At 71.0% G+C, this 55,410-nt stretch carries 53 protein-coding genes and 1 pseudogene (1 of these 54 cut by a window edge); 23 read left to right on the top strand and 31 right to left on the bottom strand.

Going from position 1 to position 55,410, the window contains the following annotated elements; genetic code table 11:
* The first annotated feature begins 14 nt into the window (after positions 1-14).
* From ACQP0P_RS21995 to ACQP0P_RS21980, 4 genes are all read left to right on the top strand, one after another.
* Positions 15-902, top strand: coding sequence for an ABC transporter ATP-binding protein (locus ACQP0P_RS21995; protein WP_433380086.1), 888 nt, complete (start codon positions 15-17; stop codon positions 900-902).
* The gene (locus ACQP0P_RS21990; protein ID WP_433380083.1) at positions 902-1,627 is read left to right on the top strand and encodes an ABC transporter permease; all 726 of its coding nucleotides are present in this window, start codon (positions 902-904) and stop codon (positions 1,625-1,627) included. The genes ACQP0P_RS21995 and ACQP0P_RS21990 overlap by 1 nt, the downstream gene beginning before the upstream one ends.
* A gap of 82 nt (positions 1,628-1,709) precedes the next feature.
* Complete coding sequence (locus ACQP0P_RS21985; RefSeq protein WP_433380081.1) at positions 1,710-2,810, top strand: sensor histidine kinase; 1,101 nt, start codon at positions 1,710-1,712, stop codon at positions 2,808-2,810.
* 173 nt (positions 2,811-2,983) lie between these two features.
* Positions 2,984-3,589, top strand: coding sequence for a response regulator (locus ACQP0P_RS21980; RefSeq protein ID WP_433380078.1), 606 nt, complete (start codon positions 2,984-2,986; stop codon positions 3,587-3,589).
* Between the two features lie 41 nt (positions 3,590-3,630).
* Here the strand turns inward: ACQP0P_RS21980 and ACQP0P_RS21975 are convergent, their stop codons facing one another.
* Entirely contained in the window at positions 3,631-4,485 is an 855-nt protein-coding gene (locus ACQP0P_RS21975; protein ID WP_433380075.1) for an SGNH/GDSL hydrolase family protein, read from the bottom strand.
* 180 nt (positions 4,486-4,665) lie between these two features.
* Here ACQP0P_RS21975 and ACQP0P_RS21970 point away from each other — a divergent pair, with 180 nt between their 5' ends.
* Positions 4,666-5,895, top strand: coding sequence for an isochorismate synthase (locus ACQP0P_RS21970; protein ID WP_433380072.1), 1,230 nt, complete (start codon positions 4,666-4,668; stop codon positions 5,893-5,895).
* Between the two features lie 210 nt (positions 5,896-6,105).
* On the top strand, positions 6,106-6,660 hold the full coding sequence (locus ACQP0P_RS21965; RefSeq protein WP_433380069.1) for a GNAT family N-acetyltransferase: 555 nt from the start codon (positions 6,106-6,108) through the stop codon (positions 6,658-6,660).
* A 60-nt stretch (positions 6,661-6,720) separates the two neighbouring features.
* On the opposite strand, the pseudogene ACQP0P_RS21960 reads toward ACQP0P_RS21965, so the two are convergent.
* Positions 6,721-6,978: pseudogene (locus ACQP0P_RS21960) on the bottom strand (response regulator transcription factor); the annotation flags it as partial.
* 49 nt (positions 6,979-7,027) lie between these two features.
* Between ACQP0P_RS21960 and ACQP0P_RS21955 the strand changes: the two are divergent.
* Complete coding sequence (locus ACQP0P_RS21955) at positions 7,028-7,657, top strand: hypothetical protein (RefSeq protein WP_433380066.1); 630 nt, start codon at positions 7,028-7,030, stop codon at positions 7,655-7,657.
* An 11-nt stretch (positions 7,658-7,668) separates the two neighbouring features.
* Here the strand turns inward: ACQP0P_RS21955 and ACQP0P_RS21950 are convergent, their stop codons facing one another.
* The 8 genes from ACQP0P_RS21950 to ACQP0P_RS21915 form a co-directional block, all read right to left on the bottom strand.
* Positions 7,669-9,801, bottom strand: coding sequence for a B12-binding domain-containing radical SAM protein (locus ACQP0P_RS21950; protein ID WP_433380063.1), 2,133 nt, complete (start codon positions 9,799-9,801; stop codon positions 7,669-7,671).
* A gap of 96 nt (positions 9,802-9,897) precedes the next feature.
* On the bottom strand, positions 9,898-10,722 hold the full coding sequence (locus tag ACQP0P_RS21945; RefSeq protein WP_433380060.1) for an endonuclease/exonuclease/phosphatase family protein: 825 nt from the start codon (positions 10,720-10,722) through the stop codon (positions 9,898-9,900).
* Positions 10,719-11,822 (bottom strand): aldo/keto reductase, encoded by a 1,104-nt coding sequence (locus tag ACQP0P_RS21940; RefSeq protein WP_433380057.1) that lies wholly within the window; start codon positions 11,820-11,822, stop codon positions 10,719-10,721. The genes ACQP0P_RS21945 and ACQP0P_RS21940 overlap by 4 nt, the downstream gene beginning before the upstream one ends.
* Positions 11,819-12,775, bottom strand: coding sequence for a GNAT family N-acetyltransferase (locus ACQP0P_RS21935; protein WP_433380054.1), 957 nt, complete (start codon positions 12,773-12,775; stop codon positions 11,819-11,821). The genes ACQP0P_RS21940 and ACQP0P_RS21935 overlap by 4 nt, the downstream gene beginning before the upstream one ends.
* Positions 12,772-13,587, bottom strand: a complete 816-nt coding sequence (locus ACQP0P_RS21930; protein ID WP_433380051.1) for a class I SAM-dependent methyltransferase — start codon at positions 13,585-13,587, stop codon at positions 12,772-12,774. The genes ACQP0P_RS21935 and ACQP0P_RS21930 overlap by 4 nt, the downstream gene beginning before the upstream one ends.
* A complete protein-coding gene (locus ACQP0P_RS21925; RefSeq protein ID WP_433380048.1) occupies positions 13,584-14,375 on the bottom strand; it encodes a methyltransferase in 792 nt (263 codons plus the stop codon). The genes ACQP0P_RS21930 and ACQP0P_RS21925 overlap by 4 nt, the downstream gene beginning before the upstream one ends.
* Positions 14,372-15,007 (bottom strand): hypothetical protein, encoded by a 636-nt coding sequence (locus ACQP0P_RS21920; protein WP_433380045.1) that lies wholly within the window; start codon positions 15,005-15,007, stop codon positions 14,372-14,374. The genes ACQP0P_RS21925 and ACQP0P_RS21920 overlap by 4 nt, the downstream gene beginning before the upstream one ends.
* Positions 15,004-16,494, bottom strand: coding sequence for a hypothetical protein (locus ACQP0P_RS21915; protein WP_433380042.1), 1,491 nt, complete (start codon positions 16,492-16,494; stop codon positions 15,004-15,006). Before ACQP0P_RS21915 ends, ACQP0P_RS21920 begins: the two co-directional genes overlap by 4 nt.
* A 215-nt stretch (positions 16,495-16,709) precedes the next feature.
* Between ACQP0P_RS21915 and ACQP0P_RS21910 the strand changes: the two genes are divergently transcribed.
* Positions 16,710-18,050 (top strand): helix-turn-helix domain-containing protein, encoded by a 1,341-nt coding sequence (locus tag ACQP0P_RS21910; protein ID WP_433380039.1) that lies wholly within the window; start codon positions 16,710-16,712, stop codon positions 18,048-18,050.
* Positions 18,051-18,162: 112 nt separating this feature from the next.
* Here ACQP0P_RS21910 and ACQP0P_RS21905 read toward each other — a convergent pair whose 3' ends face one another.
* Positions 18,163-18,591 (bottom strand): hypothetical protein, encoded by a 429-nt coding sequence (locus ACQP0P_RS21905; protein WP_433380036.1) that lies wholly within the window; start codon positions 18,589-18,591, stop codon positions 18,163-18,165.
* A gap of 170 nt (positions 18,592-18,761) precedes the next feature.
* Here ACQP0P_RS21905 and ACQP0P_RS21900 point away from each other — a divergent pair, with 170 nt between their 5' ends.
* Together ACQP0P_RS21900 and ACQP0P_RS21895 are read left to right on the top strand one after the other, a co-directional pair.
* Positions 18,762-19,499 (top strand): helix-turn-helix domain-containing protein, encoded by a 738-nt coding sequence (locus tag ACQP0P_RS21900; RefSeq protein ID WP_433380033.1) that lies wholly within the window; start codon positions 18,762-18,764, stop codon positions 19,497-19,499.
* Entirely contained in the window at positions 19,496-19,990 is a 495-nt protein-coding gene (locus tag ACQP0P_RS21895; protein ID WP_433380030.1) for an NUDIX domain-containing protein, read from the top strand. Before ACQP0P_RS21900 ends, ACQP0P_RS21895 begins: the two co-directional genes overlap by 4 nt.
* Positions 19,991-20,223: 233 nt before the next feature.
* On the opposite strand, the gene ACQP0P_RS21890 is transcribed toward ACQP0P_RS21895, so the two are convergent.
* Positions 20,224-20,859 (bottom strand): DedA family protein, encoded by a 636-nt coding sequence (locus ACQP0P_RS21890; RefSeq protein ID WP_433380027.1) that lies wholly within the window; start codon positions 20,857-20,859, stop codon positions 20,224-20,226.
* A gap of 348 nt (positions 20,860-21,207) precedes the next feature.
* Positions 21,208-21,837 (bottom strand): YigZ family protein, encoded by a 630-nt coding sequence (locus ACQP0P_RS21885; RefSeq protein ID WP_433380024.1) that lies wholly within the window; start codon positions 21,835-21,837, stop codon positions 21,208-21,210.
* Between the two features lie 294 nt (positions 21,838-22,131).
* On the opposite strand from ACQP0P_RS21885, the gene ACQP0P_RS21880 reads away from it, so the two are divergent.
* Positions 22,132-23,118, top strand: coding sequence for a sulfotransferase family protein (locus tag ACQP0P_RS21880; RefSeq protein WP_433380021.1), 987 nt, complete (start codon positions 22,132-22,134; stop codon positions 23,116-23,118).
* Between the two features lie 98 nt (positions 23,119-23,216).
* On the opposite strand, the gene ACQP0P_RS21875 is transcribed toward ACQP0P_RS21880, so the two are convergent.
* The 3 genes from ACQP0P_RS21875 to ACQP0P_RS21865 all read right to left on the bottom strand — a co-directional run bounded on the left by ACQP0P_RS21875 (position 23,217) and on the right by ACQP0P_RS21865 (position 26,822).
* Positions 23,217-24,107: a hypothetical protein gene (locus ACQP0P_RS21875; protein WP_433380018.1), complete on the bottom strand. Its 891-nt coding sequence runs from the start codon at positions 24,105-24,107 to the stop codon at positions 23,217-23,219.
* 465 nt (positions 24,108-24,572) lie between these two features.
* Positions 24,573-25,895 (bottom strand): lanthionine synthetase LanC family protein, encoded by a 1,323-nt coding sequence (locus ACQP0P_RS21870; protein WP_433380015.1) that lies wholly within the window; start codon positions 25,893-25,895, stop codon positions 24,573-24,575.
* 123 nt (positions 25,896-26,018) lie between these two features.
* On the bottom strand, positions 26,019-26,822 hold the full coding sequence (locus ACQP0P_RS21865) for an inositol monophosphatase family protein (RefSeq protein ID WP_433380012.1): 804 nt from the start codon (positions 26,820-26,822) through the stop codon (positions 26,019-26,021).
* A gap of 435 nt (positions 26,823-27,257) precedes the next feature.
* Between ACQP0P_RS21865 and ACQP0P_RS21860 the strand changes: the two genes are divergently transcribed.
* Positions 27,258-29,555, top strand: a complete 2,298-nt coding sequence (locus ACQP0P_RS21860) for an AAA family ATPase (RefSeq protein WP_433380009.1) — start codon at positions 27,258-27,260, stop codon at positions 29,553-29,555.
* A gap of 211 nt (positions 29,556-29,766) precedes the next feature.
* Here ACQP0P_RS21860 and clpB read toward each other — a convergent pair whose 3' ends face one another.
* The 8 genes from clpB to ACQP0P_RS21820 form a co-directional block, all read right to left on the bottom strand.
* Entirely contained in the window at positions 29,767-32,367 is a 2,601-nt protein-coding gene (gene clpB, locus ACQP0P_RS21855) for an ATP-dependent chaperone ClpB (protein ID WP_433382011.1), read from the bottom strand.
* Positions 32,364-32,783 (bottom strand): chaperone modulator CbpM, encoded by a 420-nt coding sequence (locus ACQP0P_RS21850; RefSeq protein WP_433380006.1) that lies wholly within the window; start codon positions 32,781-32,783, stop codon positions 32,364-32,366. The genes clpB and ACQP0P_RS21850 overlap by 4 nt, the downstream gene beginning before the upstream one ends.
* Positions 32,780-33,733, bottom strand: a complete 954-nt coding sequence (locus ACQP0P_RS21845) for a DnaJ C-terminal domain-containing protein (RefSeq protein WP_433380003.1) — start codon at positions 33,731-33,733, stop codon at positions 32,780-32,782. Before ACQP0P_RS21845 ends, ACQP0P_RS21850 begins: the two co-directional genes overlap by 4 nt.
* On the bottom strand, positions 33,730-34,389 hold the full coding sequence (locus tag ACQP0P_RS21840; protein WP_433380000.1) for a nucleotide exchange factor GrpE: 660 nt from the start codon (positions 34,387-34,389) through the stop codon (positions 33,730-33,732). The genes ACQP0P_RS21845 and ACQP0P_RS21840 overlap by 4 nt, the downstream gene beginning before the upstream one ends.
* Positions 34,382-36,289 carry a molecular chaperone DnaK gene (gene dnaK / locus ACQP0P_RS21835; protein WP_433379997.1) on the bottom strand — a complete coding sequence of 636 codons (1,908 nt, stop codon included), beginning with the start codon at positions 36,287-36,289 and terminating at the stop codon, positions 34,382-34,384. The genes ACQP0P_RS21840 and dnaK overlap by 8 nt, the downstream gene beginning before the upstream one ends.
* Before the next feature lie 152 nt (positions 36,290-36,441).
* A complete protein-coding gene (locus ACQP0P_RS21830) occupies positions 36,442-36,924 on the bottom strand; it encodes a general stress protein (RefSeq protein WP_433379994.1) in 483 nt (160 codons plus the stop codon).
* Positions 36,925-37,110: 186 nt separating this feature from the next.
* On the bottom strand, positions 37,111-37,752 hold the full coding sequence (locus ACQP0P_RS21825) for a response regulator (RefSeq protein ID WP_433379991.1): 642 nt from the start codon (positions 37,750-37,752) through the stop codon (positions 37,111-37,113).
* A 187-nt stretch (positions 37,753-37,939) separates the two neighbouring features.
* Positions 37,940-39,040, bottom strand: coding sequence for a sensor histidine kinase (locus tag ACQP0P_RS21820; RefSeq protein WP_433379988.1), 1,101 nt, complete (start codon positions 39,038-39,040; stop codon positions 37,940-37,942).
* A 156-nt stretch (positions 39,041-39,196) separates the two neighbouring features.
* Between ACQP0P_RS21820 and ACQP0P_RS21815 the strand changes: the two genes are divergently transcribed.
* Together ACQP0P_RS21815 and ACQP0P_RS21810 are read left to right on the top strand one after the other, a co-directional pair.
* Positions 39,197-39,883: an ATP-binding cassette domain-containing protein gene (locus ACQP0P_RS21815; RefSeq protein ID WP_433379985.1), complete on the top strand. Its 687-nt coding sequence runs from the start codon at positions 39,197-39,199 to the stop codon at positions 39,881-39,883.
* Positions 39,880-40,611 (top strand): ABC transporter permease, encoded by a 732-nt coding sequence (locus tag ACQP0P_RS21810; protein ID WP_433379982.1) that lies wholly within the window; start codon positions 39,880-39,882, stop codon positions 40,609-40,611. The genes ACQP0P_RS21815 and ACQP0P_RS21810 overlap by 4 nt, the downstream gene beginning before the upstream one ends.
* 36 nt (positions 40,612-40,647) lie before the next feature.
* Here ACQP0P_RS21810 and menD read toward each other — a convergent pair whose 3' ends face one another.
* Together menD and menB are read right to left on the bottom strand one after the other, a co-directional pair.
* Complete coding sequence (menD, locus tag ACQP0P_RS21805) at positions 40,648-42,306, bottom strand: 2-succinyl-5-enolpyruvyl-6-hydroxy-3-cyclohexene-1-carboxylic-acid synthase (protein ID WP_433379979.1); 1,659 nt, start codon at positions 42,304-42,306, stop codon at positions 40,648-40,650.
* Positions 42,307-42,421: 115 nt separating this feature from the next.
* Positions 42,422-43,276, bottom strand: coding sequence for a 1,4-dihydroxy-2-naphthoyl-CoA synthase (gene menB / locus ACQP0P_RS21800; protein ID WP_433382008.1), 855 nt, complete (start codon positions 43,274-43,276; stop codon positions 42,422-42,424).
* Positions 43,277-43,392: 116 nt separating this feature from the next.
* Here menB and ACQP0P_RS21795 point away from each other — a divergent pair, with 116 nt between their 5' ends.
* From ACQP0P_RS21795 to ACQP0P_RS21785, 3 genes are all read left to right on the top strand, one after another.
* Positions 43,393-44,568, top strand: a complete 1,176-nt coding sequence (locus tag ACQP0P_RS21795; RefSeq protein WP_433382005.1) for an AMP-binding protein — start codon at positions 43,393-43,395, stop codon at positions 44,566-44,568.
* A gap of 49 nt (positions 44,569-44,617) precedes the next feature.
* Entirely contained in the window at positions 44,618-44,974 is a 357-nt protein-coding gene (locus ACQP0P_RS21790) for a hypothetical protein (protein WP_433379976.1), read from the top strand.
* 192 nt (positions 44,975-45,166) lie between these two features.
* On the top strand, positions 45,167-46,507 hold the full coding sequence (locus ACQP0P_RS21785) for an RNA polymerase sigma factor (RefSeq protein WP_433379973.1): 1,341 nt from the start codon (positions 45,167-45,169) through the stop codon (positions 46,505-46,507).
* A gap of 120 nt (positions 46,508-46,627) precedes the next feature.
* Here the strand turns inward: ACQP0P_RS21785 and ACQP0P_RS21780 are convergent, their stop codons facing one another.
* Complete coding sequence (locus ACQP0P_RS21780) at positions 46,628-46,837, bottom strand: MbtH family protein (protein WP_433379970.1); 210 nt, start codon at positions 46,835-46,837, stop codon at positions 46,628-46,630.
* Between the two features lie 389 nt (positions 46,838-47,226).
* Between ACQP0P_RS21780 and ACQP0P_RS21775 the strand changes: the two genes are divergently transcribed.
* The 3 genes from ACQP0P_RS21775 (at position 47,227) to ACQP0P_RS21765 (ending at position 50,056) form a co-directional block, all read left to right on the top strand.
* A complete protein-coding gene (locus tag ACQP0P_RS21775) occupies positions 47,227-47,994 on the top strand; it encodes a 2,3-dihydro-2,3-dihydroxybenzoate dehydrogenase (RefSeq protein ID WP_433379967.1) in 768 nt (255 codons plus the stop codon).
* Between the two features lie 20 nt (positions 47,995-48,014).
* Entirely contained in the window at positions 48,015-49,181 is a 1,167-nt protein-coding gene (locus tag ACQP0P_RS21770; RefSeq protein ID WP_433379964.1) for an isochorismate synthase, read from the top strand.
* 215 nt (positions 49,182-49,396) lie between these two features.
* Positions 49,397-50,056 (top strand): isochorismatase family protein, encoded by a 660-nt coding sequence (locus ACQP0P_RS21765; RefSeq protein ID WP_433379961.1) that lies wholly within the window; start codon positions 49,397-49,399, stop codon positions 50,054-50,056.
* 18 nt (positions 50,057-50,074) lie between these two features.
* On the opposite strand, the gene ACQP0P_RS21760 is transcribed toward ACQP0P_RS21765, so the two are convergent.
* Positions 50,075-50,452 (bottom strand): hypothetical protein, encoded by a 378-nt coding sequence (locus tag ACQP0P_RS21760; protein WP_433379958.1) that lies wholly within the window; start codon positions 50,450-50,452, stop codon positions 50,075-50,077.
* A gap of 234 nt (positions 50,453-50,686) precedes the next feature.
* Here ACQP0P_RS21760 and ACQP0P_RS21755 point away from each other — a divergent pair, with 234 nt between their 5' ends.
* Positions 50,687-51,274, top strand: a complete 588-nt coding sequence (locus tag ACQP0P_RS21755) for a TetR/AcrR family transcriptional regulator C-terminal domain-containing protein (protein ID WP_433379955.1) — start codon at positions 50,687-50,689, stop codon at positions 51,272-51,274.
* A gap of 405 nt (positions 51,275-51,679) precedes the next feature.
* On the top strand, positions 51,680-51,871 hold the full coding sequence (locus ACQP0P_RS21750; protein WP_030915037.1) for a DUF5999 family protein: 192 nt from the start codon (positions 51,680-51,682) through the stop codon (positions 51,869-51,871).
* Positions 51,872-51,888: 17 nt separating this feature from the next.
* Here ACQP0P_RS21750 and ACQP0P_RS21745 read toward each other — a convergent pair whose 3' ends face one another.
* Positions 51,889-52,530, bottom strand: a complete 642-nt coding sequence (locus ACQP0P_RS21745; RefSeq protein WP_433382002.1) for an alpha/beta hydrolase family protein — start codon at positions 52,528-52,530, stop codon at positions 51,889-51,891.
* 104 nt (positions 52,531-52,634) lie between these two features.
* On the opposite strand from ACQP0P_RS21745, the gene ACQP0P_RS21740 reads away from it, so the two are divergent.
* On the top strand, positions 52,635-52,955 hold the full coding sequence (locus ACQP0P_RS21740; protein ID WP_433379952.1) for a hypothetical protein: 321 nt from the start codon (positions 52,635-52,637) through the stop codon (positions 52,953-52,955).
* Positions 52,956-53,131: 176 nt separating this feature from the next.
* On the opposite strand, the gene ACQP0P_RS21735 is transcribed toward ACQP0P_RS21740, so the two are convergent.
* The gene (locus ACQP0P_RS21735) at positions 53,132-53,914 is read right to left on the bottom strand and encodes a tetratricopeptide repeat protein (RefSeq protein ID WP_433379949.1); all 783 of its coding nucleotides are present in this window, start codon (positions 53,912-53,914) and stop codon (positions 53,132-53,134) included.
* A 115-nt stretch (positions 53,915-54,029) separates the two neighbouring features.
* Positions 54,030-55,410, bottom strand: the final stretch of a protein-coding gene (gcvP, locus tag ACQP0P_RS21730; RefSeq protein WP_433379946.1) for an aminomethyl-transferring glycine dehydrogenase. The gene runs 1,475 nt beyond the window's last position; only the last 1,381 of its 2,856 coding nucleotides appear in the window; its start codon lies beyond the right edge, outside the window — the gene reads right to left on this strand; it ends in the stop codon at positions 54,030-54,032.

The raw sequence follows: 55,410 nt of genomic DNA, 5'->3' as shown, positions 1-55,410 counted from the left end.
GTAGCGTCTTTCGCATGACGAATGACGCGGTGTCACTCAAGAACGTGACCAAACGTTTCGGGGCGGTACGCGCCGTGGACGACCTCAGCCTCGACATCCCCGCCGGGCAGACCGTCGCCCTGCTCGGCCCCAACGGCGCGGGCAAGTCGACCAGCATCGGGCTGCTGCTCGGGCTGCTGGCCCCCGACTCCGGAACGGTACGCGTGTTCGGTGGCGCCCCGGAGACCGCGATCCGCAAGGGTCGGCTGGCGGCGATGCCCCAGGAGGGCGGCCTCGTCTCCCGGACCACGGTCGGCGAGCTGCTCGGCTTCGTCTCCGGAACCTACCGGGCGCCGCTCCCGCTACCGGAGGTGATGGCCGTCGCGGGGCTGGAGGAGCTGGCCGGCCGCAGGGTGGAACGGCTCTCCGGCGGCCAGGCGCAGCGCCTCCGTTTCGCGCTGGCGCTGGCCGGGGACCCGGAGCTGATCCTGCTGGACGAGCCGACCGCGGCGCTGGACGTCCGGGCCAGGCGGGAGTTCTGGGAGAGCATGCGTGCCTTCGCCGCGCGCGGCAGGACCGTGCTGTTCTCCACCCACTACCTGGAGGAGGCCGACGAGTACGCCGACCGGGTGGTGGTGATCGACAGGGGCCGGATCGCGGCCGACGGCACCAGCCGGGAGATCAAGCGCCTGGTCCCGCTGACCACGGTCAGCGTCACCGCCACCGCCGGGGACGTCGCACTGCTGGACCGCCTTCCCGGGGTCACCTCCGTGGAGATCCACGGGAACCGCGCCCACCTGCGCACCCGCGACGCCGACGCCACGGTCCTGGCGCTGGCCGAGGCCGGAGCCGTACGAGACCTTGAGGTGGTCCCCGCCGCGCTCGAGGACGCCTTCATCGCACTGACGGGAGTGGACGCCTGATGCTCGGCTACATCCGCCTGGAGATCGCCAGAAGCCGCCGCGACCCGGGATATGTGATCATGGGTTTCACGATGCCCGTGGTGATGTACCTGATCTTCACCAACCTCGGCATAGCGGGCGACGACCGTAGCTGGGCCGCCCCGTACATGATGGTCAGCATGGCCGCCTTCGGCGCGATCGGCGCGGCTTTCAACAACGGCACCGGCATCGCCGAGGACAGGACGGCGGGCTGGCTGCGGCAGCTGCGCGTCACTCCCCTGGCGCCGGTACGGGTGATCGCCGGCAAGGCGGGCACCGGCATGCTCGTGGTGCTGCCCGCGATCGCCGGCGTGTGCCTGTCGGCGGCGTTGCTCAACGGGGTACGGCTGGAGATCTGGCAGTGGGCCTCGATCGTGCTCCTGCTCTGGGCGGGTTCCCTGCCCTTCACCCTGCTCGGTCTGGCCATCGGCTACCGGTTCAGCGGCCAGACCGCCGCCGTGCTCAACATCGCGGCCAACATGGCGCTGGCGATCCTCGGAGGTCTGTGGCTGCCCACCGAGGGCTTCCCCTCCTGGTTGAAGGCGCTCGCGGAGTGGACACCGAGCTTCACCTACGCCGACCTGGCGCGGAAGGTCGCCTTCGGCCAGGCGCCCGGGACCGGCGTGGCACTGATCCTGATCGGCTGGCTGGTCGCCTTCGGCGTCCTGGCGGTGTACGGCTACCGCCGGGCCGGGCGCGTGGTGTGAATCCCGCGAGTCGCGTGATAGGAGTGACCGGATGAGCGGGAAGCCGGGGGTGACGGAGCGGGAGAGGCCGCAAGGACCAAGGATGGCGAGAGCGAAACCGCTGGGAGCGGCCAGACGGAAATGGTCGGGGAGGTTGAGAAGGCAGGGGCCCGGGGAACTCGCCTTCTATCCGTGGCTGCTGATCGCCTATCCCCCGATCAGCGACCTCGCGGCGGGGCAGGTGCGACCGGCGCCGCCGGCCGCGCTGGGCGTCGTCGCCTTCGTCACCCTGTACGTGCTCTGCATCCGGCTGTCCTTCCATGGCCGGCGACGGGCGGCGGCCGTGGCCCTGGCCGGGCTGCTGGTGGTGATCTTCCTGCTGCTGGCCGGGCCGGCGCAGAACTGGTTCTACCTCGCACCGCTGATGACGATCGCCTGCGGGGTCGTGCTGCGCGGCAGGTCCGTCTACCTCCTCCTCACCGTGCTGACGATCGCGCTGACCGCGGTGATGTGGCGCGCGGGAGCCGGCTGGGCGAGCATCACCCTGGCCGCCTGGGGAACGACCGCCGGCGGCCTGGTGGTCAGTGTCGTCCTGAAGCTCTTCTCCGTGATCACCGAGCTCCAGGAGACCCGGGAGGAGCTGGCCCGGGTCGCGGTGGCCGAGGAGCGGCTGCGGTTCTCCCGCGACCTGCACGACCTGCTCGGGCACACCCTGTCGGTGATGGTGGTCAAGGCGGAGGCCGTACGGCGGCTGGCCCCCCGCGACGCGGAGGCGGCGGCTCGGCAGGCGGCCGACATCGAGGCGGTCGGCCGGGAGGCGCTGACCGAGGTGCGGGCCGCGGTCAGCGGCTACCGAGGGCGTGGGCTGGCCGCCGAGCTGGCCTCGGCGCGCACGGTACTGGCCGACGCGGGCATCGCCGCCGCGGTCACCGTCTCCGAGGGCCGCCCCGCGCCGGAGGCCGACGCCCTGCTGGGCTGGGCCGTACGGGAGGGCGTGACCAATGTCGTCCGCCACAGCGCCGCCCGCACCTGTGAGATCACCCTGGAGGGCACGGTGCTGGAGATCCGCGACGACGGCAGGGGGGCCGGCGCGGACGCCTTGGGCAACGGCCTGCGCGGCCTGACCGAACGGGTCGTCGCGCTCGGCGGAACGCTGGAGGCCGGCGGCGGCGACGGCTTCGTGCTGAGGGTGACGCTCCCATGATCGGCGGCTTCCGGCTCGGGGACGCCCCCACCGCCGACGGTCTCCCGCTGGGAACGCTTCGATGATCGGCGGTTTCCCACCGGGGAGGAGTCTTTCATGATCATCTGCTTGTCGTCGAGGTCGGCGCTCATACGATCGCTGGTTTTCCGCCGAGGCCGAGGAGGAACGCTTTCATGATCAGGGTGCTGCTGGCCGAGGACCAGGGCATGATGCGCAGCGCGCTGGCCCTGCTTCTCGGCCTGGAGGACGACATCGAGGTCGTCGCCACGGTCACCGGGGGCGACGAGGTCGTGGCCGCCGCGCTGGACACGCGTCCCGACATCGCCCTGCTGGACGTCGAGATGCCGGGAATCAGCGGCCTGGAGGCCGCGGCCGGCCTCCGGGACCGCCTGCCCGGCTGCCGGGTGCTGATCCTGACCACCTTCGGCAGGCCCGGCTACCTGCGCCGGGCGATGGAGGCGGGCGCCGCCGGATTCCTCGTCAAGGACGGTCCCGTCGAGGATCTCGCCGCGGCGATCCGCCGGGTCCTGGCGGGCGAGAAGGTGATCGACCCCGCGCTGGCCGCCGCCGCGCTGAGCACCGGCGCCAGCCCGCTGACCGATCGTGAGCGGGACGTGCTGGCCGCGGGGGCGGACGGCGCGACGATCGCCGACATCTCGCGGCGGCTGCACCTGTCGGAGAGCACCGTCCGCAACTACCTGTCCGCCGCGATCGGCAAGACCGGCACCCGTAACCGCATCGAGGCCGCCCGCACCGCCCGGCACAACGGCTGGCTCTAAAGGGGGCGGCGACGTGTCACCGGCCGCCCCGGGCTGCCGGCTCAGGGGGCGAGGACGGGCTCCGGGGCCTCTTCCGCGAGCCAGTCGCGCATCGCGCCGTAGGTCTTCTCCGCGATCAGCCGCTGGCCCGCGGCGTTGGGGTGGAAGAAGTCCCACTTGCTGATGTGGCTCAGCGTGAACGCCTGCCTGAACACCGCATTGCCGTCGAACCGGCAGTTCGGGCCGTACGCCGCGCAGACCCTGGCGAGCGCGGCGTTGAAACCGATCACCCGGGCGCGCACGCGGTCGCGGCGGGCCTGGTCGGCCGCCGACGTCGAGGTGGGGCGCGCCAGCATGGTGGGACAGATCCGGCCCACCTCCCAGAACCCGCGTGCCACCAGGTTGTCCCTGCCGGTCTGCCAGAGCCGTCCGATGTCGGGGATGCTCGCCACGAACACCCGGGCGTCGGGCCTGCCCGCCCGCAACAGGGCCAGCGCTCCGGCCACCCGGCTCTCGTAGACGGCCACGGGGGTCATCAGCCGCTCCTCGGACACGCAGACGTCCTGGGCACCGATCAGGAGCGTCACGTAGTCGGCGCGGTGTCCGACCGCCTGCGTCACCTGTCCGGCCAGGTCGGCGCTGGTGGAGCCGGGGACGGCGAGGTTCACGTTGTGCCCGGCGAGTGCCACGTCCAGGACGCGTAGCCTCTGATAGTGGCTCCTGACATCGCGGTGCTCACCGGTCGACCAGGAACGCGAGGCGCAGGTGACGTACCACCCGCAGGCGTTGAACCCCGCGCTGACGGAGTCTCCGAGCGCGGCCATGACCACCGGCCGCCAGGGTTGTTCCACCGGTGTCGCCCCGGCCGGAACGGTCCAGGCGGCCGTCAGGGCGGCCAGCCCTGTGAGTGCTGTCACAGTCCTGCGAAGCATGACACCTCCGCTGCGAGATCGCGTCTGCTTCGGATGTATCACCGCAGGCCAGGGCGGCAGGTTCCGTTGACCGAGTGCCTTGGTTTTCTTGACACCGCGTGGCGGCCGTGCCTGCGGGGGGAACCGCCGTCGAACATGTTCAGTTTCCGGCATAGAGTGGCGGGGGTGAGTGTAGCGCTCGGATCAACCCGTCCTCTCGTGGTGAGAACCACCTCCGTCGACGACCCCGGTGACCTGTTCGCACGACTGCCGGAGACCGCGCCCTATGCCTGGGTCAGGCGCGGGGAGGGCCTCGTGGCCTGGGGCGAGGCCCTGCGCCTGGAGGTGCCGCCCGGCCACCGGCGTTTCGACTGGGCTCGCGACCGGCTGTCGGATCTCTTCGGCGAGGCGGATGTCGACGACGACGTGACGACCCCCGGTTCTGGCCCCGTCGCCTTCGGCTCGTTCACCTTCGACCCGGAGTCACGCGGGTCGGTTCTCCTCGTCCCCCGGACCATCCTGGCCCGCCGCGACGGCCGCGCCTGGCTGACCACCGTCGGTGAGCAGCGACTCGACGCCGTCACCCCGCTCCGCGACCCGGGCAGGATCCGGTACGGCGACGGCAGTCTGAGCGCGCCGGAATGGGAGCACGCCGTGGCCCGCGCCGTCCGGCGGATCAGGTCGGGCCGGTTGGAGAAGACGGTGCTCGCCCGCGACCTGACCGCCGTCGCGGAGCGGGCGATCGATGTCCGCCTGCTGCTGGCCCGCCTGGCCGGCAGCTACCCGGAGTGCTACACCTTCTCCTGCGCGGGGCTGGTCGGCGCCACCCCCGAACTGCTGGTCCGGCGTACCGGGGAGACCGTCGAGTCCCTGGTGCTGGCCGGCACGATCGCGCGGGGCAGCGATCGGGCGGACGACATGGCGCGCGGCGCGGCCCTGTTCTCCTCGGAGAAGGACCGCTACGAGCACGTCTGCGCGGTCGCGTCGGTACGGGAGGCGCTCGACCCGCTCTGCGCCGAGCTGAAGATCCCCGAGGAGCCCGAACTCCTGGTGCTCCCCAACGTCCAGCACCTGGCCAGCCCGGTGACCGGGCGGCTGTCGGCGGGGATCTCGGTCCTGGACGTGGTGGCGGCCATGCACCCGACCGCCGCCGTCGGCGGCACCCCGACCGGGGCCGCGCTCGGCGTCATCCGCGAGCTCGAGGGCATGGACCGAGCCGGATACGCCGGTCCTGTCGGCTGGATCGACGCGCGAGGGGACGGCGAGTGGGGGATCGCGCTGCGCTGCGCCCAGATCGAGGGCCCCCGGGCCCGGCTGTTCGCCGGGTGCGGCATCATGGGCGACTCCGACCCCGCGTCCGAGCTCGCCGAGGCCCAGGCCAAGCTCCGGGTGATGCAGTACGCCCTGGAGGGCTGACCGCCGCCGCGCGGGGCGCCCGCCGGAGGCCTGGCCAGGGCGATCATCCCTGAACGGGTAATTCCCACCCGGCTGGTCTGCGGCAGCCAGATAGGCGTACCCTCACAAGGGCAACACATCGGACATTTCCGGCAAGAAAACGACACTTTCTTCTACTCACTGTTCTCTCGTCGCCGCACGGCCGGCTCGCTCGCCGGGGAGAGGAAGACCATGGCGTTACTGACCACCGCCCGCCTCACGGTACGCGACTGGAGTCCCGAGGACACCCGCGATGCTCTGGCCATCTACGGCACGCCGGAGGTCACCCGGTGGCTGTCCCCGGCGATGAACCGGCTCGACGGTGAGGGGGCCATGCGGGCCACGCTGGAGGCATGGGAACGCAACCGTGAAACCCTGACGCCCCCGCTCGGCCGCTGGGCGATCGTCCGCAACTCCGACCAGCGGATCATCGGTGGCCTCTCCCTGAGGTACCTGCCGCCCGACGAGGAGGACATCGAGATCGGCTGGCAGCTCGCCCCCGACTTCTGGGGTCACGGCTACGCCACCGAGGCCGGCCGCGCCCTGGCCGGATGGGCCTTCTCCATCGGTGCCCACGAGCTCGTCGCGGTCGTGCGGGTGAACAACGAGCGCGGTGCCGGCACGGCCAGGCGCATCGGCATGCAGTGGGTCGGCGAGACGGACAAGTACTACGAGACGCGCCTCAACGTCTACCGGCTCTGGCCCAGCGACCTCACCTCGGCCCAGGAGGACGAGCTCCGGCTCTGACCCGGGGGCGTCCCGGGCGACCGCCGTGTCTTCGATCATCGAGTAGGCGGGGGTCCAGCGTCAGGAGCCGAGATAGCGCAGCACGGCCAGGACACGGCGGCTGTAGCCGGTGACGTGCAGCGGCCCGAGCTTGTCGAAGATGGCGTTGACGTGCTTCTCGACGGCGCTCTGCGAGACGTGGAGCCGCTCGGCGGCGGAGGCGTTGGTCAGTCCCTGGGCCATGAGGTCGAGCACCTCGCGTTCCCGGGGCGTCAGGCGGCTCAGCGGGTCGGCGTGGGTGATCCCGGCCAGGAGCTGCCGCACCACCTCGGGTGGGAAATGCGGGAACTTCCGAGGCGCACGATACCGCTGTTACTACGCTGGCCCGATGACCGATCAAACGATCTCTGCGGGTGGGCCGGCGACGAGCCTCGACCTTGAGGCCATCATGGCCGTGGGGTGGGCTGTCCCCAGGTCCTTCACCACTGAGGAGTTCCGCCGAGCCGAAGCGTTCTGGCAGGCACGACGCGCGGAGGATGAACGGCTCCTGCGGGTCCGCACCAAGGCGGCCCACCTTGTCGAGTCCTGGACGGGGCACACGCCGCGCGACGTCGGCTCCTTCGGGATCCAGCTCAACCTGGAAACCAGCGATCTGGATCTGGGGATCGGCTATCCGGTCGCCGGTCGCGAGGAGCTGATGGCGGCGCTCGCCCCGCACGCGGCGTTCAAGGGCGAGCGCTACACCCGTTTCACCACCACCAGGCTGGTGTTCTCCTTCGAGGTCGACGGCGTCGAGATCGACCTGTCAGCGCTGACCGAGGAGGACTTCGTGGTCGCGTGCCGCATGCTCGACGAGATCGACACCGGCATGAGCCGGGAGGAGCGGATCGCCCACACCTGGGTCAAACATCTCCTGCGCGCCACCGACCGGATGGAGCAGTACGCGGCCTGGAAGCTGGCCACGTACTCCCGCTACTGCCCGGAGTTCAACTGGGTGCCGATCTCCGAGCCTGCCTGACCTACCGCGGGTCAGGTCCCACACGGATCAGCCGCATTGATCAATTTCCAGCCTGTCGCGGCCGCCCACCGAGTGTGCTCATAACGGAGCCGGTCGGCGGCCTGCGGCGGCAGTGCCGCGACGACCCTCGGCACGGTGGCGTCCATGCGGCCCCGGAGCACCTCGAACTGCTCCTCCAGCATCGCGTCCAGCCTGTTGGTGAGCTGCCCTGCCTGCGACGGGTCGACGTGCTCGTCGATGAGGTCGAGCATGCCGGTGAAGACGGCGAACGCGGCGTCCTTGATGACGACCCGCGCTGCGCGAACCTCACGGCGCGGCTCACCGTCCAGCACCTTCTCCAGAGACTTCAGCGTGTAGTCCAGCGCGAAGTTCCGGTCGACCCACAGCTGCGCCCGCTCGGAGCAGACACCGATACGCGGGTCGGCGAAACGAGCGTCGATGCGGCCCATCGACGGGCGCGCCGCCCCAGCCAGGCCGGCGGTTTGGACCATGCGAGTGTAGGCGGCGCCGACCAGCGGCTCCATCGATACCAGCATGTAGGAGATGCCGGTGTAGAACGGCCGACCGGTGCTGTGCTGGGCGACGAACGCCGGATCGCAGACACCGTCGACGATCTCCTCGACGCTCAGGTGCGGCAGCGGATGCAGCAGCAGATCCGTCCGCCCCTGGAAAGCATGCGTGGCGCGTAGCTCTTCCAGGCTCATCAGCTGGTCGAACGTGATGTAGGTGAACCTGGTCGGCACTCCCAGCGCCGACAGGGTGCGGATCGCCACCGCGTTCTGCTCGCCGGTGGTTTCCTTGTTGAACCTCCGCAAGATGGAGGTGACGCCGGATTCCACCCCGAACAGCATGCGGCGCAGCCCGTCGCGGACGAGAACCCGCCACATCTCGGCCCGCTCGATGTGCCAGGCCCGGTCGTGGTCGAGGTGAACGACCTGGTCGATACGGCACGACGTCTCCCACTGGAAGCCGGCTTTGGTGATCTCGGCGGCGACGGCCAGGGCCCGCGGGACGGCATCGTCGCCGCGTCCGATGGCCTCCTCGTCCACCAGATACAGGGTGCGGGAGAGGCCGTGGTAGCGGGCGAACTCCTCCTTCAGCGCCGCCAGCATCCATGGCAGCTGCTCGGGTGCTCCGCCCGCCCAGGTGCCCTTATGACCTCTCGGGCAGAACGAACAATGGCTGGTGCAGCCGCGGGTCGTCTCCAGCTGCATCACCCCCTGGTGGGCGAAGGTGGCCTGCAGCAGGTCGAGCTCGGGGAAGAAGTCGTCGGCGTCGCGATTGGGCACGACCGCGGTACGACGCCGGCCAACGGCCATCGCGCCGCCGCGAGCCGCGCCGACGTAACCGATGCCGTGGACCTGGTCGCGTTCGAGGTCGCCGTGCCAATGCGCGATGACGTCGCGGATGGTCGGCTCGCCGGCGGCGCGGGCGATGAGCAGCTCCGGGTAGCGCTCCAGCAGCAACGCCTCGTTGCGGACGGTCAGGCTGCCGCCGACGAGGATCAACGGCACCTTGCCTTGGACGGCGTCCAGCAGGCGGATCATCAGCTCGTGCTGGCCGAACGTCGCGCTGATGCCGAGGATGTCGGGCTGCTGGGTGCTGACCGCGCCGATGATGTCGTCCAGGGTGACGCTGAGCTGCATGTCCATCAGGTCGACCCGGCCCGACAGGGTGGAGCGGGCCGCCCGGGCCAGGTCGGAGATTGCCAAGGGGAAACGCGGCAGCGGGAAGTACTCGGGCCGGTAGAGGGCGGCGAGGAGGATGCGGGGCCGGGTCAGCCGGGTCACGGCGGCCGGGGCCAGGACGGCATGGCTGATCCACGCGCCCGGCGTGTCCAAGTGCACATGCTGGGCGGCCCAGTCGGGCCAGACGCGAGTTTCGTGCGGCTGCCCGGACAAGTCGGCTAGCAGCCACGCGCCGGACCGACCGGTGCTGACGGCGAGCAGCCGCCGCTCCAGCGTCCCGGTGAACACGACGTTACGGCCGGGCAGGAGACCGACGACGGTGTCGCGCAGCGCGTTGGGCTGGCTGCGGGGGATGTCGTGGATCGCCTGCTGCTGGGCGAGGGTCAGCGGGGTGAGCCTGAGTCGGCTGATGGCCCCCAGGAGCAGGCTGTGGCTGGCGCTGATGGTGGGGGGCATGCGGAGCCTCCGTACGTGAGATACGTGAGAGAAGAGGGCATGACGAACCCGCCCTGTGGCGTCGCAGGGGGCGCCCAGGGCTGCGCGGTGAAGGGGTTAGAGGGTGCCGGTGGGCAGGGTGATGGTCGCGGTCATCGCCGCATGGTCGCTGAGCCCCGACGTGCGGGGCTCGTGCACGTAGCAGCAGTCGGCGATCGCGCCGACCGGCGAGCAGAACAGGTGATCGAAGCGGTAGCCGGCGCCGCTGCGGCGCCCATACCAGGAGTGATCGTCCAGGTCGGGGTGGTGGTGCCGAAATGCGTCACCGTATCCGGCGGCGTCGAAAGCGCGGTAGAAGGTGTACTCCCAGGCACCAAACACGGTGTGGTGCGGCTTGTGGCCCGGTTCGACGACGTTGAGGTCTCCGGCGATGACGACCGGGCCGGTCACCGCGAGGTCGTCGGCCAGGGCGGGCAGCATCTCTGCCACCGCGTCCTGAAACAGGCGTTTGTCGACGTTACGGCGCTCCTGGGGGCCGCGGGAGGGCACGTACAGGCCGACCACTCCGACGCTGGATCCGTCGTCGAGGTGGAGGCGGATGGCGGCGCACCGGTGTGGCAGATAGCCGGGATGGATCTCGGGGGCTGGTTCCTGGTTGCCGATGCGGGAGGCGACGACCGTCAGATAGTCCGAGCCACCGTCGCCCAGATGCACGGTGAACTCGTGCTCGCCCAACGCTTGGGTGATGGCGTGCGCTCCGGGCGTGACTTCGGTCAGCACGACGACGTCGGCGTCCTGGACGGCGAGCCATTCGGCTTGCCGCCGGGACCGGGCAGGGTTGGCGTGCTGCACGTTGAGCGTCAGTACCCGCACCTGCCCGGGGCGGGCGTGGTGCTCTCCCCGCTGCAGGAGGCTGAGCTGCTGGCGGTCGTCGCCACTCATTGGCTTTCCCTCACCGTCTCGTCGGTGAAGACCTCCCCCTGGGCGTCGAGGCGGGCCTGCACCCGCCCCATGATCGTGCGGGCTTGGTCGATCACGTCGGGGTGCGGGGGCGCGCCCAGCGCGGACAGGTTCATCGCCACCTGCTCCGGAGTGGTGAATCCGACCAGCACAGCCGCCTGATCATAGCGATTCAGGCACGCCCACAAGGCGATATGGATCAGGTCTTCGCGGCGCCACCCGACCAGGCCGCGCAGCTCGTTCAGCCCCTCGGCGATGACCTCGACCGCCGCGGGCGTGAACCATCGCTTGCGCAAGCGATGGTCGCCTGGGCCGAACAGCGGCATGGCGGCGGGGTCGTAGGCGCCGGTCAGCAGGCCCTGCGCCAGCGGCTTGTTGATCAGCACACCGACCTGGTATTGCTCGGCGAACGCGAAGATGCCCTCCGAGCGGGACATCGGTGACAGCAGGTGATCGCGGACCGCGAGCAGGTCCGGGCGCACCTTGTCGAACACCGCCCGAAACCGGGCGACCTTGTCGCCGCGCTGGTCGGCGGCGACGGTGAGGCGATCTCGGGCGAACCGGTGCGGGCCCCGCATCCCGACCGCATGGATCAGCCCTTCCCGCTGGAAGGAGCGCATCGCCTCCACTGCGGGCTCCAGCCATCGGTCGCCGTCGCCGAAGTCGGAATGGTGCAGGAAGTACACGTCGAGGTAGCCAGTACGCAGGTTGTCCAGGGTCTGCTCCAGCTGGCGGCGCATGTGCCAGGGGTCGAAGCCGTGCTGGGCGGTGCTGGCGAAGTAGCCGACCTTGGACACCAGCACGATCTCGTCGCGAGGAACACCTGCAACCAGGTCTCCGATCAGGCGTTCGGAGCGGCCGTGCCCGTAGACATCGGCGGTGTCGAACAGGCGGGCCCCCATCTGCCACGCGGTCTCCAGGCCGGCGGCGGCCGCCGCAGGTGAGGCGCCGGTGGACCAGCCCATCGGCAGGCCAAGGTTTTCGGCCGGTCCGCCGATACCCCAGCAGCCGATACCGACAGCGGGCACGGTGATGCCGCAACGACCGAGAGTGCGCTGCGGAAGAGAGACAGGCGACGTCACAGGAATTCTCCTTCGGTGTGCGGCACCAGCGGCGCCTGGTAGTAGCGGATCTCCTCCACCGTGGCCAGGCCAGCCGCGCGCAGGTCGGCCAGCAGCTCAGTGTGGCTGGTGGGGACGATGGCGCGGGCCACTTCGGCGTCGTGGCGGGCGCCTGCGGCGAGCGCCGCCGCGATCAGCGGCCTGGCTACAGCCGCCCGGTCAGCGCCGGGGTGGATCAGCACGTCGGCAAGCAGCGCCTCCGCGGGCTCGCCGGGCGCGGAGTGGATGAGCGGGTAGACCAGGGCCGCGGCCTGCAGGTCGGAGCCGTCGCCGTCGACGACGAGCAGGCCATCGGCAACAAACCGTTCATCGCCACTCCACCGCGGGTAGGTGTCCTGTGCGACGGCGAACCCGTGAACGGGGTGAACCGCGTGGTAGAGGCGGCCCAGCGCTGCGGCGTCGCCAGGACCCGCCAGCCGCACCCCCATCTGGTCCTCCCCCGGTGCGGCGAGGTTACGGACGATGGGGGCTTTCAGCAGAGCTGCGGTGGAGTGCGGGCACCATCCGGCGCGGGTGTAGAACGTGCAGCCGTGCTCGCGGGTCGCGGGGATCTCCGCGGTGAGCACGAGCATCCCCTGAGGCAGGGAATCGGCGGCGTACTTCAGCAGCAGGGTACCCAGTCCTTGCCGTTGCCATTCGGGGGCGATGGCGGGCCCCCACAGTCGTGCCGGTGCGCCCGGCGCAGCGGGGTGGCGCAGCGCCGCCGCCCCGGCCAGGCCACCGGTGGCCGACCGCGCCACAACCATGATCGTGGGGAAGGCGCCTCCCGGGGGGTGCAGCCGGGACCGCACCAGTGCCGCGGTCACCGGCCGCTGGTCGGGCCAGCCGCGCATGGCGGCGTAGCCGAGGCCGGCGAGTTCCTCATCCAGGGTCGTTCCCGGCCGGTAGACGGAGATGCTGATCGGCAGTGTCACAACCGACTCCTTGGGTGGGTGGCGGCCACGCCGACACAGATGCTGCCTCGCCCGGCCCAGAACGCGGGATGCAAGGCCAACGCGAGTGTCGGTGCGGCCGCACGGGTGGACAGGAGCACCTGAGCGAATTCGGTGTAGAAGGTGTCGCACAGCTGGGTGGAGGTGGTGAACGGGGCGGGCCGTGATGAGCCGCGCAGTCGTTGCCGGGCCAGCCGTAGCCGTTCGCCCGGCGGGCCGGGCCACCCGGCGGCGGTGGCCAGCGCCTGAATGATCCGACCGGGCAGGTCGTACTCCAGCCGTCCGGCGGGCCCGGCGATGCGGGTGGTGTACAGCAGCACGCCGTCGTCGGTCAGCAGCTCGGCCAAGCGGGCGAGCGCCGTGTCACGGTCGGCCGGGGTAGGCAGCAAGGACAACAACCCATCGGTAATGATCATGTCGAAGGGGCCGGGCACGTTGGTGAGTTCCGGCGCCTTCGCCCACATGGCCGTCACGTCCCGGCCGCACCAGGCGGTCCAGGCGTTGACGAGTGTCAGCGGGGTCTGGCAGACGTCGGCCACCACGATCTGTGCGTCGGGGAGGAGTTCGGCGAGCAGGCGCGGCATGGTCTCATCGGAGGAGCCGCACACCAACGCCCGTTTCGGGGTCCGGCCGGCGAGGGCCTTGCGGTAGAAGTCTTCGTGCCAGCGGGGGTTGCCTTTCAGCCCGGCCTGCCGGAAGAGCCGCCATATGGAGTGGTAGCCGAAGCAGCCCCGGGTGCAGTGCCCGCGGGCGGCCGTCCACCCGTCACCGAAGGTCAGCGGAGCCGCCGTCATGGTGTGTCCTTCGGGGTTGCCTGCGCGACGAAGTGGAGCAGGCGGGCGACCCACCGGTACGGGTCGCGGCGCCCGGCTTCCCATTCGGCGTTGAGGAGTGTGTCGAAGTCGTCGCCAACCGGTACGTCGCCCAGGTGGTCGGTGAACGTCCGCACCCCGTACCAGGTCACGGTGGAGGCTCCGGCGCCAACCAGCATCGCGTCGATGTCGGCGGCGGTGTGCGCCCGGCTGGTCACGCCGAGGTTGCCCGTCTCGGCGTGGGCGTTCATCACCTGCAGCGCGTCGGCCCACCGCCCTTCCAGGCCCGGCCGCATGGCCAGCGCGTCACGGTTCTTCGTCAGCAGCGACACCACGCCGCCGGGCCGGGCCGCCGCCACCAGGTCAGCCACGAACGCCTCAGGGGTCTCGACGTACATCAGCACGCCGTGGCACAGCACCAGGTCGTAGCCGCCGCCGACCAGGTCCGAGGCTTCGTGGGCGCTGCCCTGCACCAGCCGGACGCGCTGTTGCACCTGGGCGGATTCGGCCTCCAGCCGTTGCCGGGCCTGCGCCAGCATCGCCGGGTCGGGATCGAGCATCGTCACCTGGTGGCCGATGCGGGCGAGCTGGGCGGCCTGGTGGCCATCCCCGCCACCGATGTCCAGGACCTGCTGCGAACCCGCGGGCAGGTGGGTGCGAAGGGCGCGGGCGACCAGCGCGTGCCGTACCGCGCCGCGCAGCGTGGCCACGTGCCGCGCGTACCCGGCGGACAGGTCCTCGCCGGACGTCGAAAGCCAGCTGTTGGTCAAGGTGTCTCCTTTGAGAGCAGGGATGCGAACAAGGACGGGTGCTCCAGCACCAAGCGGATGGACAGGTAGCGGGTCTGCAGCAACTGCTGCAGCGCGCGAACCGCCGGGGTGTCGGGCAGGGTGCCGACGCGGACGGCGCCGCGCAGGGCCAGCAGCTTCGGCAGCCACTCCTCGACCGTGGTGAGGCTGACCGGGTCACGGCCGAGCCAGGCACGAAACCGTTCGGCAGTCATGACCTCCCACACCACCGCTTCCCGCCACGTCTCGTCGGGCCCTTCGACGGTGGTCAGGTGCGGCAGCCGGCACAGCCCCGACCGTGGCAGAGGCGGCGGCAGGGGGCTGGTCACGCACGCCCCGCGCAGGCCGCGACGGCGCCGCACCTCGTGCAGGTGCTCGCCGAACGCCATGGCCAGGCCCGCCTGCGCCAAGGCGGCGCCGGCGGGAACGACCGCCACGGCGTCGAGCCATGACCGGCGGGCGACGGTGAGCGCCACCCGTACCGCGTCGGCCGGGTCGGGGACGCCGTACCAAACGCGGCGTCGGTCCTTGCTGCTGGTGACAAGGCCCGGCTCGAACATCGCCCCCGCGTCAGCGGCGGTGAAGTACCGCTCCCCCTGCTCGGTGGTCCTCATGTGCTCTTCAGGCCGAACCGCGAGTAGTAGCGCTCCAGCAGGCCGCACGACTCCAGCACCCGGTCGGACGCGACGACGTTGTGCCCCGGAGTGAAACCGTGGCCCGGAGTGGCGAGGGTGGCCGCCCCCACGAGGAGGCTGGCAAGGATCAGGTCGGAGTAGGCGTTCGGCAGCGACTCGGCGTGGTGGAAGTTCACCGGGTATCCGTCGCCGACGATCGTCGCGCAGGCTCCCGACAACAGGCGCAGGCGAATGCCCAGCACGCCGGCGTCGCTGATCTCGGTGGCCTCCTCGACGAGTTCGGCGATCGCGAACTCCCGGTCCCTGGATGTCGTCGACACCAGGTAGCAGTCGCCGCCGATGGCGGCGGCGTGCTCGCCGCGCACACTGGTGCGACCAGTGCTGCCGACGATCAGCTTCGGCCGGTGCTCGCGCAGCAGCGTGCTCAGGCAGCGGCCGGTGACGAAGCCCTGCTCGTGGGCGGCGATGAGGCGCACCAGCTGCCGGTCGTGGACGGCGACCCGCATCCGCTGCGACCGCAGCACCTGGGCGATCTGCTCGCCGATCCGCCCATGCCCGATGACCAGCGCGGCCTGGCCCTCAAGTTTCTCCTCGGGCAGCAGCCGCAGGGCGTTGCGGATCGCCGCATCGGCGACACCGTAGGACTCCACTGTGGCCTTCATCCTGGACTGGGCGACGGAGAAGATCGGCAGCGGCAGCTGCCGCCACGGCTCCAGCCGCGTGATGCCGGAGATCGTCTGCTCGACCAGGCCGGTGGTGAAGTGTGGCAGCAGGTCGGGACGGTGCTTCAGCAGCACCGGCAGCGTGTAGCCACCGTCGTCGACCAGCAGCCCCTGTCGGCCGAGGGCGGCGGCACGCTGCGCGTGGTCGTTCAACGCGTCCGCGGCCCGCGTCCACGGCCACACCGCGATGCCCTGCCGGGTCAGGTGGGCGTCCACGCGGGCGGTGTGCCGGTACGGGTAGCCCTTGTCCAGAACGGTGATGGCCTCCGGCGGAACGCCCATCGCCTGCACCGCCTCCACCAGTACGAGGAAGTCGCGCATGTGGTGCACCGTCAGGACCGGCGCCACCTGCGCCAGACACCCCGGTGGCGCGAACAGCGGCAGCTCGGCCGTGAGCGGCATCTGGCCACGCAGCGCGGTCATCTCGGTCACGGTGAACGGCACCCGCCGCACGGCGGCCAAGACCTCCCTCACCTGGCCGGGCAGCAGCCCAGTTGTCTCCTCCAGCACCATCGTCACGACAAGCGTGCCCGCCGCGGCGGCTTTCGGCCGCGCCGGTGTGCCGGCCAGCAGCCGCACGCGTCCCCCGGCGCCGACCCGTAGCCGCCGATCCAGCCGGTCGCCCGTCGGTTCGCTGACATCGGTGACTTTGCCGATCGCCTCGATGATCGCTGCGAGGACCATCGGCATGTCCGCCGGTTCGCCTTGAAGCTCGATGGACTCGGCGCGCGCCAGCGGGATCATGCGCACCTGCCGGCGGCTACCACGAACGCAAGGATGATCATGCGGGGCTCCTTCCCGGAAAGGCGCGAGGAGCAGGTAACGACCACACCGGACACTCCTGTTGCGCTTCGCACTTACCTGGTTACGTTCTGATCTCAGACAAGCGGGTGTCCGGGGCGCGCGACAGGGCCTCGCCGTAGTCTCGCTGTAATCCCCCTCCCTTCAAGGGACACGACATGAGCAGCGATCAGCCTCTGATTCGCCACCCTCTGACCTATCTGCGGGAGCGCCGAGGGTGGACCCTCTCCGACGTCGCCGAGCTGGTGCGGCGCCGGTCAGGCCTGAACATGGCCAGCCACCGGCAGAAGATCTACAGGTGGGAGCACCACCAGGTCGTGCCTGAGCTCGCCGCGCAACTCGCCATCGCCACAGAGGTGGGGGTCGACGCCCAGACGGTGTTGAATCTTGGGTGGCCGTCGTGGTTGCTGACGGTCGACGGGACCGAGCCGCTGGACCAGGCGTGGACACCTGAGACGGCAAAACAGATCATGGCGGGGTGCATGGGTGCGGACACCGACCGGCGAGGATTCCTCCTGCTGTCGGGGGAAGAAACCGCCGAACTGGCAGACGCCTGGGCCGCCGTCCCCACAGAAAAGATCATTGACTCCAGTGGCGGCGGCACCGTGGATACCGAGGTGGCGACCTGGGTCGAGAACCGTATCCATCAGCTGTGGCACCTGGATGACCTCGTCGGCGGCGATTACTGCCTGCACCTCGCCCAGGCCGACCTGCAGCTGATAGCCCGGCTGCTGCAGGGCGGCCGCTACCGTGCAGCGGTCAAGCGGCGCCTGTACGGCGCGGCCGGGGAACTGCTGCGCTTCGCCGGCTGGTGCGCGTTCGACGGCGACCGGCACGCCGCCGCGGCACGGTACTGGCACGCCGGACTGCGTACCTCCGCCGCCGGAGGCGACACTCTGACCGGCGCCTACATCCTGTCGCTCATGGCGATGCAGCACACCTACGCCGGAGACGGCCGCGCCGCGATCAACCTGCTGCACGCCGCCCGGGAACGCATCGGCCCCGGAGCGCCCCACACGGTGCACGCCATGCTCGACGCGTGGCAGGTCCGCGCCCACGCTGTCGTCGGCGAGTCCCGCCAAGCCGTCGAGGTGCTGTTCCGCGCCGACGACCACTGGGGGCGCCGCGACCCGGACGAAGACCCGCCGTGGATCTACTGGATGCGCCAGCCGTCCCACACGATCGAGGTCGGCGCGGGCTTCGTACAGCTCGGCCGTCCAGACATCGCGGTACGCCTCCTGGAGGAGGGCATGGCCGGTCGAGGCATCGACTACACCCGTGACACCGTGCTCGGCCTGACCGCCATCGCCGACGCACAGCTCGACCAGGATGACCTCGACGGCGCCCTCGACACGGCGCGCCGCGCCGTCGAACTCGTCACCGACGTCGATTCCAGCCGCGTCGCCGACCAGCTCAACGCCTTCGCCCAGCGGCTCCCTGCCGGGGAGGTCCAGGCCGAAGAGTTCCGCGCCTGCCTGGACGCGTTGTCGCACAGCTGAGGAGCTACCACTTCCGGCCTGTAGCCCACACCGGGCAGCCTCATGATGACCGCGCCCTTTCCTCGTCGTACCTCGGACGTGTTCCGGGTCGCGCAGCGGGAGCTCGACGTACTCAGGTGGTGGATGACTCGCCGTCAAGCCGCAGGACGTTCGCGATCCGGGCGGCTGCCGTGTCGATGTCGGCCGCGTCGGCGAGGCGCTCCATTTCGTCGGATCTGCCTGGGCCGGCAAGACGATCGCCCTGCCACCACCAGTACCAGGCCAGGCGGACCGGCTTACCTTCGGGCTGCGGCGCCTGGCGGTCCTTCACGAGGACGACCAGCTGAGACAGGCCGTTGAAAAACGATCGGGCCACCGCCTGATCTTCGGGCCCGGCGGCTTCGCCGTAGTCGGGCGGCCGGGAGAAAAGCAGGATCGCGTTGGCGACCTGCTTGACGGTCAGACCTCGCTCCTGGGCGGCTTCAACGAGCCGTGTGATGAGCGCCGCAGGGCTAGGGGAAGCCTGCGGAGCGTTGGCGTCTTGTAGCTGTGGAGATGTCATGTGTCGGCTTCCGTGAGTGATGCCTCAGTTGTGCAAGGGATGGTCCTTCCTCGGTGTTCTCCCAGGGTGACGGTGGGTCACCAGACAGCACATCGACACTGCGAGACATCTACCGACAACTACCTTCGAAAGACATGTCAGGAGTTGTCGAAAGATGGCAGCATGGTGGTGTGGTCAACGAACGCCTTCGCCGAGCACTTCACCGCACGGGACATGACATCGCCAGCCTCGCCGAGGCCGCTGAAGTGTCGACCAAAACCGTCGAGCGGTGGCTGAGCGGCGAGTCGGTGCCGTACCCGAAGACGCGTTACCGCGTGGCCGCGATTCTTCGGGAAGAGGAAAGCTACCTCTGGCCCGACGCGGTCAACGGCGCCTCCTTGGCCGGCGCCGAGCTCGTGGCCACCTATCCACGGCGCAGCGATGTCCCCCGGCATCTGTGGACCGAACTGCTGCGCGGCGCCGAGCGCACGGTCGACCTGCTCGCGTACGCGGGCCTGTTCCTCACCGAGGAGCACCCCGACTGGATTCCCACCCTCATCGCCAAAGCGAACGCGGGCGCCCGCGTACGGCTGCTCTTGGGGGACCCCAAGGGCAAGCAGCTCGGGTACCGCGACGCCGAGCACCACATCGGAGGCGGCGTCGCCGGACGGGTCGCGGCGGTGATGGCCTACTACACGCAGAACATGCCTCCCTCGGTGGAGATCCGCCTGCATGACACCCCGCTGTACAACTCCATCTACCGGTTCGACGACGAGCTGCTGGTCAACGTCCACGTCTACGGGATTCTGGCGGCGTACACACCAACGCTGCACATTCGCCGCATCGACGGCGCCTACTACAACACGTACCTGGAGTCCTACGAGCGGGTATGGGCGGGTGCACGACCTATCGAGGAAGATGACCTGTGAGCAAGCACAGCCGCCGGATCGACCACTGGCAAGACCCGGACGCTCCCCAGCCGACCAGCCGCAAGCCGTCGGCGAGCGTGTTCGTCCGCAACGACGAAGGCGCCGTACTGCTACTGAAACGCACCGACAACGACCTGTGGACCATCCCCACTGGCGGCCTCAAGAAAGACGAGACCGTCGCGCAGTGCGCCATCCGCGAGTGCGAGGAGGAGACCGGCCTGAAAGTCGAGATCACCGGCCTCGTCGGTGTCTTCTCCTCTCCGGACCACGTGATCGTCTACATGCGCGAGAACAAGGTCGACGAGGTGCGGCAACCGGTCAATGTCTGCCTGCGGGCCCGGGTGGTCGGAGGCACGATAGAGCCAGACCCCCGCGAAGCGCAGGAGGTGCGCTGGGTGGCTCCCACCGACTTGGGCGACCATCCCGTCCATCCCGCCCTACAACGCCGCATCGAGATCGGCCTGAGCGATCAGGCACCATACGTGGAGTAGCGCGGCGCCCGTCGTACCCGGACAGCCGCGCCCCGCCGAACAGCCGCAGCCGCAGCCGCAGCCTGGAGACCTCGGCGTCCGCCGGATGGACGGCCCCGGCCGGCACGCGTGGGCGTGTCCGCGCCGTGAACAGGAACGGGCCCGCCAGGAGGAGGACCGGCCCGGCCGGGGCCCAGAGGCCCCGAGCGCGAGACCGGCCGGCACCCGGCAGGCCCTGCTCAGCGGGTTCACGATCAGGCGTGGTGCTTGCCCTTGCGCCGGTCGGACAGCCTGACGACCACGAAGACCACCACGGCGAGGATCACGATGCCCAGCACGGCCTTCGAGACGATCCCCATGTACTGCTCGACCAGGTCCCACTGCTCACCGAGCAGGAACCCCGCCATCACGAACGCCGTGTTCCAGATGAGGCTGCCCAGGGTGGTGAGGAGGGTGAAGATGAGGATCGGCATGCGCTCGACCCCCGCCGGGATCGAGATGAGGCTCCGGAAGATGGGGATCATCCGGCCGAAGAAGACGGTCTTCCTGCCGTGCTTGGCGAACCACGCCTCGGTCTTCTCAATGTCGGAGACGCTGACCAGCGGCAGCTTGGAGGCGATGAACACCACACGTTCGCGGCCCAGCAGGGCCCCGACCGCGTACAGCGCCAGCGCGCCGATCACCGATCCCAGGGTCGTCCAGAGCACGGCGTCGAACAACCGCATGTTCCCCTGGCTCGCGGTGAACCCGGCCAGCGGCAGGATCACCTCGCTGGGCAGCGGCGGGAAAAGGTTCTCAAGTGCGATAGCCAGCCCCGCCCCTGGCGCACCCAGGGTTTCCATAAGGTTGATCGCCCATCCGGCGACTCCGTCGAGATTCGGTGAACTCATAGGGACAAGGCTACGGAGAGTTGGGTAGGGCGTGGATGAGGAATGCGCCCGCTCCTGCCTCGTACACGCCACAGGGTTCGGCTGCGGAAAACCACAGGTGCCTGGAACCCCATCGTGACGATCGCGAAATCTCCAGGGTTCTCGCACGTCAGGGCCGGTATCGGCCGGCCAGGCGGGTGCGGCGGGCAGCGGCCGTCGCGGCCCGGGAAAGGGCGGGCGCCCCCACCTTCCGGCCAGGCTCTCCGCGTCCAACTGTGACCTATCCCACATTGACCGCCACCGAAAAGTGGTTTGGGCCCACGCGAGGGACGTTCAGATGTCTTCACTCTTATACGGCCCGGCACCATTTCAGCTGTTTCTGAGATGGACCGTCTCGCCCTGCTCGATCCTGGCGCGGCCCGCGGTCAGCGTGGCGACCCAGCCGGGGAAGTCGGCCAGGTCACGCTCGCGTACCGCGACGCGGAAGCCGACCTCCGCACCGTAGCGGACCTCCCTGACCTCGTACGGCGAGATGCGCAGGTCGTTCTCCAGCCGCCCGGCCTGGAGGTGGTCCACGGTCACGGTCATGACCCTGGCGGGCACCATCTCGACCAGCGGTGTGAGATCCAGCGTCTTGCCGACCGACGAGCCGTACGCGCGGACCAGGCCTCCCGCGCCGAGCTTCACCCCGCCGAAGTACCGGGTGACCACCGCCACCACGTCGGCGACGCCCCTGCGCAGCAGGGTCTCCAGCATCGGGGTGCCCGCGGTGCCACCGGGCTCGCCGTCGTCGTCGGCCCGCTGGATGTGGCGGTCGCCGCCGATCACGTAGGCCGAGCAGTTGTGCGTGGCGTCACCGTACAGCCGTCTGCGGCCGGCGATGAACTCCCTGGCCTCTTCCTCCGAGGCGACCCGACCGATGGCGCACAGAAAACGGGAGCGTTTTATGTCGATCTCGTGCTCTGTCGTGTTCCGCGGAGTCAGGTACGGGTCGGGCATTCGGCAAGGGTATCGGCGGGGTTCCCGGTCCGCGCCGCCGCGCACGTGTTTCCGGCCGCCCAGGGTGCGCCCTGCCGAAGCCCTCGCGACGTCGAAACAGGAGAGAGGCGCCTGGCGTTCATTGAACGAAACAGCGCGGCTCGCCCCCATGAGCTGGGGATAGGCGTCGGCGACTGGAACTCCCGCCATGGGGCAGGCCTTTGGGGCACGACAACCTCATAGTGGAACGCTTGCCTTCACCGGAAAAGAGGTTATATTTACCAATAATAATAGTAGGGATTGAGGGTAATAACGATGCCCCTGCCGAATTTCCTCACGATCGGTGCCCCTAAAACCGGGACCACCGCCCTGCACGCCGCACTGGCCCGGCACCCGGAGCTGTTCATGTCCCCGGTGAAGGAGCCGAAGTTCTTCCTCAGTGACGGCCCCCCTCCCACCAGGGGAGGCCCGGGCGACGCCCAGACCTACCGCGAGCACGTCTGGCGGCGCGAGGACTACGAAGCCCTGTTCGACGCGGCACCGCCGGGAACGCTCACCGGCGAGTCCACCCCGTTCTACCTCTACGACCTGGCGGCCCAGCGGCGTATCAGGAGGACCATCCCCGACGCCAGGCTCATCGTGGTGCTGCGCGACCCGGTGGAGCGCGCCCACTCCAACTGGACACATCTGTGGTCGGCCGGACTGGAACCGATCGGCGACGTGCTGGAGGCCTGCGCCGAGGAGGAGCGAAGGGTCACGGCCGGCTGGGCACCGTTCTGGCACTACCTGGGGCTCGGCAGGTACGGCGGACAGCTGAAACACCTGTTCACCCTGTTCCCCCGCGAGCAGGTGCTCGTCTACCGCTACCGCGACCTGGTCGACCGGCCCGCCGACACCCTGGACCGGATCTGCCGCTTCCTCGGCGTGGAGACCGGCGTCGTCACCGAGGTCCCCCGGGAGAACGTGACCGCCCATCCGGAGCCGACCCGCGGACACCGGATGCTGTCGCGGGCGTTGCGCCTGGGGTCGTCCGTGGGGCGGTTCCTGCCGTCGCGGGTGAGCGTGGCGCTGACCGACCCGCTGGAGCGCAAGCTGCAGCGGCGGGCCCGCTCCCGCCAGCCGCTGACCTGGGACCAGCGGGAGAAACTGATCTCCCACTTCACCCAGGACGTGACACTGCTGCAGGGGGTGACCGGCGAGGACTTCAGCGACTGGCTCCGTCCCCGCGAGCGCTCCGGCGGCCTGGTGGGCGTCCGCCCCGACGGCCAGCGCCAGGCCCGCAACGGCCGCCCCCAGGTGTGACCCCATCCCCCGGGGGACGGTGGGGGCGGGGCTCGTGAGCCTCACCGTGCCCGGCCGGGGCGTGATCGGCATGGCCCCGCGCAGGTCGGCGGCCGTGCTCAGCGCAGCTCGGCGCGAAGCTCGTGCGCCCCGTCCGCGCGGGTGTACTCGTAGTAGAGCCGCCGCCCGCCCTCCGGCAGGTCCACGATGTCCAGGTAGCGCAGGCCGCCGCCCGCGTGCGGCGAGAGGGCGGCGGGCCCGGTGCCGACCGGGGTCAGCTCCGCCGGGTCGGTGCCGACCGCGACACCGGTCTTCTCCTCGTAGTTCTCCACCGCGGCGGCTCTGCCGTCGTAGAAGGCCACCACCTGCTCCCCGAGGAAGCGGACCGCCGCCACCCGCGCCCCCCGGGCGTCCCAGGCTCCGGGCCGGCCGCTGAGCGCGGTGCCCTGCCAGGTCCACTCGATGCCGTCGGCGCTGGTGGCGTAGTCGGTCACCATCTGGTCGGCCTCGTCGTCCTCTGCCAGGGGGTGGCAGGAGGCCCACAGATGCCACACGTCGCCCCGCCGCACGATCACCGGGTCCTTGACGCCGGTCTTCGGGTCGCCGGGTAGCACCACCTGCCGCTGCGCGGCGCGGAACCCGGACGGGTCGTCGGCCTCCAGCACCTCGACCCGCCAGTGCTTGGTGTCGTAGGTGGCACAGCTGAGGTAGAGCCGCCAGCGCCCTTCCGGTGTGCGGACCAGGGTGGGCCGCTCCAGTGACTCGGTGTCCATCTCCTGCCTGCCGATGGTGAGCAGGGTCTCGAACCGCTCACCGTCGGTGGAGCGGGCGACGGCGACGGCGTAGCCGCGGCCCTCGCCGACGGGGCGGCGCAGCCGGTAGGCGAGGTAGATCAGCCCGTCGCTCGCCACGGCGCTCGGCGCACCGGCCCAGTGGCCCACGCCCGGCTGGGCCGGTTCGATCGCGACGGTGGAACGGCCCGGGTCGGGAAGGAAATCCTCGATTGTCACGACACCGAGATTAGGCAGGCCCTGAGAAGCACTCACGGAGAATCACCAATCATGATCACGAACTTTGTCACCCCTTGACGGCCAAAGGGTGCGTCGCCCTCGGAGCCTCCGGCACCGGGGGGTAGCAAAGGCTGCCGTCTCTGCACAGCCACCCCGTACGATCGGGTGCGCGAGGGGGGACGGCCCGAGTGCCGAGGTGGCGCCGAGGATCTTTCTGCGACCGTACAGGGTGCGACGACGTGCGCGGACGCGAGCGGCGGCGCTCCCCCCCGCGATGACCGGCCCGCTCGCCGGAGACGTGCCTTCCAGCACGTTTGGCGAGGGGACCGCCAGGTTTGCCCGGCGAGTCGCCCCACGTTCCTGTTACGGTTCCCGCGTTCGCGACGGTCAGGGCTTGACTGTCGCCTGCCTCGGCCGAGGTAGGCGAGAAGCCGCTCTCTTCGGGGAGCGGAGGAGTCACGCTCTTCAGGACCGGCGGAGCGTCGCGCTCGGCAGCGGGATGGCGGGGAACGGGTTGTCCGGCGGCAGGATGAGCCGCCGGGCCTCCAGCGGGCGCGCGGTGGCGTCCAGGTGCAGGAGCGCGGCCCCGATGCCCGCGGCGCCGACCATGTAGCCGGTGTCTGCGGTGACCTCCCAGGGGCGCAGCCGCCGGTAGGCCTGGTACCAGCGGGAGCCCCGGCCGTCGTGGCCGGTGGCCAGGCCGGTCAGGTTCTCCCCCAGCGTGCGGGCGAACTCCAGGTGCTGCGGGCGGCCGGTCGCCGCCCAGAGCCCGACGAACAGCTCCACCAGCCCGGCGGTACCGCAGCACTGGCAGGCCGAGTTCCAGTAGCCACCGCTCTGGCCGGCGGGGGCACCGCTGCTGACGATCCCCCTGGCCAGCCGCTCGACCCAGTCGAGGTCTCCGGCGTCACCCGAGACCCGGTACAGCTCGTAGAACGTCCGGGCGACCCCCGCGGAGCCGGAGCAGAAGCCCAGGTAGTGCAGATCGCGGCCCTGCGGGATGTGGTGTGGCACCAGCGCACACCGCTCGGTCACGGCGCTGACCGCGCGGACGAAGTCGGCCCCCCTGCGGGAGCCGTCGAGAAAGCGGGTCTCGCCGGTCACGCCGTACAGGCGGGCGAGCAGGAAGGCGGTGCCGGCCGTGCCGGACAGGAATCCCGGGGTGACCGCGTCCAGCGGCAGGTCGGCGCAGGCGCCCTCGCCGAAACGGTGGCCGGGGACGGCGAGCGCTGCGATGCGGGTGCCGGCCTCGACGGCGATCTCCTGGTAGGCGGGCACCCCCAGGATGCCCCCGGCGTGCAGCAGGCCGAGGATGATCCCACCGTCGCCGCGCTGGGCGGGGTCACCGGTCCAGCCCAGGCCGCCGTCGACGGGGCGGGCGCTGCGCACGATGCGGTCGGCGACCGCGCCGGCCTCGACCTCGAAATCCCGTTCACCGGTGGCCCATCCGGCCTCGGCGAGGGCGAACATCACCCCGGCCAGACCATGGTGGAGGGAGAGATCGACCTGCTCCCGCCAGGTGGCGGCGAGATAGCGGGCCCCGGCCCCGGCATCGTCCAGGTAGCCCTCGTCACCCGTGGCGGCGGCGAGCTCCAGGAAGAACAGGATGATCCCGGCCGCCCCCGAATACAACGACAGGGGGTGGTCGGGCATGGCGGCCCGGCCCCGGGGATCGGGGTTGGCCTGCCAGTGCCGTCCCCGTTCGTCGTCCACGGCCGCCGAGCGGATCCAGCGCGCGGCCTCGACCGCGGTGGCCAGCGGGCTCTCCGCCCCCGACTCCAGGCTCATGGCGGCTCCTTCGTACGGCGAGACAATCATGCTACCTGTATTTCCTACAGGATCAATAGGTAATGCGATGACGCCTGCCGTGGACCGCGCGGGCCGGATACCCGGGCCTTCCCCCGCCCGCGCTCAGGCCGAGCGGCCCGGAGGGACCAGATCGCTCATGACCGATCCCGCCAGATCGAACCCGCCGACATGGGCGAGGTAGCCGCCGGACTCGAAGATCGATCCGTCCAGCGGGATGAACACTCCCCCCGCCTGCCGGACCAGCAGCGACCCCGCCGCCACGTCCCATGGACCGACCCTACTGCCGTAGGCGACGTCCGCCCACCCTCCCGCGACATGGGCCAGATTGAGCGCCGTGCTGCCCGGACGGCGGGTGGAGGCGAACGACGCCAGCATCCGGCCGAACTCGCGCAACACCTCCTCCCCGCCGTCGGCCAGCTCGCGAGGGGTGGGATAACTGGTCAGCAGCATCGCCTCCCGATCGCGCGTGGCACCGGCGCTGCGCAACCGCACGTCGTTGCACCAGGCCCCGCCCAGGTCGGCCCGGAACTCGTCGTCGTGCACCGGGTCGTAGACCACCCCGGCGACCACCTCGTCCCCGGCGGCGGCGGCGATCGACACGCAGAAGAAGGGCAGCCCGGCGGCGAAGTTCGCGGTCCCGTCGATCGGGTCGACGTACCAGCGGATCTCACCGGACCCTTCGCTGCCGCCCTCCTCGCCGATGACCGTGCTGCCCGGGACGCGCCTCTCGATGACCTCCCGGATGGTCTCCTCCGCGGCGCGGTCGTGCTCGGTCACCGGATCGTGGAAGTCGCTCTTGGTCTCGACCGCGGGACGCGACCTGAACGCCTCGCGGAGCCGCTCGCCCACCGCGCGGGCGGCCTCGGCCGCGACGGCTGAGAGCTCTGCCGAGGTGCTCTGATCCATGATTCCTCCATTGACGCGATCGGGCCGCGCCGGTCGTCGGCGGTCCCGGGAGCGGGCCGGGTGGCAAGGATCCGGTGAGCCCGCCGACCGGCGCCGAGAGCTGCCCCGACTCCCATCCTGTACGAGAACGCACGCCCCCTACCCGCGTGGCGGGCGTCTCCGCGGGCCTCGGCCGTTTTCCGGCTGGACGTTCCGATCCTCGCCGGGGCCGGGCCCCGTACGGTACGCGCGCGGCGATCGCCTCCCGGAGATCACGCTCGCCGGGCATCGGTCAGATCGACAGAACGACTAGAAGTCGCACTTAAAGGTCAAATCTGCATCAAACAACTAGTAACCGGGAGCATCCACCGCATGGCATTTCGCCTGATGGGGATGTCATACGGGTAATCACCGCTAAGAAAGCCTGGCGTATGACCCCAGATCCGAGACAAGACGATGCGCGGCCGGAGAGATGAACAGGCGGCGGTCCTCGCCCTGCTGGAAGGCGTCGGGTCCACGGCAGGGAACGTCATGCTCGTCGAGGGCGAGCCGGGGATAGGCAAGACGCTGCTGCTCGGCGAGGCCGCCGGCCTCGCGGCCGCGCGGGGGACGGCGGTCGCGAGCGGACGGGCCGACGAGCTGGGACGGCTGACACCGCTGGGGCCGCTGCTGTCGGCCCTGGAGGAGTCGCCGGCGCCCATGACCGTGGCCAGGAACGCCTTCCCCGACGGCCCCGGCCTGCTGCTCTGGCTGGCCGAGCAGGTCAGGACCTCGCTGGAGAGAAGGCTGGGCGCGGGGCCGCTGCTGGTCACCCTGGACGATCTCCAGTGGGCCGATCCCGCCACGCTCATGGCTCTGCGCACGCTGCCCTCGCGGCTGGCCGAACGCCCGGTGGCATGGCTGCTGGCCTGCCGCAGCACCCCGGCGCGCGGCGACGCCAGACGGCTGTTCGACCTGCTCGAGGAGGAGGGGGCCACCCGGACCGTGCTGCGCCCGCTCGACGACGGTGCGGTCACCGAGATCTCCACCGACATCCTGGGCGCGGCTCCCGGGAAGGATCTGGCGGCACTGGCCGCCCAGGCCGGCGGCAACCCGCTGCTGCTGTCCGAGTATCTCACCGGCCTGTGCGAGGAGGGCGCCGTCCTCGTGCGGGACGGCGTCGCCCGGCTGGCCGAGACCACTCCCGCCGGGGCGGAGCTGCCCCTGCGGGTGCACACCGCCGTCCGGCGGCGGCTGAACGAGCTCAGCACCAGGACCAGGTACCTGCTGGAGGCCACGGCGGTGCTCGGGCGCTCGTTCTCACCGGCGTACGCGGCCGAGATGCTCGGCGAGACCCCGGCGGCACTGCTTCCCGCGCTGGAGGAGGCCCTGGCCGCGGGTGTGCTCGTCACCACCCCCGACGAGCTGGCGTTCAGGCACGAGCTGCTGTGGCGCTCGGTCGTCGAGAAGGTGCCCCAACCGGTGCGGCGAGCACTGCGCGAACAGGTCGAGCGCGCCGCCCGGACACGCCCGGCCCATCTGACCGGGGGCGGCGACGCCGAGACGCTGACGGACCTGGCCCTGCTCGCCTGGGACGAGGGCAGGCTCTCGTATGGACTGGACCTGGCACGCGAAGCCGTGGAGCAACCGGCCGGTGGACGACGGCGGCAGCAGCCCCGGGCCGTGCTGGCCTCGATGCTGATCGACCTCTGGCTGCTGGACGAGGCGGAGAGCACGACGGAGATCGCCGCGGCCGAGGCCGAGTGCGAGCCGGCCTGGGCCGCGGAGATCCCCGTCCTGCGCGCCCGCCTGCACCTGGCCGCGGGCAGGCTCGGCAGCGCGATCGAGCACGCGGAGGCCGGTCTGGCCGCCGCCGGGACCCTGGGCGCCCCGTTACCGGCCTCCTCGGCCCTGTCGGTGCTCGGCACCGCGTCGCTGCGGGCGGGCGACCTGCCGGGGGCCATCAGGTACATGGAGAGAAACCTTGTCGGGTCGGCGCGGGACCTGCCCCCGCGCACGCGGCTGCGTTCGGAGCTGGTGGCCGGGCGGATCAACGAGGCGCGCGACGGAGCCGCGGGCGGGATGAGCTCTCTCGGCGGGCTGTACGACGCGCTGCCTCGGCACACCGGGGCGCTGACCAGCGAGCCCACCGCCGCGGCATGGCTGGTACGGATGGCCATGGCGACGGGTCAGCGGCACCGGGCCGACGCCGTGGTCGACGCGGCCGAGGGCATCGCCTGGCGCAGCCCCGGCCTGCCCAATCCGTCGGTGGCCGCCGAGCACGCCCGTGGACTGCGGGAGGGCGACCCCGAGGCGCTGGGCCGCGCGGTGGCCGGGCACGGCGATCCGTGGGCCAGGGGTTCGGCGGCGGAGGATCTGGGCGTGCTGCTCGGCGCGGACGGCGGCTGCCGGGATCCGGCCGTGGAGAACCTCAAGATCGCGCTCGCCTGCTACGGCGCGGTGGGGGCCACCCGTGACGCCGCGCGGGTACGGGGCAGGCTGCGGCTGCTGGGCGAGCGGCGCCGCCACTGGGTCAGGACCGCCCATCCCACCTCGGGGTGGGCCAGCCTGACCGGCACCGAGCAGGCCGTCTGCGATCTGGTCTCCCAGGGGCTGACGAACCGGAACGCCGCCGAGCAGATGTTCATCAGCGAGCACACGGTCGCCTTCCATCTGCGGCAGGTCTTCCGCAAGCTGGGCATCCACTCCCGGGTCGAGCTGGCCAGGCTCTCCGCCGAGGAGGGCGCCCACCAGGGCCACCGAGCTCCTCGCTGAGATCCCCGGAGGTCTTCCTCTCAGCCACTCCCCTCGCCTGCCGGCGCGATGGCGCCCTCCACCCATGAGCGCGGTTCGGAGGCGGGCCCCGCGCCCACTCGGCCACGACGCGGCCGCCGCCGACCACCATCAGGTACGGCACCGCCCGGATCCGGTTCCTCTTCCCACAGTTCCGGCATTGCATAATATTTGACGATATTGCCGGTTCTCCTCATTCGTAGGTGACGTCGAGCTCGCCCTCGGCGAGGCCGACCCGGACCACACCCCCCTCGTACGCCTCCCCGGACAGCAGCGCGCGGCCGATGCGCGTCTCGACCTCCCTGGAGATGAACCGGCGCAGCGGGCGGGCGCCGTACACCGGGTCGTAACCCCGCTCGGCGATGTACCTGAGCGCCGCCTCGGTGACGTCCAGCCGGATCCCCCGCTGTTCGAGACGGGTCCGCAGCTCGACGAACATCAGGCCGACGATGCGCTCGATCTCCTCCATGGTGAGCGGCTTGAAGATCACGATGTCGTCGACGCGGTTGAGGAACTCGGGACGGAAGTGCGCGCGCAGCTCGGCCATCACCCGCTGCTGCGCCTCCTGCTCGATCTCCCCGCTCGGTGTGACGCCGTCGAGGAGGTAGACGGAGCCGATGTTGGAGGTCATGATCAGGACCGTGTTGCGGAAGTCGACGGTCCTGCCCTGCGCGTCGGTGAGCCGCCCGTCGTCCAGCACCTGCAGCAGCGTGTTGAAGACATCCGCGTGCGCCTTCTCCACCTCGTCGAAGAGCACCACGGAGTACGGCTTGCGCCGCACGGCCTCGGTCAGCTGGCCGCCCTCCTCATACCCCACGTAGCCGGGAGGCGCGCCGACGAGACGGCTGACCGTGTGCCGCTCCTGGTACTCGCTCATGTCGATGCGGATCATGTTGTCCTCGGTGTCGAAGAGCGCCTCCGCGAGCGCCTTGGCCAGCTCGGTCTTGCCGACACCCGTCGGTCCCAGGAAGATGAACGACCCGATCGGGCGGCGCGGGTCCTTGATACCGGAACGGGCCCGGATGACGGCGTCGGCCACCAGCCGCACCGCCTCGTCCTGGCCGATCACCCGCTCGTGCAGGATCTGGTCGAGCCGCAGGAGCTTCTCCCGCTCGCCCTCCTGCAGGCGGCTCACCGGGATGCCCGTCCACCGGGAGACGATCATCGAGATCTCGTCGTCGGTGACGACCTCGCGCAGCAGACGCGCCGTCCCCTGCTTGGAGAGCAGACGCTCCTCCTCCGCCTCCAGCCGCCGCTCCAGCTCGGGCAGCTTGCCGTGCCGCAGTTCCGCGGCACGGTTGAGGTCGTAGTCGCGTTCGGCCCGCTCGGCTTCGGCGCGTACGTGTTCGATCTCCTCGCGCAGGCCCTGGACGGCGCGTAGCGCGTGCCGCTCAGCCTCCCACTGCGCCCGCATGGCGTCGGCCTCGGCACGCACGTCGGCGAGCTCCGCGCGCAGTTCCTCCAGGCGGACCCCGCTCGCGAGGTCCTCCTCCTTGGCGAGCGCGGCCTCCTCGATCTCCAGGCGCATCACCCTGCGGGTGAGCTCGTCGAGCGCGGCGGGCATCGAGTCGATCTCGGTACGGAGCATCGCGCACGCCTCGTCCACCAGGTCGATGGCCTTGTCCGGCAGGAAACGGTCGGAGATGTAGCGGTGGCTCAGCACGACGGCGGCCACCAGCGCGCTGTCCTGGATCTTCACCCCGTGAAAGATCTCCAGGCGTTCGCGCAGGCCACGCAGGATGGAGATGGCGTCCTCGACCGAGGGCTCGTCGACCATCACCGGCTGGAACCGGCGCTCCAGTGCGGCGTCCTTCTCGATGTGCTTGCGGTACTCGCTGAGGGTCGTCGCCCCGATCATGTGCAGCTCGCCGCGGGCCAGCATGGGCTTGAGCATGTTGCCCGCGTCCATGGCGCCCTCGGCCGCTCCGGCGCCCACCACGGTGTGCATCTCGTCGACGAAGAGCAGGATCCGCCCCTCGGCGGCCTTGACCTCGTTGAGCACGGCCTTGAGACGCTCCTCGAACTCGCCCCGGTACTTGGCCCCGGCCACCAGCGAGCCCATGTCGAGACTGAAGACCGTCTTGCCCTTGAGTCCCTCCGGCACGTCCCCGTGGCTGATCCGCTGCGCGAGTCCCTCCACGATGGCGGTCTTGCCGACGCCGGGGTCACCGACCAGGACGGGGTTGTTCTTCGTCTTGCGGGACAGGATCTGGACGACGCGGCGGATCTCGGCGTCGCGCCCGATGACCGGGTCGAGCTTGCCCGACAGGGCATCGGCCACCAGGTCGCGCCCGTACTTCTCCAGCGCCTCGTACGCCACCTCGGGCATCGCGGAGGTCACCCGCTGGTTGCCGCGGATCGAGGTGAGCGCCTTGAGGAAGCCGTCTCTGGTCAGTCCCTGATCGTGCAGCAGTCTCCCGGCGGAGCTCGAGCTGCCCTCCTCAAGCAGGGCGATGAGCAGGTGCTCCACCGACACGTACTCGTCCTTGAGCCGGTCGGCCTCCCGTTTGGCCGTGTCCAGCAGGCGGGAGAGCCGCTGCGTCACATAGACCTGGCCCGGCGCGGCGCCGGGGCCGCTCACCTTGGGACGGCGGCCCAGCTCCGCCTCCAGGTCGCCCCTGAGCCTGTCGGTGTCGACGTTCGCGTACGAGAGCAGGCGGGGTATCAGCCCCTCCGGCTGGTCGAGCAGCGCCAGCAGCAGGTGCTCGCCGTCCACCTCGGTGTGCCCGAAGCGCAGGGCCTTGGTCTGCGCGTCGTGCAGCGCCTCCTGCGACTTCTGGGTCAGCTGGTTCATGTCCACGGCGAGCCTCCGGTGAGTCGGGAACGCCCACGCTGGGCGGCCTCCAACTGGGCGATGCGGTCCAGCAGATCCAGTACGAGGCCGAGCGCGGCATAGTTGATCGAGAACCCGGCCCGCAGCCGCCGGATCCGCGCCATGGTGAGCACTTCGGGAGGCGGGAACCACAGGTGCCCGGCGGAGTCGGTCCCGGCGTCGAGCAGGCCCAGCGCGACAAGGCGCCGCACCAGCTCGGGGTGGGTCCCCGTCGCCCTGGCGAACGTCTCCAGATCCAGGCGCTCGGGCCTGGTGAGCTGGTAGGTCCGCTCCACTCCGCCAGGCGCCCTCCGCGGACGGGAGGCGGAGCCCCCGGCCGGGGCCGCCCTCCGCGCCCCCGGGTGGGGCGGCCTGCGCTCCGGGAAGGGGTGGGTCATCGCTGTCTCCTCGGATCGAACGTGGAGACGGCGGCGAGCTGCTCGAACAGCCGCCGCTCCTCCTCCGGCAGCCGGGCCGGAACCATGATCCGCACCTCGGCGTACAGATCACCCGCCTTGTTCCGGGGACTGGGCATCCCCCGGCCGCGCAGCCGCAGCCGCTTGCCGCTGGAGGTGCCCGCCGGCACCTTGACCTTGGCCTCGCCCGCGGGGGTGTCGACCGCGACGGAGGCGCCGAGCGCCGCCTCCCACGGGGTGACCTGGAGCAGGACGTGGATGTCTCGCCCCTCGACCCGGTACCGGGGGTGCGGCGCGATCCTGACGATCAGGTAGAGGTCACCCGCGGGTGCCCCGTCGCCGCCCCTTCCACCCTGCCCGGCCAGCCTGATGCGCTGCCCGTCGGAGACGCCCGCGGGAATCTCGATCTGCAGCCTGCGCGAGCCGACGGTGATCGAGCGGCGGCCGCCCCGGTAGGCCTCCTCGACGGTCAGCTCGATCTCGGCCTCCTGGTCGGCGCCGGGGATCGGCCCCCAGCCTCCACCGGCCCTGCCTCCCCGCGCTCCCCGTCCGGAGAACAGCCCTTCGAGAAGGTCGTCGAGGTCGATCCCCTCCCCGAAGCCGGCCTGCTCTCCGGCCCAGCCGGCACGGCCCGCCCCCGCGCCGGCACGCGCACGGCGGCCTTGGGCGCGCGCCCACGTCTCGGGGTCCACATCCTCGGGCACCTGGCGGAAGTTCGGCCCGAACGCGTCGTAGCGGCGCCGGGTCGCGGGGTCGGACAGCACGCTGTAGGCCTCGGAGACCTCCTTGAAGCGGTCCTCGGCGGCCGGGTCCTTGTTGACGTCGGGGTGGTTGACCCGCGCCAGCTTGCGGTAGGCGCGCTGGATCTCCTCCTGGCTCGCGCCCCTCTGCACTCCGAGGATCTCGTAGAAGTCGCGGTCGGGGGGCATCATTCCCCCTTGGCCACCACGACCAGTGCGGGCCGTAGCTGTTGTTCGCCGTCTCCGTAACCGGGCCGCACCACCTGCAGGACCGTGCCGTCGGGCACGCCCTCCTGCGGGAGCACGGCCACCGCCTCGTGCCTGGCCGGGTCGAACGTGGCGCCGGCGTCGTCGCGGCGTGGGTAGCCGAGGCGGGAGAGCACCTCCTGCGCCTGGTCCCTGATCGCCCGCATCCCGTCGACGATGGAGGCGGGGTCGGTCTCCGCGTGCTCCAGCGCACGGTCCAGGTTGTCCAGCACGGGCAGCCACTCGGCGGCGGCCCGTGCCCGCTCCTCCTCCCGCATCCGCCCGGTGTCCCTGCTGACGCGCTTGCGCAGGTTGTCGAGGTCGGCGAGGGCGCGCCGCCAGCGGTCCTGCAGGTCGGTCACCAGGGTCTGGAGCTCCTCGACCCGGGCCTGGAGGTCGGCAGGGGCGGCCCCTGCCTCCCCGTGCGCCTCCTGGGCATGCTGCTCTTGACCGTGCGCCTCCTTGCCGCGCGTCCCTCGCGCATGGGCCTTCCCACCGTGTTCCTCCTGGCCGCCGTGCCGGCCCTGGGCCCGCGGCTCCCTGCCACGCGGATCCGGCTCATGACCGGGGAGGTGACCGCCCTGCCCGGCTGCCTCACTCATCGGTCGTGAACTCCGCGTCGATGACGTCGTCGTCCCTGCCGCCACCCGCCCGGCCGCCCGGAGCCCCGGACGTGCCCTCCCCCGGGGCGCCCGGGCCGGAAGCACCGGAGGCCGACGCGCCGAGGCTGTGGTAGACCTGCTGGAGCTCGGCGGTGAGCGAGCGGACCCGGTCGAGCGGGGCCTCCTGCTTGATCGCCTCGCGGGCGTCGTTCACCAGCATCTCGCCCCGCGCCTTCTCGTGGACGGGCACCGACTCACCCAGCTCGGCCAGGCGGTGCTCCACCTGGTAGGCGGCGCTGTCGAGCTCGTTGCGCGCGTCGATGACCTGCCGCATCCGCTGGTCCTCCTCGCGGTGCCGCTCGGCGTCGGCGACCATCCGCTCGACCTCGCCGGTGTCCAGGTTCGAGCTCTCACTGATCGTGATGCGCTGCTCGGCGCCGGTGTCCTTGTCCTTGGCGGAGACGTTCAGGATCCCGTTGGCGTCGATGTCGAAGGTCACATCGACCTGCGGCACGCCGCGCGGAGCGGGCCTGATGTTCTCCAGCCGGAACCGGCCGAGGGAACGGTTGTCGGCGGCGCGCTCGCGCTCGCCCTGCAGCACGGCGACGTCCACGGCGGTCTGGTTGTCCTCCGCGGTGCTGAACACCTCGGACCGGCGGGCCGGAATGGTGGTGTTGCGCTCGATGACCTTCGTCATGACCCCGCCGAGCGTCTCGATGCCGAGGGAGAGCGGCGTCACGTCCAGCAGCACGACGTCCTTCAGCTCGCCCTTGATGACGGCGGCCTGGACCGCCGCGCCCAGCGCCACGACCTCGTCGGGGTTGACCGTCATGTTCGGGTCCTTGCCACCCGTCATGCGGCGTACCAGGTTCTGCACCGCGGGCATCCTGGTCGAGCCGCCCACCAGGATCACCTCGTCGATGTCGTCGGCGGTGAGCTTGGCGTCGGCCATGGCCTGCTGGATGGGGGGCTGGCACCGTTCGAGCAGGTCGGCGGTGATCTCCTCGAAGGTGGAGCGCCGCAGCGTGGCGTTCAGGTGTTTGGGGCCCGAGGCGTCCGCCGTGATGAAGGGCAGGCTGACCTGCGTCTGGCTGACCGCCGACAGCTCGACCTTGGCCTTCTCCGCGGCCTCGAAGAGCCGCTGCAGGGCCTGGGGATCCTGGCGCAGGTCGATGCCGTTGTCCCGCTGGAACTCGTCGGCGAGGTGGTCGACGATGCGCCGGTCGAAGTCGTCACCGCCCAGATGGGTGTCGCCCGCGGTCGCCCGTACCTCGACGACGCCGTCGCCGATGGCGAGGATGCTGACGTCGAAGGTGCCGCCGCCCAGGTCGAAGACGAGCACGGTCTCGTTCCCCTTGCGGTCGAGGCCGTAGGCGAGAGCCGCCGCGGTCGGCTCGTTGACGATCCGCAGGACCTCCAGGCCGGCGATCTTCCCCGCGTCCTTGGTGGCCTGGCGCTGGGAGTCGTTGAAGTACGCGGGCACGGTGATGACCGCCTCGGTGATCTTCTCCCCCAGGAACTTCGAGGCGTCGTCCACCAGCTTGCGCAGCACGGCCGCGGCGATCTCCTCCGGCGCGTACAGCTTCTCGTGGATCTTGAAGCGGACGGCACCGTCCGGACCGGGGACGACGTCGAACGAGACGGCGTTCAGCTCGCTGGTGACCTCGTCGTAGCGGCGGCCGATGAAGCGCTTGGCCGAGTAGATCGTTCCCTTGGGGTTCAGGATCGCCTGGCGGCGGGCAAGCTGCCCGACCAGGCGCTCACCGTTCTCGGTGAACGCCACGACCGACGGCGTCGTCCGCACCCCCTCGGCGTTGGGGATCACCGTGGGCTTGTCGCCCTCCATCGTGGCGATCACCGAGTTGGTGGTGCCGAGGTCGATTCCAACTGTTTTAGGCATGCTGATCTCCTGTGCGACATGAAGGCGACGACACTCGCCGGACGGCATCACCGCCCCGATCCCCGGGCCTGATCACTCCACGCCCCGGTAAGGCCGGTGATCCAGGTGGCGGGCACGGCACGGCGGTGCGAGCCCTGCTCGGGGAACGCCGATCAGATCTGCTGTGGCATCTGCGGGGACATGCCCACGTTGAGCAGTCTGCGCGCCTCGGCCGCGTACGGGGTCTCGACCAGCACCTCGTAGCGGTCGGCGACGATCGAGCTCGACGAGAGGAAATCACGCTTGCCCCCGGTGAGCGCGTGGCCGATCAGCCCGAAGATCGCTCCGGCCACGGCACCCCAGATCAGGCCCCACAGGACCAGGACGAAGGGGAAGCGGCCCGGAGTGAAGATCGCGAAGAACAGGCCGATCAGCAGGCCGAACCAGGCACCGGCACCGGCTCCCATCAACGCGGAGCGAAGGTAGGTCAGCCGCCCGAGCACCCTCTCGACGAGCCGGAGTCCGACTCCGACGATCAGGGTGTGCTCGACCGGGAACTTCTGGTCGGAGAGCTGGTCCACGGCACGCTGGGCCTCGGCGTAGGTGCCGAAACCCGCCACCGCCTCATGGGCCTTCAAGGTGACATCTGATGGCATGGCACTTCCCCTCAACGGGTACCCGCGAAGTGGATCCTTACCCGCTCACCATGCCTCTCGGGACGGCGCCCCCACATCCCCAGATCTGACAGTCATCTCCCTCGTACCCCGCTCCGCCCCCGTCGGCCACCCCGTCGGCCTCACCGTCGGCCTCACCGTCGTCTCCGCCCCCCCGCGCCGTTGCGGTCAGTCAGGTCCCAGACCGTGCCGGAAGGCGTACGTCACGGCCTGGGCACGGTCGCGCAGTCCCGCCTTGGCGAAGAGGTTGTTGATGTGGGTCTTGACCGTCGCCTCGGAGACGAACAGCTCTCCGGCGATCTCCACGTTCGAGCGGCCCGCCGCTATCAGCCGCAGTACCTCGCTCTCCCGGCGGGTGAGCCCGTCGGGCAGGTCCGGCGCGCGGCGGTTCACGGTCACCGCCTCGGCCAGCCGCCGCTGGATACCGGGGTCGAACTGAGCCTGCCCCTCGACCACGGTCGCGATGGCCGAGGCCAGGGACTCGGCGTCGGTGTCCTTGGTCAGATAGCCCCGCGCCCCGGCGCCCAGCGCGGCGAAGACCGACTCGTCGTCGGAGTACGTCGTCAGGACCACCACATGGACCTCCGGGTGGGCCGCCCTGATCCTGCGGGTCGCCTCCACCCCGTCCATCCGGGGCATCCGCAGGTCCATCAGGACCACGTCGGGCCTGAGCTCGCCGACGAGCCGGACCGCCTCCCCGCCGTCGGCCGCCGCACCGGCGACCTCGATACCGGGCAGCAGCCCCAGCAGCAGCACCAGCCCCTCGCGCACCACCGTCTGATCGTCGGCCACCAGCACCCGCACGGTCACCTCGGCACCCCCGCGTCCCTCGAACCCGCTCGCGCTCCCCGGCGCCTCTCCCGCCGGGGCGGAACCGCGTCGCGATCGCGCGCCGCCGCCCCCGCACCGGCACCGGCACCGGCACCGGCACCGGCACCGGCGTGAGTCGTCCACGGCGCGGTGCCCGCCCCCGCGGCGGCGCCGCGCCGTGGGCGACTCACGCCGGGACCCGCAGGAGGACCCTGAAGCCCTCCGTACCCGGCCTCGCGGCCAGCGACCCGCCGATCAGCTCGGCCCGCTCGCGCATCCCCACCAGCCCGTACCCTCCTCCCAACGACGCCAGCCGGCCCGGCCGGCCACCGGTGTCGCACACCTCCAGCTCACACCAGCCCTCGACGCGGCGCAGCGCCACCCAGACCGCGGCGCCCGGCGCGTGCTTGCGCACGTTCGTCAACGCCTCCTGAGCGGTCCTGGCCACCGCCAGCCGGGCTCCGGCCTTCAGCGAGTCGAGGTTCCCGGTGACCGAGACCGTGCAGGACGCCCCGGTCACCGACCGGAACTCCACAGCCAGCCGCTCCAGCCGCTCGGCCAGCGGCAACTCCTCGCCGCGCAGCGCGTCGAGTGCCCGGCGGGTCTCCTCCAGCCCGGTCCGTGCCAGCCGCACCGCCCGCTCGACCCGGTCGAGCGCCGCCGCCGGATCGTCGCCCCGCTCCAGCAGCAGCCGCGCCCCCTCCAGATGGAGGATCTGCGCCGACTGCGAGTGAGCCAGGATGTCGTGGACCTCCCTGGCCAGCCGCGCCCGCTCAGCGAGCACGGCCTCGCCCGCCCGCGCCTCGGCGAGTGCCGCTCCGTGCTCCCTGGTCGTCTTCACATGCCGCAGCAGGAAGACGAAGACCGCCGAATAGGCGAGCCCGGCGGTGTTGCCCCAGACGGCCCCGGAAGGGATGCCCAGGGCGAAGGAGAGCGCCGTCACGCCGACGAGGTCGGCCGTGACCAGCGCCGCCCCCGGCCAGAAGCGAGCCTTGAACGGTGCGACGAAGACGACGACGTACAGGAACCCCATCCCGCTGTAGAGGCTGATCGCGTGCAGGGCGAGCCCTCCGGCCAGGGTGAGGGCGAGCAGCGAGACGTTGCGCCGGAGGTCCTCACCGCACAGCGCCCACAGGCAACAGCCCAGGGTGAGGGCGCCGATCGGGATCACCGCGAACAGCCCGGGCGGTCCCACCTCGACGGCGGCGGCCACCGGGCCGAAGAGCAGGTATCCCACCAGCAGGACGGCGAGAAGCCTGCGCACGGGCGGGCTGCGGAGGATGGCCACGACGACAAGCTACCGGTGCCCGCCGGAAAGGGACCATGGACCCCAGGGTGGAGATGCCTCCAGCCGACCGCACAACGGTCCCCTTCCGGGTGGAGGTTGCCGGCTCCACCTCCGGAACCATTCACCAACGCCTGCCGGCAGGTCATTGTCGAGGCCATGTCAGCAATCAGCGTCACGCATCTCGGCAAGTCGTTCGGTGAGGTGCGCGCCGTGGACGATCTGTCCTTCACCGTGGAGCGAGGAACGCTCACCGCCTTTCTCGGCCCCAACGGGGCGGGCAAGACCACCACCCTGCGCATGATCCTCGGCCTGGTCGCGCCCACCGGCGGCACCGCCACGATCGGCGGCACGGCCTACCGTGACCTGGACCGGCCCGTCGCCACGGTCGGCGCGGTACTGGAGTCGACGGCCTTCCACCCCGGGCTGAGCGCCCGCGCGCACCTGGAGGCGCTCCGCCTCGCCGCGGGGCTGGATCCCGCGCGCGTGGCGCACGCGCTGGAGCAGGTCGACCTCACCGCCGCGGCCGACCGCAGGGTAGGGGGTTTCTCCCTGGGCATGCGCCAGCGGCTCGCCCTGGCCACCGCCCTGCTGGGAGACCCGGAGACCCTCATCCTCGACGAGCCCGCCAATGGCCTGGACCCGGCGGGCATGCGCTGGCTGCGGGGCTTCCTGCGGGCCTACACCCACCAGGGCCGCACGGTCCTGGTCTCCACACACGTGCTCGCCGAGATCCGGCAGATCGCCGACCACGTGATCATCCTTACCGCGGGCCGCCTCGCCTGGCAGGGCACGCTGACCCCGCAGACCGACCTGGAGGAGCTGTACGTGAAGGTGACCGGATGAGCCGCCTGATCCGCGCCGAGCTGTTCAAGGCCCGCGCGAGCCGCGTCACCTGGATCCTCGTCGCCCTGGCGCCCCCGCTGTGCGTGCTCTGGGCGGGGCTGATGGTCGCACTGGCGGAATCGAGCGGCGCGACGGCGCCGCAGATCGAGAACGTCTACAACATGGCCCAGCAGTCCTATGTCTTCGCCCTGATCCTCGGTGTCCTGGGCACGGCCGGGGAGAACCGCCACCAGACGATCACCTGGCAGTTCCTGGTCACCCCTCGGCGGGAGAGGGTGGTGGGGGCGAAGCTGGCCGCGTACGGGATCGTCGGGCTGCTCGTCGGCGCCGTGTCGGCGCTGGTCACGCTGGCTGCGGGCCTGGTCATGCTGAGCCTGGCCGGTCATCCCGTGTGGACCCCCCGGGTGCCGGTGGTACTGCTCGGCTCGGTGCTCAGCGTCGTCCTGTACGGCCTGCTCGGAGTGGGCCTCGGAGCTCTGGTCCGCAACCAGGTCGCGGCGGTGGCGGTGGCGCTGGTCTGGTTCATGTACGCCGACTACCTGCTCACCATGCTCCTGCCCGGCCTGGGCCGGTGGCTGCCGACCGGGGCGGCCCGCGCCCTGGGCGGCATGAACATGCAGGGCGACGAGCTGCTGCCCGCCTGGGGGGGCGGGCTGCTGTTCGCCGGCTATGTCGTGGTGATCGTGCTCGCCGCTCGCGCGCTGACGCTGCGCCGCGACATCACCTGACCTCGCCGTACACAGACACAGACACGGGGGCGGGCGTCACGACATGACATCGCGGACGGCGGCGTGGGCCGCGTCACGCATCATGCCGTGCAGCGTCGCGTTGGACTCCCGCTCCGTGCGCACCTCGACGATGCGCAGCCCCTCACCGCGCAGCGCCTTCACCAGCTGGCCCGGCTCGTTCACGAAGGTGTACGGCGTGCCGGTGGCGGCTGCCACGTAGCCCAGGTCCACCCCGTGCGCGGTGCCGAAGATCCGCTCGAAGGGGTCGCGGAGCGTGGCCTGGGGAAGCAGCGAGAAGATCCCGCCGCCGTCGTTGTTCACCACGACCAGACAGAGGTCGGGACGGGGCTCGCGCGGGCTGAGGACCAGCCCGTTCTGGTCGTGCAGGAAGGTCAGATCGCCCATCAGGGCGTAGGAGGGACCGTTGTGGGCGAGGGCCGCGCCCATCGCGGCCGACACCACGCCGTCGATTCCCGCCGCTCCCCGGTTGGCCAGGATCCGCAGTCCCCGCCGGGAGCGCATCGCCTGGTCGAGGTCACGGATCGGCATGGAGGAGCCGGAGAACAGCAGGGACCCGTTGGGCAGCGCGTCCACCAGGTCGCGGGCCAGGCGCGGCTCGCTGAGCCCGGTCCCGTCCAGCACGTCGTCGATCGCGGTCCTGGCCGCCGTCTCGGCGCGGCGCCAGGAGTGCAGCCACGTGTCGTCGCCCGCCGGGATCGGGATCTCCACCACCTGGGCGGCCTGGGTGGCCGAGCGGGTCGGGTCGGGCCAGCGGGTCATGTCGGCGGCGACCACGATGTGCTCGTCCGCGTGCCTCAACCAGTTGAGCAGCGGCCGTGACAGCCCGGGACGGCCCAGGGTGACCACCACGTCCGGCCGGTGCCGGTCGGCGAACTCCGGGGTGCCGAGGAGGAAGTGGTAGGTGGACATCGCGTGGTCGCCGTAGCGGGCGCCGCCGTTGGGCTCCGACAGGACGGGCCACCCGGCCATGCCCGCCGCCGCCACGTACCGGCGCACGTTGGTCGCGCCGTCACCGACGACGAGCACACCCCGCCGGGTCGGCGGCAGGTGCAGCGCCACCGACGGGGAGCCCACCCTGGCGCGGATCCACGGCCCTGGCGCGTCGCTCTCCAGGGACTCGCACCAGGAGAGGTCGCCGTCAGGGATCAGCGGTTCCCGGAAGGCCACGTTGAGGTGGACCGGGCCCGGGTCGTACGGGCCCAGCGCGCGCTGGTAGGCGCGGCAGGCCAGCGACCGCCAGTAGGCGACCTGCCCCGGCCGATCCTCGGGCACGCCGACCTCGCTGAACCAGCGGACGGCCGTGCCGTACAGCTTGATCTGGTCGACGGTCTGGCTCGCGCCGGTGTCGCGCAGCTCGGGCGGGCGGTCGGCGGTGAGCACCAGCAGCGGCACCCCCGACTCGTGCGCCTCGATGACGGCCGGATGGAAGTTGGCCGCCGCGGTGCCGGAGGTGCAGATCAGGACGACCGGCCGCTCGCTGCGGCGGGCCAGCCCCACCGCGAGGAAGGAGGCCGAGCGCTCGTCCACCCGCACGTGCAGCCGGATACGGCTGTCGGCGTGCACGGCGAGGGCGAGCGGCGCCGAGCGCGACCCCGGCGCGAGCACCACGTCCGTGACACCGCAGCGGGCGAGCTCGTCGACCAGCACGGTCGCGAGCGCGGTCGCGGGATTCACCGCATCGTCTCCTTAACTCCGCACCCGGAGGGTAGATCCCGAGGCGCGCGAAATCGACCTCGCCTACGCGGGACGGTGCGCCTCGGGACCGAACCCGTTCGGATCTTCGCTGCCCCTAGGGGCGGCGCGGGAACCTGCCGAAGTCGGGGGCGCGCTTCTCCTTGAAGGCGTCGCGGCCCTCCTGCGCCTCCTCGCTCATGTAGTAGAGCAGGGTGGCGTCGCCGGCGAACTGCTGCATCCCGGCGGCACCGTCGGTCACCGCGTTCAGCGCGCCCTTGAGCATGCGCAGTGCCAGCGGCGACTTCTCCAGCATCTCCCTGGCCCATCTGACCGTCTCGGCCTCAAGCTCGGCGAGCGGAACGACCGCGTTGACCAGGCCCCAGTTCAGGGCGGTCTGCGCGTCGTACTGGCGGCAGAGGTACCAGATCTCGCGGGCCCGCTTCAGGCCCACGGTCTCGGCCAGCAGCCAGGAGCCGTAGCCGCCGTCGAAGGAACCGACCTTGGGACCGGTCTGGCCGAAGACCGCGTTGTCGGCGGCGATGGACAGGTCGCAGCACACGTGCAGCACGTGGCCGCCGCCGATGGCGTAACCGGCGATCATCGCGATGACCGGCTTGGGGCAGCGGCGGATCTGGACCTGCAGGTCCAGAACGTTGAGCCTGCCCACGTGCGGAGTGGACTTGTCGACGTAGCCGTCGTCACCGCGGATCTTCTGGTCGCCGCCGGAACAGAAGGCCCTGTCGCCCGCACCGGTGAAGATGATCACACCGACCTCGGAGTCCTCCTGAGCTACGTTGAAGGCCTCCTTGAGCTCGAAGAGCGTGGTCGGACGGAACGCGTTGTGCCGCTCCGGACGGTTGATCGTGATCTTGGCGATGCCCTCGCCGGTCTCGTAGACGATGTCCTCGTACTGGCCGGACCTCTTCCAGTCGACCGCACCGTCCCGCTCGGGAGTCGTCTCCGCCGCCACCTGCTCGTTCGCGCCCGGCTCGACTCTCTCCGTGCCCACGATTGCTTCGCCCCCTCCGCTGTGCCGGGGCCGTCCCCGGCCGTTGTCCGGCTTTCGGCACTAACCTTACGACTGTGATGACCATTCCTGTGCACGAGGAGTGGCTTTCCGTGCAACGAGAACTGCACGCCGTGGTGTCCGCGGCGGGTCCGGAGCTGTTCCGGGCCGTCGGCTCGGCACTGGACGGCCAGGGCCCGGCCATCCTGCCCCTCTCCCCCTCCCTGCCCACCCCCGCACTGCGGGCGACGCTGGAGGCGCTGCGCCCGACCCACGTCGACGGGGTCCGCCGCGAGGACGGCGTCGGGGTGCCCGCCGAGGTGGCGGTGGTCATCGCCACCAGCGGTTCGACCGGCACTCCGAAGGGCGTGCAACTGTCGGCCGAGGCGCTGAGGGCTTCGGCGTCGGCCTCGCTGCGGCGCCTGGACGCGGAGGCGAGCGAGCGCTGGCTCTGCTGCCTGCCCCCCTCCCACGTGTCCGGCCTGCAGGTTCTGGTGAGGTCGCTACTGGGCGGGACCGAGCCGATCACGCACGAGGGGTTCTCCCCCGAGGCGGTGCTCGCCAGCGGTGCGGACCATGTCTCGCTGGTGCCCACCCAGCTGCGCCGCCTGCTCCACGCGGATCTGTCGGTGTTCAAAACGATCCTGCTCGGCGGTGCCGCCGCTCCCCCCGACCTGCTCGACGCGGCCCGCGCGGCCGGCGCACGGGTGGTCACCACGTACGGCATGAGCGAGACCTGCGGCGGGTGCGTCTACGACGGCGAGCCCCTCGACGGGGTGGGGATCGGCATCGGCGGCGACGGCAGGATCCGCCTGAGCGGGCCGGTGCTGTTCTCCGGCTACCGGCTCAGGCGCGGCCTCACCGAGGCCGTGCGCGACGGCGACTGGTTCCTCACCTCGGATCTGGGCACCCTGGACGACGGGCGGCTGCGCGTGCTGGGGCGGGCCGACGACGTCATCAACACCGGGGGCGAGAAGGTCGTCGCCGCGGCGGTGGCCGCCGCGGTGGCCGAGCATCCCGCGATCACCGACGTCGCCGTGGTCGGCCGCCCCGATCCCGAGTGGGGCGAACGGGTAGTGGCCTTCGTCGTTTCGCAGGCCCCGCCGTCCCTGGCCGAGTTGCGCGCCTTCGCCAAGGAACGGCTACCCGCCTACGCGGCCCCCGCCGAGCTGATCGTAATGACCGAAATACCACTTTTGGCCAATGGCAAGCCGGACCTGGAAACTCTCCGTTATGGTCGTGACCGGGAACCGTGAAGACGCTGTCACACGTCCAAGGGATAGCCGAAGCAGGAGGACAATCTCGATGAACGTCACCCGGAAGACATGGGTCTCGGCTGGAATCGTGAGCCTGGTCCTGGCCGGTGGCATCTCCGTCACGGCGGCCGCCGCGGCGGGAGGCATCGGGAAGACCGGGAGAACATCGGGCGAGCCGGTGCCGGTCGCCCCGCACGACCCCGCCCCGCCCTCGCAGGTGCCGTCGCCGACGGCACCGCCCCCGTCCTCGGAGGGCTATGTGATCTCCGAGAAGGTCAACCCGGATCCGGAGAAGGTCGTCGGCTACTGGACGGAGCACCGCATGGAGGAGGCCGAACCCTTCCCGATGCCCATGGTCGAGGGCCCTCTGGACGTGATCGAGGATTCCTCGGACGTGACCGAATAGGGCCGTACCAGGCACTCATACGCGGGTGGATCGCCGAGAGGACGGTCCACCCATCATATTTTCCGAGTCAAGTCGGGAACAGAAAGTTCTTGGCTGTGGTTATTGGTACTGGTGCGCCGAGCGGCCCCAGACCGCCCCACCCGACGACTGAAAACCGTAATCAGACGACTCCGTGATGGAGGAGGTGTCCTCATGCCCCCGACCGCCGTGGCGGCCTCATCTGAAGCCCCGACGACCCTCGAACAGCTCATTGACCGAGGGCGAGTTCAGGGCCACCTTTCACTCGCGGAGCTGCGCCGCGCCTTCGCCGAGGCGGGCATCAGCCCCACCGAGGGCAGGGCGATCCTGCGAGAGCTCACCGAGGCCGGCGTCAGCCTGGCCGCCGAGAACGAGCCCGTGCTCTCCCCTGCCACCGCCAGGGCGGCGAAGACCACCACCCGCAAGAGCACCGCCCGCAAGGCGAAGCCCGCACCCGCGAAGAAGGCATCGGCCAAGACCGAGGCCGTGGCCGTGGGCAAGGCCAAGGACGCCACCGCGGAGGCGGACGACGAGTGGAACCCCCCGGAGGAGCCGGAGTCCGAGACGGAGACCGAGTCGACCTTCGACCTGGACGACCACTCCTCCGTCATGGGCGACTCCGTGCACACCTATCTGAAGTCGATCGGCCGTCGCACCCTGCTCACCGCCGCCCAGGAGGTCGAGCTGGCCAAGCGCATCGAGGCCGGCCTGTACGCCGAGTCCAAGCTGGAGGCCGAGCCGGGCCTGTCCGCGGTCATGCGCGACGACCTGGAGTGGATCGCCGAGGACGGCCGCCGGGCCAAGGACCACATGCTGGAGGCCAACCTCCGCCTGGTCGTCTCCGTGGCGAAGAAATACACGGACCGGGGCATGGCCCTGCTCGACGTGGTCCAGGAGGGCAACCTCGGCCTGATCCGCGCGGTGGAGAAGTTCGACTACACCAAGGGCTACAAGTTCTCCACCTACGCCATGTGGTGGATCCGCCAGGCCATCCAGCGTGGCTTCGCCGACTCGGCCCGCACCATCAGGCTGCCGGTGCACGTGCTGGAGATGCTCTCCAAGCTGTCGCGCATCGAGCGCGACATGCACCAGCGCCTGGGCCGCGAGCCCACGCCGGACGAGCTTGCCGTGGAGCTGGACAGGACTCCCGACCAGATCGAGGAGCTGCTGCGCACCAGCCGCCAGCCGATCAGCCTCAACGCCACCATCGGCGAGGACGGCGAGACCACCATCGGTGACCTCATCGAGGACATCGACTCGCCCGAGGCCTCGGAGGTCGTCGACCGCCAGCTGCTGGGCGAGCAGTTGCGCGGTGTGCTCGGCAACCTCTCCCCGCGGGAAGCCAAGATCATGGCCTTGCGCTTCGGTCTCATCGACGGTAAGCCCCACACTCTCGACGAGATCGGCAAGCACCTCGGCCTGACCCGCGAGCGCATCCGCCAGCTGGAGAAGGAGTCGCTCTCCAAGCTCCGCCACCCCAGCAACACACGCCCGCTGCTCGACTGGGCCAGCTGACCCGCCTCGAAGGGCGCCCCCGCGAGACCTCCCGGTCCGTGAGGGCGCCCTTCGCCGTCTCCTGGACCGCCGCGAGGGCCCTCGCGGCCCCGAGGATCGCACGGGGCCGCGAAGCGGCGCTCAGCCGCCCAGCGCGCTGACAAGGCTCCTGGGGCGCATGTCGGTCCAGGAGCCTTCGACGTAGGCCAGGCACCCGGCGCGGGAGTCCTCACCGTGGGCGACCTCCCAGCCCCCGGGGACGTCGGCGAACGCGGGCCACAGCGAGTGCTGCCCCTCCGCGTTCACCAGCACCAGGAACGGCGCGCTCTCGTCGTCGAACGGATTGGTCATCGAATACCTCCAGCGGGAACATCCCGGGCACCTGGCCCGGAGATCGGAATCGTGTGCCCCTCTCAGGGAGGGGAGGCGAGCGACGCGCACGGAGGTCAGCTGCCGGATGGACACGTGACGACCGTCGCTCCCCTCCCGGATCCAGGCATCCGGGGCGTGGATGAAGGATCACTTGGCACTCTCGGAGGAAGACCCGGCCACGGCGCCGAACGAGTGACCGGAGAGACCCCTGAGACAGGTTTTAATTAGGCAAGCCTAACCTAAAATTCCTCTTATTGACGCCGACGTCAAGAGGCATATCATCATGACCAGATCACCTTCCACGCCCACCTGACGCCCTCTGACACATGATGCAAATGAGGCAAGGCTAACCTAAGTAATTTAGTGAGGTGTATGTGACCAACAGGCAAGACCATCCCGGCCTCCCCGGGACGGTGGCCCTTGTCACGGGCGCCGCGGGAGGCATCGGCGCCGCCGTCGCGACGGCTCTCGCCCGTGCCGGGATGATCGTGGCCGGAGTCGATGTGCGCGACGAGCCCTGGGAGAGCCGGCCAGAGCCGATCGCCCGCCACCTGGCCGACGTCAGGGACCCCCGCCAGGTTGACGCCGTCGTCAGCAGGGTCGAGAACGAACTGGGACCGATCGGCGTCCTGGTCAACGTCGCGGGCGTGCTGCGTACCGGCGCGGTGACCGATCTGAGCGCCGATGACTGGGAGCACGTGTTCGCGGTGAACGCCGGCGGGGTCTTCCACGCCGTCCGCGCCGTGACCCGCCACATGATCCCCCGCGGTCGCGGGACGGTCGTCACCGTGGCCTCCAACGCCGCGGGCGTGCCGCGCGTCGGCATGGCGGCATACGCGGCCTCCAAGGCCGCCGCGGTCATGTTCACCCGATGCGCCGGGCTGGAACTCGCCCGCCACGGCATCCGCTGCAACGTGGTCTCACCCGGATCGACGGACACCGCGATGCAGGCGGGGCTCGACCCCCGCACCGTGCTTGAGGGAGATCCGTCCTCCTACCGCGTGGGCATTCCGCTGGGCCGGCTGGCCGATCCCTCGGACATCGCCGAGGCGGTGCTGTTCCTCGCCTCAGACCGTGCCCGGCACATCACCATGCAAGACCTGTACGTGGACGGCGGCGCCACGCTCCGGGCATGAGATCCCCCGAAAGGTCAGCCTTGACTATCGCATACGAGGCGGTCAGCGCCACCGAGCTTCTCGACGAGTACCGGCCAGGCTTCTCATCGATCTTCTCCTCTCCCCGGCACACCCTCCTCGCCGGAGGCGTCGCCGCCGTGCTGCCACCCGTGCGCACCCTGCGGGAACTGGCCCAGAGCGTACGCGGACACGGCGACCTGATCCTCGGTGCGGTCCCGTTCGACGACCCCGCCTCGGCGCACCTGGTCACTCCCCTGCGCACCCGCTGGGCCGACCCCTTCCTGCCCGGCGAGCCGCCGCGCAGGGAGAGCACGCGGCCATGGCGGATCACCCCCGTCCCCACACCCGCGGGCCACCTGGAAGGCGTCCGGCGGGTGCTGGAACTGCTCCGCACCGGATCGGTGGAGAAGGTGGTGCTGGCCAGGTCCCTGGAGCTGACGAGGCCCGAACCCGCCGACATCGCCTCGATGGTCCGGCGCCTGGCGGTGCGCGACCCGCACGGCCACGTCTTCGCCATCGACCTGCCGGGCGGACGGACCCTGGTGGGCGCCAGCCCGGAACTGCTGGTCTCCAGGGACGGTCCCGCCGTCGTCGCCAACCCGCTGGCCGGCTCGGCCGCGCGCAGCGCCGATCCCGCGGAGGACCGCCGCCGTGCGGCGGCGCTTCTCTGCTCGGCCAAGGACCAGCATGAGCACGCGGTCGTGGTCCAGGCCGTGGCCGCCGCGCTCGCCCCACACTGCCGGGCACTGAGCGTCCCCTCCGAACCGTCGCTGATCTGCACCTCGACCATGTGGCACCTGTCCAGCAGGATCACCGGCCGGCTCGCCGACCCCCGGACCACCGCGCTCGACCTGGCCGTCGCCCTGCACCCGACCCCCGCGGTCTGCGGCACCCCCACCGCCGCGGCGCGCGCCGCGATCACCGGTATCGAACCCTTCGACCGGGGCTTCTACAGCGGCATGGTCGGCTGGTGCGACACCTCTGGCAACGGCGAGTGGGCGGTGGCGATCCGCTGCGCCGAGGTGACCGACACCGGCATCCGGCTGTTCGCCGGCGGCGGGATCGTGGCGGGCTCGGTTCCCGAAGAGGAACTGGCCGAAACCTCCGCCAAGTTCCGCACCCTCCTGCACGCCCTCGGCCTGGACCTGGACGCCGATCCCCGCCCGGGAGAGAGACCGGAGACGTGACGGGGTCGACCGAGCCGCCCGGCGCCGGTCATCCAGCCGCGCCGAAGCCCCTCCTGCCGAGGCTGGACCGGCCGCAGGTGAGATCCCCAGCCGGCTCCCGCTCACGAAGACCCAGCCGAGCCACCACCGCCAAGGCCGACAGGACGTACTCACGCCCCCGGCGACCCCCCGTACACGCCGGGACGCCGAGCACAAGGTAAGAAGGAGAGGCAGCCGTGGCCATACCCACCATCACCCCCTATCCGATGCCCCGTGAGGACGAGATGCCGGTCAACCGCGTCTCCTGGACACCGGACGCCCGCCGGGCGGTGCTGCTCGTCCACGACATGCAGAACTACTTCGTCAACGCGTTCGCGCCGGGAACCTCACCGATCGTGGAACTGGTCTCGGCGATCACCGGTCTCCGCGAGACGGCCTGGCAGCTCGGTGTCCCGGTGGTGTACTCGGCCCAGCCAGGCGGACAGACCTCGGCACAGCGTGGCCTGCTGGAGGACTTCTGGGGAGCAGGAGTAGGTGCCGACCCCGGCGCCCAGGAGATCGTCACCGCGCTCGCCCCAGGCCCGGCCGACATCCGGCTCACCAAGTGGCGCTACAGCGCCTTCCACCGCACCCCGCTCCGTGACCTGCTCGCCGAGCAGGGCCGCGACCAGCTCATCGTCACCGGTATCTACGCCCATATCGGCTGCCTGATGACGGCCTGCGATGCCTTCATGGGGGACGTGGAGGTGTTCTTCGTCGCCGACGGGGTGGCCGACTTCTCCGCCGAACACCACAGGATGGCCCAGACCTATGCGGCCGAACGGTGCGCGGCGGTCCTGGCCGCCGTCCGCGTCCGGCGGCTGCTCACCGCCTCCGCCGCGCACGCCGCCCGCTGAGCGGGCGGTGCGCCCGGCTCAGCGGGCGGCGACGACCGGGCGCGGGACCCGGGGGATACCGGTCAGCCGGTTCTGCTCGCGCAGGGTGCGCAGGCGGTTCACCTCGGCGGTCCACTCGGCGCCCCGAGGAGTGGCCTTGCCCTTGCGGCGGCGGATCCGGTCGTCGTACGACTTGACGCCGAACGTCGCGCGCTGGTTGGCCTCGGCCGCCCGCAGAGCCTCGGTCAGCGCCCTGTCGAAGGCCAGCCCGGCGGCTCGCAGTTCCTGCACGGGAGCCAGATCGGCCTGCGCCCGGCGCAGGTCGGCCTCGGCCGCGCGTGCCTTCTCCAGAAGCTCGGGGAAGCCCTTCCCGACCTCCTGGTCAGCGTGGTAGCGAACCTCCGCCTCCCGGCTCACGCTCGGTCGGAAAAACGCCATCTTCTGCCCTCTCTCACCGGTCGCCGGGTCGCCTCCGGCAGCTCACCGGTCGTAGCCTACGCCGTTCATCCCCACCTCACGTACTCGGGATCAGCCGTACCTGAGACCGGCTCGCGGTACCGGGCGTGTGTGGCACGGTTGTGAGCGAAGCGGATCGACCTGCCCGGCGCGCCCTCCTTTACGCAGTAAGGTCACCGGTGACAGGATGCCACCATGCCTGCCAAGCGACCACCCGTCCCGCTCTCCAGGGAGCGCATCATCGACGCCGCCCTCCACATCGCCGACGGCCAGGGGCTCCGGCGCCTGACCATGCGACGGCTGGGCGACGCGCTCCAGGTGGAGGCGATGGCGATATACCACCACCTGCCCCGCGGCAAGGACGCCCTCATGGACGCGCTGGCCGAGCATGTCACCACGGTCCACGTCGAGCCCGGCGAGAGCTGGCAGGAGAGCGCGAGGGCCTGGTGCCGGGCGAGCCGAGCCGCGCTCAGGGAGCACCCGGGGGTGCTGGCGCTGGCCCTGACCAAGCCCCCGAGGGGCCGGGCCGCGATCGCGATCAGGGAGCAGACCGACCAGCTGGCCGACGCGGGGCTGACCGACGCGGCGGGAGCGGTGAGGGCGCTGAGGGCCTACGTCTTCGGCGCGGTGGCGGTGGAGGTGCAGCAGTCGGGCTGGGCCGAGCCCTCCGGCGAGGAGAACGAGCCCTGGCGTCCCCCTTCGCAGGGAGGCGGCAGCCCCGGGGCGGACGCCGATTTCGAGGACGGGCTGGACGCACTCCTGGCCGGCCTGGGCGCACGGTAGCCGGTAGGAGGCTGAGGCTCACATCGGTGCACGTCAGGAAGTTGTAACCGATCGTTTACCTGACTCGCGGCGTGTCGCACTTGGCCGAATATCCTTATATGAGGCATGCTGTGTTATAGGTCACATCCCCTGATAAAGCCCTGACGGACTGGCCCTCTACCAGTTCGTAAACAGTCCTAACGGGCTATGTCGCCGAGGTGCGATCGATCGCACACTTGATCTGCTTGATGTGCGAGCCTCGCTCTATCAGGGCTCGCATGGCCATATGTCAACATTCAGATGCTCGTCCCCCGTCATGCGTGGGAACGGAGACCCATCGGTGACGGTGCCCGCCGGATGTCCGATGCCCATTCCGTGTCCGGCGTGACCCGGGCGAGCCGACACGAGAGATCCGGAGGCACGCCGATGTGCCCGCACGAGCCGTCCTGTCCGCCCGCTGAGGCGCTGGACCGCGAAGCCGCCCGCACCATGGCGGCCCACCCCGAGCAGGGCTGGAGCCTGCTCTGCAACGGTGTGGTGCTGTTCGAAGACACCGGCGAGCTCCTCCCCGACGGCGCCGTCATCGAGCCACACCGGCCACTGGCCGGCGTCGCCTGACGGCACTCACGCCGAACTCACACAGGCTCACACGGGCCCGGCCGCATCCTCGCGTCGAGCCATTCGGCGACCACCTCACCCACCCTGGCGGGGTCCTTACCGAGGTCGTGGCCCTGTCCCGGCAGCACGACCAGGCGGGCGGCATCCGCCGCTTCGGGCACGCCGAACGGGTCGCGGTCTCCGTTCACCACCAGCACATCCACACCTGCCGCGCGCAGCTCCCCGGCGCGTGACCGCTCCGGCTTGCCCGGCGGGTGCAGCGGGAAGGCCAGCGCGACGACCACGCGGGCCTCGACCCGCCGGGCCGTACGACAGGCGACCCTGGCCCCGTTACTCCTCCCGCCCTGCGCGAGCGGCAGCCCCGGGTAGCGCTCGCGCAGGACGGCCACCAGCGTCTCCCACGCCTCGTCCTGTCTGGCCGCCGAGCCCGGCGCGCGGGCACCGCGCATCCGGAACGGCTGGAGCACCCGCGCGACGGTCCCGCCGGCCGCCGTCACGGCGTCCCGCACCGCCAGCAGGTCGGGGGCGTCCACTCCCCCGGCCGAGCCGTGGGTGAGCACCAGCAGGAAGCGCGGGGAGGCCACCTCGTCGATCTCCACCAGGGCCGGCCCGTGCGGAGTCGCGATCTCCAGAGGCGGGACGGTGCCCGGGAGGGACATGGGCTCGGAGATGGACACGGATCTCGTCCTAACGACTGATGCCTGGCGGCGGGGCGAAGGAGAACAATCGAAGGGTGCAGGATTACCAAGATATCCGCCAGGACATGCATGCCACTCTCGAGGCCCGCCGTGATCTCGGCCCGGAGTACGAAACCGCCCTCGTCGAGTCGTTCGTGTCACGCCTGGACGCGACCATCGCCCAACGGGTACACGCCGAGATGCACGCCGCCGGGGTACGCGGGGCGCGGCCACGCAAGACCGGGAACTCCTCGATCTCGATCGCGCTCGGTTCGATGGGCATCGGCATCCCGCTGACCGCCATCGCGGCGTCCGAGGCGGGCAGCGCCGGACTGCTGCTGGCCTGGGGCGGCATCGTCGCGATCAACGTCGCCCACGCCCTGGGCCGCCGGCGGGGACGCGACTGACCGTTCCGGACCACCTGCGGGACCAGCGCCGGTCCCCGGAGCGACCGGCATTCCATCGGGTGCGTCACGGTCACGCCGGACACCGCCCCGGACACCGCCCCGGAGCCCGGGCCCAGCCGTCCCAGGGGGAGGGCGTCTCGGGATTCAGACGTCGCGGGATTCAGACGTCGCGGGATTCAGACGTCGCGGCCCCGGCGGAGGCGGACCTCGCCGGCGAGGTCGGCGTCGGCGCTGTCGAGGCCGTAGCGCCAGACACGCTCGGCGTCCTCGCCGCGTCCTCTGAGCGGGAGCGTGCGGGCCAGGAGCTCGATGGCCAGCGCGCCGGTCTCGACGTCGCCGCCCTCCTCGATCGCACCGGAGAACTCGGCGCACGCCAGCTCCAGGTGGGCGATGCCGAGCATCACCCGCAGCCTCGGCACCTCGGCCGCGTCCGGCACCGAGAGCGCCTCCAGCAGCACCTGGGCGGCCTCCCCCGGCTCACCCTCCTCGATGAGCGCCTCCGCCAGCCGCTGAGCGGCACGAGGGGCGACATCCGGGTCGCCGGTGGCCAGCGCGTCACGCAGCGACCGTTCGGCGTCCTCCGCGCCCGTGGCGAGCCTGGCGAGGGCCATGTGCGCCGACGGGACGTAGGCGGGGTGGCCGACGCCCAGCGCGGCCTGCCAGGCGGCGCGGGCCTGGTCGGCCATGCCCTCCCTTTCGAAGCTCCCCGCGAGCAGGCAGGCGGCCTGGGCGGCGAACTCCGGGTGCCCTGTCGCCAGCGCGGTGCGCGCGGCCGCGCGGGAGCCCGGCACGTCTCCGCGCTCCTGGAGCACCACGGCGAGGCCCACCGCCGCCTGTGCCCGATCGGGCTCGCCGGGGTCGGCGGCCAGCTCCGCGAAGATCACGGCGGCGCCGTCGAGGTCGCCGGACTCGGCCAGTCTTCGCGCGGTGTCCAAGGGACGGGTGTCCACCTCAGGCATGCAGGGTCCTTCCCGGATACGGAGACGCCCCGAGCCTAACGACTCGGGGCGCCGTCCGTCCTCCCGCATTCCCTACGGATACGTGGTTCTCGCGAGACGCGGGCCACGGTGAGGATCAGTCTTCGTACGCCTCCAGGGGAGGGCAGGAGCACACCAGGTTGCGGTCGCCGTAGGCCTGGTCGATGCGGCGGACCGGCGACCAGTACTTGCCCTCGCGCAGCGAGGGCAGCGGGTAGGCCGCCTCGGTGCGGGTGTAGGGGTGCTCCCACTCGTCGGCGACGAGGCTGCCGGCCGTGTGCGGGGCGTTGCGCAGCGGATTGTCGACCCTGTCGTAGGCGCCGGAGGCGACCTTCTCGATCTCACCGCGAATCGCGATCATCGCCTCGCAGAACCGGTCGAGCTCGGCCAGGTCCTCGCTCTCGGTCGGCTCGATCATCAGCGTGCCGGCCACCGGGAAGGACATGGTCGGCGCGTGGAAACCGTAGTCGACGAGGCGCTTGGCCACGTCGTCGACCGTCACCCCGGTCTCCTTGGTGATCTGGCGCAGATCGATGATGCACTCGTGGGCGACGAGGCCGCCGCGGCCGGTGTAGAGAACCGGGTAGTGGGGACCGAGCCTGCGGGCCAGGTAGTTGGCCGACAGGACGGCCTGCTCGGTGGCCGCCTTCAGCCCGTCGGCGCCCATCATCCGGATATAGGCCCATGAGATGGGCAGGATGCCCGCGGAGCCGTACGGGGCGGCCGAGACCGGGCCGACCGCCGAGCCGCCGCGCAGCGGGTGGCCGGGCAGGTAGCCGGCCAGGTGGGCGCGGACCGCGACCGGGCCGACACCGGGGCCGCCGCCGCCGTGCGGGATGCAGAAGGTCTTGTGCAGGTTGAGGTGGGAGACGTCCGCCCCGAACTCGCCCGGCCTGGCCAGGCCGACCAGCGCGTTGAGGTTGGCGCCGTCGACGTAGACCTGCCCGCCGGCCTCGTGCACCAGCTCGCAGACATCGACGATCGTCTCCTCGTACACGCCGTGCGTGGACGGGTAGGTCACCATGATCGCGGCAAGCCGGTCGCGGTGCTTTTCGATCTTCGCGACGAGGTCGTCGAGGTCCACGTTGCCGTTGTCGTCGCAGGCGACCACGGCGACGCGCATGCCGGCCATCACGGCGCTGGCGGCGTTGGTGCCGTGCGCGGACGAGGGGATCAGGCAGACGTCACGATCCGACTCGCCACGCGCCGTGTGGTAGGCGCGGATCGCCAGGAGGCCGGCGTACTCGCCCTGGGAGCCGGCGTTCGGCTGGATCGACACGGCGTCATAACCGGTGACCTCGGCCAGCCAGCGCTCCAGCTCCCCTATCAGCTCGGCGTAGCCCGCCGCCTGGTCCTCCGGCGCGTACGGATGCAGCCCGGCGAACTCCGGCCAGGTGATCGGCTCCATCTCGGTGGTCGCGTTGAGCTTCATGGTGCAGGAGCCCAGCGGGATCATCGACCGGTCCAGCGCGACGTCC

The organism is Streptosporangium sp. CA-115845 (assembly GCF_050943795.1).
In the GTDB taxonomy this organism is placed as follows: domain Bacteria; phylum Actinomycetota; class Actinomycetes; order Streptosporangiales; family Streptosporangiaceae; genus Streptosporangium.
This window is presented reverse-complemented; position numbering and strand designations above follow the sequence as displayed.

What these genes read in the sequence shown, in the direction of transcription:
- ACQP0P_RS21980 (WP_433380078.1), top strand. Translation starts at nt 2,984, where the DNA reads ATGATCAGGGTGCTGCTGGCCGAGGACCAGGGCATGATGCGCAGCGCG.
- ACQP0P_RS21990 (WP_433380083.1), top strand. Translation starts at nt 902, where the DNA reads ATGCTCGGCTACATCCGCCTGGAGATCGCCAGAAGCCGCCGCGACCCG.
- ACQP0P_RS21745 (WP_433382002.1), bottom strand. Translation starts at nt 52,530, where the DNA reads ATGTCCCTCCCGGGCACCGTCCCGCCTCTGGAGATCGCGACTCCGCAC.
- clpB (WP_433382011.1), bottom strand. Translation starts at nt 32,367, where the DNA reads ATGAACCAGCTGACCCAGAAGTCGCAGGAGGCGCTGCACGACGCGCAG.
- ACQP0P_RS21950 (WP_433380063.1), bottom strand. Translation starts at nt 9,801, where the DNA reads ATGCCCCCCACCATCAGCGCCAGCCACAGCCTGCTCCTGGGGGCCATC.
- ACQP0P_RS21885 (WP_433380024.1), bottom strand. Translation starts at nt 21,837, where the DNA reads ATGCCCGACCCGTACCTGACTCCGCGGAACACGACAGAGCACGAGATC.
- ACQP0P_RS21830 (WP_433379994.1), bottom strand. Translation starts at nt 36,924, where the DNA reads ATGCCATCAGATGTCACCTTGAAGGCCCATGAGGCGGTGGCGGGTTTC.
- ACQP0P_RS21995 (WP_433380086.1), top strand. Translation starts at nt 15, where the DNA reads ATGACGAATGACGCGGTGTCACTCAAGAACGTGACCAAACGTTTCGGG.
- ACQP0P_RS21850 (WP_433380006.1), bottom strand. Translation starts at nt 32,783, where the DNA reads ATGACCCACCCCTTCCCGGAGCGCAGGCCGCCCCACCCGGGGGCGCGG.
- ACQP0P_RS21880 (WP_433380021.1), top strand. Translation starts at nt 22,132, where the DNA reads ATGCCCCTGCCGAATTTCCTCACGATCGGTGCCCCTAAAACCGGGACC.
- ACQP0P_RS21735 (WP_433379949.1), bottom strand. Translation starts at nt 53,914, where the DNA reads ATGCCTGAGGTGGACACCCGTCCCTTGGACACCGCGCGAAGACTGGCC.
- ACQP0P_RS21910 (WP_433380039.1), top strand. Translation starts at nt 16,710, where the DNA reads ATGAGCAGCGATCAGCCTCTGATTCGCCACCCTCTGACCTATCTGCGG.
- ACQP0P_RS21755 (WP_433379955.1), top strand. Translation starts at nt 50,687, where the DNA reads ATGCCTGCCAAGCGACCACCCGTCCCGCTCTCCAGGGAGCGCATCATC.
- ACQP0P_RS21795 (WP_433382005.1), top strand. Translation starts at nt 43,393, where the DNA reads ATGACCATTCCTGTGCACGAGGAGTGGCTTTCCGTGCAACGAGAACTG.
- ACQP0P_RS21920 (WP_433380045.1), bottom strand. Translation starts at nt 15,007, where the DNA reads ATGAGGACCACCGAGCAGGGGGAGCGGTACTTCACCGCCGCTGACGCG.
- ACQP0P_RS21985 (WP_433380081.1), top strand. Translation starts at nt 1,710, where the DNA reads ATGGCGAGAGCGAAACCGCTGGGAGCGGCCAGACGGAAATGGTCGGGG.
- ACQP0P_RS21865 (WP_433380012.1), bottom strand. Translation starts at nt 26,822, where the DNA reads ATGGATCAGAGCACCTCGGCAGAGCTCTCAGCCGTCGCGGCCGAGGCC.
- ACQP0P_RS21965 (WP_433380069.1), top strand. Translation starts at nt 6,106, where the DNA reads ATGGCGTTACTGACCACCGCCCGCCTCACGGTACGCGACTGGAGTCCC.
- ACQP0P_RS21860 (WP_433380009.1), top strand. Translation starts at nt 27,258, where the DNA reads ATGCGCGGCCGGAGAGATGAACAGGCGGCGGTCCTCGCCCTGCTGGAA.
- ACQP0P_RS21750 (WP_030915037.1), top strand. Translation starts at nt 51,680, where the DNA reads ATGTGCCCGCACGAGCCGTCCTGTCCGCCCGCTGAGGCGCTGGACCGC.
- ACQP0P_RS21840 (WP_433380000.1), bottom strand. Translation starts at nt 34,389, where the DNA reads ATGAGTGAGGCAGCCGGGCAGGGCGGTCACCTCCCCGGTCATGAGCCG.
- ACQP0P_RS21845 (WP_433380003.1), bottom strand. Translation starts at nt 33,733, where the DNA reads ATGATGCCCCCCGACCGCGACTTCTACGAGATCCTCGGAGTGCAGAGG.
- ACQP0P_RS21870 (WP_433380015.1), bottom strand. Translation starts at nt 25,895, where the DNA reads ATGAGCCTGGAGTCGGGGGCGGAGAGCCCGCTGGCCACCGCGGTCGAG.
- dnaK (WP_433379997.1), bottom strand. Translation starts at nt 36,289, where the DNA reads ATGCCTAAAACAGTTGGAATCGACCTCGGCACCACCAACTCGGTGATC.
- ACQP0P_RS21955 (WP_433380066.1), top strand. Translation starts at nt 7,028, where the DNA reads ATGACCGATCAAACGATCTCTGCGGGTGGGCCGGCGACGAGCCTCGAC.
- ACQP0P_RS21815 (WP_433379985.1), top strand. Translation starts at nt 39,197, where the DNA reads ATGTCAGCAATCAGCGTCACGCATCTCGGCAAGTCGTTCGGTGAGGTG.
- ACQP0P_RS21930 (WP_433380051.1), bottom strand. Translation starts at nt 13,587, where the DNA reads ATGACGGCGGCTCCGCTGACCTTCGGTGACGGGTGGACGGCCGCCCGC.
- ACQP0P_RS21785 (WP_433379973.1), top strand. Translation starts at nt 45,167, where the DNA reads ATGCCCCCGACCGCCGTGGCGGCCTCATCTGAAGCCCCGACGACCCTC.
- ACQP0P_RS21905 (WP_433380036.1), bottom strand. Translation starts at nt 18,591, where the DNA reads ATGACATCTCCACAGCTACAAGACGCCAACGCTCCGCAGGCTTCCCCT.
- ACQP0P_RS21740 (WP_433379952.1), top strand. Translation starts at nt 52,635, where the DNA reads ATGCATGCCACTCTCGAGGCCCGCCGTGATCTCGGCCCGGAGTACGAA.
- ACQP0P_RS21915 (WP_433380042.1), bottom strand. Translation starts at nt 16,494, where the DNA reads ATGATCCCGCTGGCGCGCGCCGAGTCCATCGAGCTTCAAGGCGAACCG.
- ACQP0P_RS21790 (WP_433379976.1), top strand. Translation starts at nt 44,618, where the DNA reads ATGAACGTCACCCGGAAGACATGGGTCTCGGCTGGAATCGTGAGCCTG.
- ACQP0P_RS21810 (WP_433379982.1), top strand. Translation starts at nt 39,880, where the DNA reads ATGAGCCGCCTGATCCGCGCCGAGCTGTTCAAGGCCCGCGCGAGCCGC.
- ACQP0P_RS21890 (WP_433380027.1), bottom strand. Translation starts at nt 20,859, where the DNA reads ATGAGTTCACCGAATCTCGACGGAGTCGCCGGATGGGCGATCAACCTT.
- ACQP0P_RS21780 (WP_433379970.1), bottom strand. Translation starts at nt 46,837, where the DNA reads ATGACCAATCCGTTCGACGACGAGAGCGCGCCGTTCCTGGTGCTGGTG.
- ACQP0P_RS21945 (WP_433380060.1), bottom strand. Translation starts at nt 10,722, where the DNA reads ATGAGTGGCGACGACCGCCAGCAGCTCAGCCTCCTGCAGCGGGGAGAG.